A 57466-nucleotide genomic window follows, 5' to 3' on the forward strand; every position below is an offset into this window, starting at 1 on the left:
CCGAGTCGCTGCGGAAACGGGAGAGCGCCTGGTCATAGCCGGAGACAAGCCCGGTAACGGCCGCACGGGTAGCGGCGTCGAGAGGGGCCTCGGCGCTGATTTCCCACTGCGTGCCAATCGCTTCGAATGCCCAGGAGTCCACGTTCTGCTCCTAGCGGGCGGCTTCGCTCTTGATTTCGTCCAGTGCCTTGTTGAAGCCTGAGCTGGTCAGCGAGGAAGACGCAACCTTGTCCACCTTCACCTCATCAAGCGGCTTCCCAACGACCTCCTGCTGGACGCCGTCCGTGAACTCGGCCTGGTAGCGCTTGGACGTCGGGTGGTTGCCGGACGTGGAAACTTCAAGGTCGGTGACAACGCCGTCGGCGAGGGTCAGGGACACCGTGACCTCTTCCTTGGTGTTCGACGGCGGAATGTAGCTGCCCGTGGCGGTGTAGTCACCGTCCTGGTACTCGCCGCCCGTTGCCGGCGCTCCGCTGGACGCTGCCGGGGTGGAACCGCCCGTTGCTTCGTCCGGGGCGGCATCCTGGGCAGCCCCGGTGGATCCGCAGCCGGCGGTTCCAAGCAGTGCGAGTCCGGCCACAGCGCTCAGCAGGGGTTTCTTCGAATTCAACGGATTCTCCTTATGTCACGGGCGCACGTTCCCTCTTTATTACAACCCATCAACGCCGCCGGATGCCTTTCGGTGCCCGGGTGTGCTGCAGGGCACACGCGCGTCCGCTGCCTCAGGCCACGGGACGCAAACGGCAGGAATAAGGCCTCGGTGTGCCGCGCCGGTATGCTTAACCGGTGACTCCTGAAGAACTTTCCTCTGCCGTAACTGCCTGCCTCAAAGATGCCATCGATGCGGGTGAATTCAGCATCGAGCTTCCCGCCGAGGTCCGCGTGGAGCGGCCGCGGAACCGGGATCACGGTGACTGGGCCACCAACATCGCCCTGCAGCTCTCCAAGCAGGCGGGCATGAACCCCCGCCAGTTCGCTCAGATCCTCTCCTCCCGGCTGGAGAAGATCGACGGCGTTGCCAAGGTGGACATTGCCGGACCGGGCTTCCTGAACATCACGCTCGACGCCGGTGCCGCCGGTGAACTGGCCAAGGCCATCGTCGAAGCCGGCCCCGCTTACGGCCGCTCCGATGCGCTTTCCGGTACCCGGATCAACCTTGAGTTCGTTTCCGCCAACCCCACCGGGCCGATCCACCTGGGCGGAACCCGCTGGGCCGCCGTCGGCGATGCCCTCGCCCGGGTCTTCGAATCCCAGGGCGCGGAGGTCACCCGCGAGTACTACTTCAATGACCACGGCGCGCAGATCGACCGCTTTGCCCGCTCCCTGCTGGCCTCCGCCAAGGGTGAGCCGGCACCCGAGGACGGCTACGCCGGTGCCTACATCGAGGACATTGCCTCCCGCGTGCTGGCAGTAGAACCCAACATCCTGGACCTGCCTGCGGATGAGGCGCAGGAGCGTTTCCGGGCCATCGGCGTGGACCTGATGTTCGGCGACATCAAGGAGTCCCTGCACAACTTCGGCGTGGACTTCGACGTGTACTTCCACGAGGACTCCCTGCACGAAAACGGGCAGGTTGAACTGCTGCTCGAGAAGCTCAAGGGCTCCAAGAACCTGTACGAAAAGGACGGAGCCTGGTGGCTGAACTCCACCGAGTTCGGCGACGACAAGGACCGTGTGGTCATCAAGTCGGACGGCAACGCCGCCTACATTGCCGGTGACATCGCCTACATCCAGAACAAGCGCGAGCGCGGGTTCGACCTGAACATCTACATGCTCGGCGCCGACCACCACGGCTACGTTGCCCGCCTGAAGGCCGCCGCCGCAGCACTGGGCCACGACCCCGAGTGCGTGGAGGTACTGATCGGCCAGATGGTGAACCTGGTCAAGGACGGCAAGCCTGTGCGCATGTCCAAGCGCGCCGGGACGGTGGTCACGCTCGAGGACCTGGTTGACGCCGTCGGCGTGGATGCTGCCCGCTACACCCTGGCCCGTTTCTCCGCGGACTCGAATATCGACATCGACCTGGACCTGCTGACCAAGCGCAGCAACGAGAACCCGGTGTTCTACGTCCAGTACGCGCACGCCCGGACCTACGCCCTGGCACGCAACGCCGAAGCCGCAGGCGTGGATGACTCAGCGTTCGACGCCGCCCTGCTGTCCCACCCGACCGAAAGCGCCCTGCTCGCAGCCCTGGGCCAGTACCCCGGTGTTGTGGCCCAGGCCAGCACCTTCCGCGAACCGCACCGCGTGGCCCGCCACCTGGAAGTCATCGCCGGCACCTACCACCGCTGGTACGACGCCTGCCGCATCGCACCGCAGAACGGCGAAGAGGTCACCGACGTGAACCGCACCCGCCTGTGGCTGAACAGTGCCGCACGGCACGTCCTGGCCAACGGGCTGGACCTGCTGGGCGTCTCCGCACCGGAGAGGATGTAAGGCCCGGATATGACCGTTTCCCCGCTGGCACCTGACTGGCTCAGCTGCCCCGACGACGCCAACGCGCTCCGCCCCGGAATGTGGGCGCAGGACGTGCAGCGAACCCAGGACGGCGAACTGGAGATTTCCGGCATTCCGGTCTCCGCCCTCGCCGCGGAATTCGGTACGCCGCTGTTCGTGGTCTCCGAAGCCGACTTCCGGGCCCGTGCCCGCGACTTCAAGGACTCTTTCGACGCCGCTTTCGCCGACGTGTGCGGGGGAGTGGACGTTTACTACGCCGGCAAGGCCTTCCTCTGCACTGAAGTCGCCCGCTGGGTGGCGCAGGAAGGGCTGCGGCTGGACACCTGCTCCGGCGGCGAGCTGGCTGTTGCCGCCCGCGCCGGGATTCCCGGTGCCATGCTTGGGCTGCACGGCAACAACAAGTCCGACGCCGAACTGAACCGCGCGCTGGACATGGATCTGGGCCGCATCGTTGTGGACTCCCTCCCCGAACTCCACCGTCTGGGAGCCCTGGCCCAGGCCCGCGGCGTGCAGGCCAACGTGATGCTGCGCCTGACTCCCGGCGTCCACGCCCACACGCACGAGTTCATCGCCACGGCACACGAAGACCAGAAATTCGGCCTGTCCATGGCAGCCGACCCGGAATCCGGGACGTCTCCGGCTGCCGATGCGGTGGCTGCAGCACTGCAGAACCCGGGCATCCGGCTGCTCGGCCTGCACAGCCACATCGGCTCGCAGATCTTCGACCCGGCAGGGTTCGAGGAAGCGGCCCGCCGGCTGCTTGGTTTCCTGGCCGAGGTCAAGGCCCTTCACGGCGTCGAACTGCCGGAGCTGGACCTGGGCGGCGGCTACGGAATTGCCTACACGGAAGCCGACACCCCGCGTCCCGCCGCGGAGATCGCAGCGGCGATGGCCGCCGTCGTCTCCGGAACCTGCGCCGAACTGGGCCTGGCCGTCCCGCGGATCTCGATCGAACCCGGACGTGCGATCGTCGGACCGACCACCTTTACGCTGTACCGCGCCGGCACCATCAAGACAGTTCGCGTGGACACCGCCGACGGCGGCACCGCGGAACGCCGCTACGTGTCAGTTGACGGCGGGATGAGCGACAACGCCCGTCCGGTGCTGTACGACGCGGACTACTCCGCCGTCCTGGCTTCGCGCAGCTCCGAAGATGACGCGGTTATGTCGCGCGTGGTTGGCAAACACTGCGAAAGCGGGGACATAGTGGTGAGGGATGTTTATCTGCCCTCGGACGTTGACCACGGAGACCTGGTGGCCGTTCCAGGCACCGGCGCATACTGCTGGGCGTTGTCGAGCAACTACAACTACATCGCCCGCCCGCCCGTCGTGGCTGTCCGGGACGGCGCCGCACGCCTGATTATCCGCGGCGAGACCGAAGAAGACCTGCTGGCGCGGGACGTTTCATGACCGGTATAGGAGAACGCAAAGCAATGAAGACCCTCAAGGTGGCCCTGCTGGGCTGCGGCAACGTGGGATCCCAGGTGGCCCGGATTCTCCTGAACGACGCCGCCGACCTCTCAGCACGCACCGGTGCCAGGCTCGAGCTGGCCGGCATTGCGGTCCGCAATCCCGACGCCCCGCGTGACGTTGACCTTCCCCGCGAACTCTTCACCACCGACGCTGAATCGCTGGTCGAGTCCGCTGACATCGTCATCGAGCTGATGGGCGGGCTGGAGCCGGCCCGCAGCCTGATCCTGCACGCGATCGGCCACGGTGCATCGGTGGTCACCGGCAACAAGGCCCTGCTCGCTGCCGACGGCGCCGCACTGTATGAAAAGGCCGACGCCGCCGGTGTCCGCCTGGCCTACGAAGCCGCGGTTGCCGGAGCCATCCCCATCCTCGGACCGATCCGCGACAGCCTCTCCGGCGACCGGATCACCCGGGTCCTGGGCATCGTCAACGGCACCACCAACTACATCCTCGACGCCATGGACACCACCGGGGCGCAGTTCGCCGATGCCCTGGCCGAAGCCCAGCGCCTCGGGTACGCGGAAGCCGACCCCACCGCTGATGTTGAAGGGCACGACGCTGCCGCCAAGGGCGCGATCCTGGCATCGCTGGCCTTCCACACCACCTTCGAAATGGCCAACGTCTCCTGCGAAGGCATCACCGGCGTCACCGCCGAGGACATCGCCGCAGCCAAGGACGCCGGCTTTGTCATCAAGCTCCTGGCCATCGCCGAGAAGCTCGAGGCCGACGGCGCCGAGGGCGTCAGCGTGCGGGTCCACCCCACGCTGCTTCCGCGCACGCACCCCCTCGCCGCAGTGCACGGTGCGTTCAACGCCGTCTTCGTCGAAGCCGAAAACGCCGGCGAGCTGATGTTCTACGGCCAGGGCGCCGGCGGTACGCCGACTGCCTCGGCCGTGATGGGCGACGTCGTGACCGTTGCACGCCGTCTGGTGCTCGGCGGCCACATGGGCGTTGAAGCAGCCTCCGGGCACGTTCCGGCCCTGCCGCTGGAGAAGGTCACCACCAGCTACAGCATCGGGCTGGACGTAGCGGACGCACCCGGCGTCCTCTCCGCGGTCGCCCGGGTCTTTGCCGAAAACGGCGTTTCGATCGAAACCATGCGCCAGAAGAGCCACACTGATGCAGCCGGCGCCAGCGCCGAACTGCGCTTTGTCACCCACCGCGCACCCGAGGCCGCGCTGGCGGCCACCGTCGAGGCCATCAAAGGCCTGGACGTCATCAATTCAGTTACATCCGTCCTGCGGGTAGAAGGGGTCTAGAACCTTGGCTCATCAATGGCGCGGCGTTATCCGCGAATATGCCGACCGTCTGCCGGTAACCGAGAACACCGAAGTCATCACCCTCGGTGAAGGCGGCACCCCGCTGGTCCACGCAAAGGCCCTTTCCGAGCTGACCGGCAACGAGGTCTACCTCAAAGTCGAAGGCATGAACCCGACCGGCTCGTTCAAGGACCGCGGGATGACCATGGCCATCACCGCTGCCGTCGAAGCAGGTGCGAAGGCCGTTGTCTGTGCCTCGACCGGCAACACCAGCGCTTCCGCCGCTGCTTACGCCACCCAGGCCGGGCTCACCTGCGCCGTGCTGGTGCCGGACGGCAAGATCTCCATGGGCAAGCTCAGCCAGGCAATCGCCCACGGTGCCCAGCTGCTCCAGGTCAACGGCAACTTCGACAACTGCCTTGAAGTGGCCCGCAAGCTGGCCGAGGCCTACCCGGTGTTCCTGGTCAACTCGGTGAACCCTGCCCGCATCGAAGGCCAGAAGACCGCCTCCTTCGAGGTTGTCGACTACCTCGGTGATGCCCCGGATTACCACCTGCTTCCGGTCGGGAACGCCGGTAACATCACCGCATACTGGCGCGGCTACCAGGAGTACGCCAAGCCCTGGACCAACCAGGCCGGCACCGAGCTGGCCCCGGTGGCCTCCAAGACCCCGGTGATGTGGGGCTTCCAGGCTGAAGGCGCATCCCCGCTGGTCAAGGGCCATCCGGTCACCGACCCGGACACCATTGCCACTGCCATCCGGATTGGCAACCCGGCGTCCTGGGACCAGGCAATTGCCGCCCGCGACGAATCGGGCGGGCTGATTGAAGCCGTCACTGACACCGAGATCCTCGAAGCGCACCGCTGGCTCTCCTCCCGCGAAGGTGTGTTCGTGGAACCCGCTTCCGCAGCCGGCGTGGCAGGCCTGCTCAAGAAGCACGCCGCCGGCGAGGCCCCCACGGGCAAAAAGATCGTCATCACTGTCACCGGCCACGGACTGAAGGACCCGCAGTGGGCCCTTCGCACCGCCGACGGTTCCGATGTTGAGCCCACCAAGGTGGACTTCGACGTCGTTAGCGTTGCCGCTGCCCTGGGGCTGGAGGAATCCGCCCCGGCTGAAGTCCGCTAGCCGGGAATGCAGGTGGAAATCCAGAAGCCGGACACCGCGCCGGCGGCCCGGGTCGCCGGCGGCCAGGACCTGAGCGTCCGGGTCCCGGCGACCAGTGCCAACCTGGGGCCGGGCTTTGATTCCCTGGGCCTGGCCGTCACCCTGTACGACACCGTGCGGGTGCGGACCACGGACTCGGACGAGGTCCGGGTGCGGGTGAGCGGCCAGGGCGAAGCGGTATTGCCCACGGACGGCACACATCTGGTTGCCAGGACCATCGCGGACACGATCCGCCGTGCCGGGTACGAGGCGGGCGGCCTGGAACTTGAGTGCGAGAACGTCATCCCGCACGGCCGCGGGCTGGGATCCTCTGCCTCCGCGATCGTCTCCGGCGTGCTGGCAGGCAACGCACTCCTGCCTGAATCCGCGCGCCTGGACGCGGCCGGACTGCTGCATGCCTGTTCCGCGCTGGAAGGCCATCCGGATAACGTGGCTCCGGCCCTTGCCGGGGCGCTGGCTGTGTCCTGGGAACAGGATGGCGTGTTCCGTTCCGTGAAAGCCGAAGTGCATCCGGACATCATTCCCGTGGCGGCTGTTCCGGCAACCGAGCTGTCCACCGAAAGTGCCCGCGGGCTGCTGCCTGCCATGGTGCCGCACCGCGACGCCGCCGCGAACTCCGGCCGGGCAGCACTGCTGATGCAGGCGCTGACGGCGGACCCGGCGCTGCTTTGGGAAGGAACCGAGGACTTCCTGCACCAGGGTTACCGGGCACCGGCAATGGAACCGAGCGCCGCGCTCATTGCCGCGCTGCGCGCAGCGGGATTCGCCGCCGTCGTTTCCGGAGCAGGACCGACAGTGATGACCCTGGCCGCAGGCCGGGAGCAGGCGGACGCCGCCGAAGCGTTTATTGCCGCGCACCTCAGCGGGGATACCAGCGGAAATTGGCGTGTGCTTCGGCTTGGCGTGGACCGAGATGGTGCTAGAGTGGTAGTGCACCAGCGGTAAATGCCGTAATCGATACATGTATTGGTACATGTATCGGTACGAATCGGTATCCGACCGTATTTGTGCTTCCACCGGCAGGTCGTCCCGTTCTGTGGACCACCGTGGCTTGCTCCTTATGACCGGATTTGTTGACTGTTCTGCACAGCTTCCAGCCCAGGTGCTGGCAGCAAAGCAGCCTTCATAACGATTCGGACGGCAGGGTAAAGTCCACCCGCGGAAATGCAAGCATCGGTGTAGCCTTCCGGAGACTGCCAAGAAACGGTCAGTCGAACGATTATCTGATCCATGCGTTTTCCGGCAGCGAAGCTGCCGTAACTCCCGTGGACTCTCCAATCAAGGCACCAGCAGATTCACCGTTGCCGGGATTCCCCGCAGCAGGTGAACCCTGGACCGCATGTCAGATCATCGGTCCCAGGGCCATTCAACGCGGCCGGCACCCATGCCGGACCGCCCGACGAGGGGGAAGGATCCTTCGTGACAGATACCACCGACCTGACTGCAGGTGTGGACTCATCAGCATCCGCCGGTTCCAACGGTGAATCGAATTCCAAGAGCTCCGGCCTTGCCGGCCTGAAGCTTGCACAGCTGCAGGCGCTGGCCGGCCAGCTGGGCATCACCGGCGGGTCACGCATGCGCAAGGGCGACCTGGTTACCGCCATCTCGAACCACCAGCGCGGCGGAGCAGTGGCAGACCGCCCGGTCCGCGGCTCGAAGGCCGAGGCACCGCAGACTGACAAGGCCGTCGCCGAGCGCCCGGCCAAGGAAGCCGCAGCCGCACCGGCTGCTGCCCCGGCTGAGGCAGCCGCTGAGGGCGAGAAGGCCGCTGAGCGTCCGTCCCGCACCCGCAACCGCAACCGCCGCGCTGCCAGCGACGGCGTAGTCTCTCTGGCCGGCAGCGACGCCGCGGAAGCTGCGCCCGCCGAGGCGCAGGCTGCCGCACCGGCGCAGGAAAATACCCGTGAGGAAGGCCAGCGCGAGCGTGGCCGGAACCGCCGCAACCGCCGCAGCGACAGCGAGAACACGGCAGAGGAAACCACGGCTGCTGCTCCCGCGCAGGACAAGGGTGAAAAGGGTGAATCAACCCGGGAACCCCGCGAATCCCGCGACGAAGAGCGCAGCGAACGTTCAGGCCGCGGCCGTAACCGCAATGACCGGAACGACAAGGGCGACCGCGAGAACAACCGGAACGAGCGCGAGAACAGCCGCGACAACAACCGCGACAGCAACCGCAGCGACCGGGACAACCGCGATTCCGACGGCGATGACAACAGCCGCAGCGGACGTAACCGCCGGAACCGCAACCGGAACGACCGCAACGACCGGGGAGACCGCAACGACCGGTTCCGCGACCGCAATGAGCGCCGCCGCAACCGCGACCGGAGCCCTGAGGTGGACGACGTCGAGGTCACCGAAGACGACGTGCTGCTGCCCGTCGCCGGCATCCTGGATGTCCTTGAGAACTACGCATTCGTCCGTACCTCCGGCTACCTGCCCGGTCCGAACGACGTCTACGTTTCCCTGGCCCAGGTCAAGAAGTACAACCTGCGCAAGGGCGACGCCGTCGTAGGCGCCATCCGCGCCCCGCGCGAAGGCGAGAACCAGGGCAACTCGGCACGCCAGAAGTTCAACGCACTGGTCCGCCTGACTTCCGTCAACGGCAAGCCCGCCGAGGACAACAAGGACCGCGTTGAGTTCAACAAGCTGGTTCCGCTGTACCCCTCCGAGCGCCTCCGCCTGGAGACTTCGCCCAAGGTGATCGGCCCCCGCGTCATCGACCTGGTTGCTCCGATCGGCAAGGGACAGCGCGGCCTGATCGTTTCGCCGCCGAAGGCCGGCAAGACGCTGATCCTGCAGGCGATCGCCAACGCGATCTCCATCAACAACCCCGAAGTGCACCTGATGATGGTCCTCGTGGACGAACGTCCCGAAGAAGTCACCGACATGCAGCGCACCGTCAAGGGCGAGGTCATTGCCTCCACCTTCGACCGGCCGGCCGATGACCACACCACGGTTGCCGAACTCGCCATCGAGCGTGCCAAGCGCCTCGTGGAAATGGGCAACGACGTGGTGGTCCTGCTGGACTCCATGACCCGTCTGGGACGTGCCTACAACCTTGCCGCTCCGGCGTCGGGCCGTATCCTCTCCGGCGGCGTGGATTCCTCCGCACTGTACCCGCCGAAGCGGTTCTTCGGCGCAGCCCGGAACATCGAAAACGGCGGCTCGCTGACCATCCTGGCCACCGCGCTCGTCGAGACCGGATCCAAGATGGACGAGGTCATCTTCGAAGAGTTCAAGGGCACCGGCAACATGGAACTGCGCCTTTCCCGCAACCTCGCGGACAAGCGCATTTTCCCGGCCGTGGACGTCAACGCTTCGGGTACCCGCCGCGAGGAGAACCTGCTCTCGGCCGAAGAGGTCAAGATCATGTGGCGCCTGCGCCGCGTACTCTCCGGCCTGGACACGCAGCAGGCACTGGAACTGCTCACCGGCAAGATCAAGGAAACGCAGTCCAACGTTGAGTTCCTGATGCAGGTGCAGAAGACCACCCTGGGCACTAAGAACGATTAGCTGCTTTCCTGAGCCGCTCATGCCCCCGGTCCTTGTCATGAGGACCCGGGGGCCTGGGCGGCTTGGCAGTTAACCGCGGCGAAGCGGCAGCCGATTATTTCCAGCTGCCGCCCGGGGCGAGAATGGTTCTAAGACAGCAGCGGGATCCGCGAACACAGGCGGGCATCCCACGGTGCGAAGAAGGAATGGAAAACAATGTTTGAGTCCATACAGGGACTGCTGGACGAGCACGCCGAACTCCAGATGCGGCTCTCCGACCCCGCTGTGCACGCCGACCAGGGCCTGGCCCGCCGGCTGGGCCGGCGCTACGCCGAACTGAGCCGGATCGTCGATGCCTACAACACCTGGCACGGCCTGGAAGACGACCTCGCTGCTGCCCAGGAAATGGCCGACGAGGATCCCGAGTTTGCCGCTGAGGTCCCCGTGCTCAAGGACCAGCTGGCCGAAGCGCAGGAGAAGCTGCGCCGCCTGCTGATCCCGCGCGACCCCAACGACGGCCGCGACGTCATCATTGAGGTCAAGGGCGGTGAAGGAGGCGACGAAGCAGCCCTGTTCGCCGGTGACCTGCTGCGCATGTACACCCGGTACGCGGAGTCCCGCGGCTGGCGGACCGAGATTATCTCCGCCACCGAGTCGGACCTGGGCGGCTACAAGGACGTGTCCATGGCCATCAAGGGCTCGTCCAATGACCCGGCTGAAGGCGTCTACGCCCGCCTGAAGTACGAGGGCGGCGTACACCGCGTGCAGCGTGTTCCGGTTACCGAGTCCCAGGGCCGGATCCACACCTCCGCAGCCGGCGTGCTGGTGCTGCCGGAAGTTGACGAGCCCGAGGAAGTCGAGATCAACCAGAACGATCTCAAGATTGACGTCTACCGTTCCTCCGGTCCCGGCGGGCAGTCGGTGAACACCACCGACTCCGCTGTGCGCATCACCCACCTGCCCACCGGCATTGTGGTGGCCATGCAGAACGAGAAGTCCCAGCTGCAGAACCGTGAAGCCGCCATGCGCGTGCTGCGTTCGCGGATCCTGGCCCACGAGCAGGAGAAGATCGACGCCGCGAACTCGGACATCCGCAAGTCCCAGATCCGCACCATGGACCGTTCCGAGCGGATCCGCACCTACAACTACCCGGAAAACCGGATTGTGGACCACCGCACCGGCTACAAGGCCTACAACCTGGACACCGTGATGAACGGTGACCTCGAGGCCGTTGTCCAGGCTGCCATCGAAATGGATGAGCAGGCCCGCCTGGACGCTATCGGCGACGAAGCCTAGGCCAGGAAATGCCCGCGCTAACCCTGGAGCAGGCGCTGCGGCACGCCGCGGCGGAACTCGCCGCGGCCGGCGTACCGAGCCCGCGGGTAGATGCCGAACTGCTCGCGGCGCACCTGCTGGGCGAAAGCGTGGGCCGGGTGAAGGCCCTGGCCTTCACCGATGCTGCCGCGCCGGAAGGCTACGCGGAGCTGGTTGCTGAACGTGCCCGCCGCATACCGCTGCAGCATCTCACCGGAAGAGCGTATTTCCGGCGGCTGGAACTTGCCGTGGGCCCCGGGGTCTTTGTGCCTCGGCCGGAAACCGAAACGGTGGCGCAGCTTGCCATCGACAAGGCGCTTATGGTGCCGGGCCCGGCCAAGGTCGCAGACCTCGGAACCGGGTCCGGTGCCATCGCTGGCTCAGTGGCGGCAGAAGCTCCCGGCTCGGAGGTCTACGCGGTGGAACTGAGTCCTCTGGCCCTCGCCTGGGCCCGGAAAAACCTCGAACCGCTGGGCGTGCACGTGCTCGAAGGCGACCTGCGGACAGCCCTGGCCGGGCACAATGGAACGTTCGACGTCGTTGCGTCGAACCCGCCCTACATTCCAGCGGATGCCGTACCCAATGAACCCGAGGCCGCAGAGCACGATCCGGCCATGGCACTGTACGGCGGGGGAGCGGACGGCATGGAACTTCCCGCCGCCGCCGCCCGCACCGCAGCGCGGCTCCTGCGCCCGGGCGGATACTTTGTGATGGAGCATGCTGAGGTTCAGGCCGGAACCATCGCTGAGCGCCTGGCGGCGGATCCGGCCTGGCAGGACGTCACTTCCCACAAGGACCTGAACGACCGGCCGCGCGCGACTTCAGCGGTTAGGTCCACAGCCGCAACCACTACCAACTGACGTGAAAGAATAGCCCCGTGACAACCAGCTTTGACTGCTCAGATACTGATACCCGCAGCGCCGGACTAGCTGCCGCGCAGCAGGCTATTGCCAACCGGCAGTGCATCGTGCTGCCGACCGACACCGTGTACGGTATCGGCGCCGATGCCTTCTCGCCGCAGGCGGTTGCCACCCTGCTGGCCGCCAAGGGACGGGGACGGTCCATGCCTCCGCCCGTTCTGGTGCCCAGGCTGCAGACGATGGATGGTCTTGCCGTGGATGTCTCTGACGAAGCGCGTGCCCTGGCCGAAGCATTCTGGCCGGGCGGGCTTACCCTGATCTTCCATGCACAGCCGTCACTGACCTGGGACCTGGGAGACACCAAGGGCACTGTGGCGCTGAGGATGCCGGACGACGAAGTCGCGCTGGACCTGCTGGCACTGACCGGCCCGATGGCCGTTTCCTCGGCCAACCGCACGGGCCAGCCCGCTGCGCAGACTGCTGCCGAAGCACAGGCACAGCTGGCGGAGTCAGTGGAGGTCTACCTTGAAGCCGGTCCGCGTCCGGCAGCGGGCAGCGAAGGAATCCCGTCGACGATCGTGGACGCGACCGGTTACCAGCTGCGGGTAGTTCGCGACGGCGCCGTAAGCCTGGAAGAGCTCCGGGCCGTGGTGCCCACGGTCCTGGGACTGGACGATGCTCCCGCCGCCGAAGATGCTCCCGCAGACGAAGACGCGCCCGCAGACCCGGCTGCACCGGAAGACGCTTCCGCTGCTGAAGCTGCGGATTCCGGCGCCGAAGCGCAGCCGTCCCGGAACTCCTAGGAAGCGCACCGCCGGACCCGGCGGGCAGCAGCCCTAGTGCTGCTCTCTCCGGGCGGCTTCGAGAACCCGCTCGACTGACGGTTCAGGCACGTTGCCGGTGGCTTCGGCCCATCCCGGCTCCTGCCGCTGGCCAAACCACATCATTTCCACCCGGCGAAGCGTTCCGTGCAGCCGCTCACCGAGCAGCCGGGAAACCAGGTATCCCGCGGCCAGTCCTGCCCGGCACAGCCAGGCGGGCAGGTGCAGCGGTTTCCGTCCGCCCGCCGCGGTGAGGACCGAGGCCACAGTTGCCCCTTCCCAGGGCTGCAGGATGACCGGCGGGACAGTTCCCTCATAGCGTCCTGCCGTCAGTACAAAGGCACATAGTGCATCCACCGAACTGACCGGGCTGGGTGCGTCACCCCGCCCGGCGACGGAAGCCAGGGGAGTAGAGGCAATACGCACCAGGGAAGCAGTGGTCTGGCGTTCGGTGCCCTGGACGGACGTCGCACGCAGGCACGTCACCGGGCACCTGCCGGGTTTCCTGGCTCCCAGCGCTGCCTCACCCAGTGCCTTGGAACGGGAATAGGCAGAGAACGGCTCCACCTGGTCAGTTTCATCCAGCAGCGGACGGTGCCCCTGGACCGCAGCGCTGCTGAGATGGATGAAACGCCTCGCACCCGCGGCGTCCGCGGCGTCCGCAACAAGCACCGGAAGCAGCGCGTTGGCGCCCCGCAGCACGGGGGAGTCAGCCCCGGTTGGAGTGGCCAGTCCGGCCGCGTTGATGACGACGTCGGCGCCGGCCAGTTCACCGGCGAGGTCCTGCCTGATGTCCTGCAGCCGTGCTGCCTCGGCCAGGATGCCTGAAGCGTCCGTGGACTGTGCGTTGAGCCTGGGCGCTTTCACGAACCGGACGGTGATACCGGCCCGGGTGAGGACCGCCTGGAGCGAACTGCCGATGAAGCCGCTGGCGCCCAGGACAGCCCAAATGGGCTCTGATCCGGAGGCATGGCTGGATGAAGTGCTGCTGATCAACTGGTAACTGTCCTACTCGGGGGTGTTCGCCGGCCGCGGGGGAGCTGCCGGCCGGTCCGGCTCAGTGCGGGACAGGGGCGGCATGGGCTGCCACTGGCTGTCCTTGAGGATGGTTCGGGACTCGCGCCACCCCCGCCACAGGCTGCCGGCGCCGCTCAGCCGGCGTTCGACGGCGGCGAGCCGGAGCAGCTCCTTCGCTGCGGTCAGCAGGGTGCCGGCCGCAAACCCTGCCCGGCTAAAGCGTCCGTGGGCGCGCAGATAGCCGGCGGTATGGCCGCGGTTGCGCATGGCGCAAAAGCGGCTGAGGTCACTGGAATCGTTCAGGTGCCGGATGCCCAGGTCGATCTGCTTCTGCGGACGCACCTTGCGCAGCACGAAATCATTGACATACACGACCTTGTGCTCCAGCGAAGCCAACCAGCCGTAGATCTCGTCGTCGCCGTTGATGAAGTACCGGGGGTCCGGAAGCCCGATCGACCGGACGGCAGCGGCGTTGATGAGCATGCCCTCAAAGCAGCCGACATTCGTTTCGAACACCGGGCTGTCCCGGAACACATTGCCGCGGACGGGAACATGCATGCCCAGCAGCGGGATGAACCGGTGCTGCCAGAAAAAAGGATGTCCGGCTTCGTCGAAGCGGCGCCCGTGGATGCAGTCGTACTTCCCGGTCCACTTGCCCAGCGCAGCCACGGCATCCGGGAGCGCCTCGACGTCGTCGTCCATGAGCCACAGCCACTCGGCACCCAGGTCCAGGCCGGACTGGATTCCGGCAGCGAACCCGCCGGATCCGCCGGTGTTTTCCTCGAGGGAACGCACGGTGAGGGGGATGGGGAAACTGTTCGTGACAGCGCTGAGATACGCGGCTGTGTCGTCCGTGCTGGCATTGTCCACCACCAGGACCCGTGCAGGAGCGGGATCCAGTGCGGCTACAGATTCCAGCAGGCGGCGCAGATAGCCGGACCTGTTGAAGGTCACAATGACCAGGCACAGGCCGTCAATCCCCGCTGCCGTCGCTGACACCCTAGAAACCCTGGTCCGACGGAGGGCCAAACATGCTGCCCCGGAAACCGCCCGCGTAGGCACGCAGCCAGGACTTGAATCCGCGCAGGTCCCTGGTACGGGCGAAGTGGATCGGGTAACCCGCGGCGTCTGCGGCCAGGGAACGGACCCGCCGGTATTTCCGCGTGAGGTGTCCACGGTTGCGGTAGAAGAAGAAGCGCTTGAATTCCGTGTCCGGAACCAGGACGTGCAGGCGGCCGCCGAGGATCTCCTGCACCTCGGACCACGCAGCAGGATGGCTCAGTGCAACAGAAGTCAGGGTGCCGAACGGGATGCCGGCGCGGCGCAGCCGGATCATGAAGTCCGTCTCGTCTCCGCGGATGAACAGGCGGAGGTCGGGCAGGCCCACGCGGAAGAAAACGTCCCGGCGGATCAGCGCGCCGTTGAAGAAGTGGCCCACACCGGGAAGGAATCCGGCCTTGGCAACCTCGGCGCGGTCATGGGTGAGGCGCCCGTCCACACGGAAATGGAAGGAGAGGGTGTCGGGTTTGCCGGGGGCAACCACCAGCGGAAGGATCACGTCCAGGCTGCGCTCGTTGGCGGCGTCGAGCAGTGCCTGCAGGCATTCCGGGTCCTCGGGATGCGCGTCGTCATCCATGATCCAGATCCACTCCGCGCCGGAGGCCATGGCCGTAAGAATGGCCAGGGAGAAGCCTCCCGCGCCGCCGAGGTTTGTCTCCGAGCGCACGTAGCTGACGTTCGCAGCGGAGGACTCGGCGATGTCCTTGACGGGGCTTTTGCCCGAGTCGACGAGTGCCACGGTTGAGACCCCGGCGGTCTGTGCTGCCAGGGCTCCCAGGAGGGTCTTGACGTCATCTGGGCGGTCGAATGTCACCGCGGCAACTGCCACTGATTCCGGCAAGACGATCCTTTCAGGGCTCCGCCCCGATACCCCGGCAGTGCCGGATGTTCAGGGGGGTGCAGTTAGTATGCTGAATAGAATTCAGTCTATTACACCGGATTGGACGCCCTGCCGTGCCTGCGGCACGGCAGGACCGCTTACAACCTAGACACGAACCGGGCGCAGGCCCGCAGAGGACTATGAACGATTCAAGCAGGGACAGAACCACCCCGGCCAGGGACGAGAAGCCGGCACTCTGGCTCTGGTCCCAATACGTGCTGGACTCTCTGGCCTGGGTGGTGGCCATTGTCCTGGCACTGATCCTGCGCTACGAGCTCTCCGTGGATGAGATCAACGTGGCAGGGCTGGCCGCGTTCTGCGGTGTGGCCGTGGTGACCCAGCTGGTGGTCGGCTATTCATTTGCCCTGTACCGCGGACGGTACAGCTTTGGCAGTTTCCATGAAATGCGGCTGCTGGCCGTGGTCACCATTGTGGTGTCCGCCATTCTGGTGCTGGTCAGTGCGCTCTTTGGTTTGGCGATCGACATTCCCCGGAGCACCGGCGTCCTGGCCTTCCCGTTCGCCTGCCTCTTCATGGCTGCAATCCGCTACATGAAGCGGATGTACGTGGAGAGCAAAGTGCGTCCGGGCGACGAGGCCCAGCGGACGCTGATTTACGGCGCCGGGTTCCTGGGCAACTCGCTGGTGACACGGATGATGAACGATCCGGATTCCCCCTACTTCCCGGTCGGACTGATCGACGACGATCCGGCCAAGAAGCACCTGAGGCTGGGCACGGTTCCGGTCGTGGGAAAGCTGACCGACCTGCGGGAGCTGGCCCAGCGCACGCGGGCCACAGTCCTGATCATTGCGATTGCCGACGTCGACGCCGCCCAGGTCCGCCAGGTCACCGACCAGGCGGAGGGACTGAACCTGCGGGTGATGGTGCTTCCGCCGCTGCGCGACATGCTGGCCAAGGGCTCCGGTGCCGGGCTGACGGATTTCCGTGAAGTGGCAGTCGAGGACCTGATCGGCCGCCGTCCGGTGGACATCCACGTGGATGAAGTTGCCGGCTACCTCAAAGGCAAGAAGGTGCTGGTCACCGGCGCCGGAGGATCGATCGGGTCCGAACTGTGCCGTCAGATCACGGCATTCGAGCCGAGCGAACTGATCATGGTGGACCGGGATGAGACCGGCCTGCAGCTCACGCAGCTTTCAATCACGGGCCAGGGCCTGCTCAACGGCCGGGATACGGTCCTCGCGGACATCCGTGATGCGCGTGCCCTGGATGAGATTTTTGTCCAGCGCCGGCCCGACGTCGTGTTCCACGCCGCCGCGCTCAAGCACGTCTCCCTGCTGGAGCAGTACCCGCTCGAGGCGTGGAAGACCAATGTGCTGGGCACCGCCAATGTGCTGCGCTCTGCGGAGAAGGCAGGCGTCAGCCACTTCGTGAACATTTCCACGGACAAGGCGGCGAATCCCACCACGGTGCTTGGACATTCGAAGCGTGTGGCAGAGAAGCTCACCGCGTGGATGGCAGGGCACACCGGCAGGCGTTTTGTCTCGGTCCGCTTCGGCAACGTCATCGGCAGCCGCGGGTCCATGCTGCCGCTGTTCACCGAGCAGATCCGCCAGGGCGGGCCCGTGACGGTCACTGACCCCGAGGTCACCCGCTTCTTCATGACCATTCCCGAGGCCTGCCAGCTGGTCATCCAGGCCGGAGCCATCGGGCGCGGGGGAGAAGTGCTCATCCTGGACATGGGGGAGCCGGTCAGGATCCTGGACGTTGCGCGGCGCATGATCGCCATGTCCGGCAAGGACATCGAGATCGTCTTCACCGGACTGCGGAAGGGCGAGAAGCTCCACGAGATCCTGGTCGGCACCGGAGAAGACGATTCGCGGCCGCTTCATCCCAAGATCTCGCATGCCTCCGTCGCCGTCCTGGATCCGGAGGACCTCGACGCTGAGGACTGGCTGCGGCGCTGCGGCTTCGGTCCCGCGGCGGCGGCTGAGACCACGGGAGGCGCTGCGGCAGCGCTGTTCCCGCTTCCGGATACAGCGGCCCTGCGCCTTGCCGACATCCAGGACACTCCCTCAACCGGGCAGGGCGATCGGCGGACCGGCTGATGGCTTTGGCTGCTTCGGCCGCAGCCGCCTTCCTGGCGAGCCTGCTGCTGCCCTTTGCATTCATCCCGCTGCTGCGCCGGCTTGGGGTAGTGGATGTGCCAAACGAGCGGTCCTCCCATTCCAAGACAGTCATCCGCGGAGTGGGGGCCACCATTGCGGCCGGAGTGCTGCTGGGGCTCGGAACAGCGCTGCTGACCGGCTACGTGGCAGTTGACCGCTCACTGGTACTCCTTCTGATGTGCATCATTGCTTCGGCCGCGCTGCTGGGCTGGGTGGAGGATTTCCGCGGCCTGTCCGTGAAGGTTCGCTTTGGCCTCCAGCTGCTGATCGGGGCGGCCGGAACGACGGCGCTGGCCGCGGCTCTGGGACAGAGCTTCTGGTGGGTGCCGGTAGGAACCCTGGTTATTGCCGGCTACATCAACGTGGCCAACTTCATGGACGGAGTGAACGGCATTTCAGGACTGCACGGCCTGGCCGTCGGAGTCCTCTACGCCGTTGCCGGAGTCCTCTCGGACCAGGTGTGGCTGATCGCTGCCGGAACCGTCATTGCCGCGGCGTTCGCCGCCTTCCTGCCCTGGAACCTGGGACGCGGGTCGGTCTTTATGGGCGACGTCGGCAGCTACCTGCTCGGATCCGCGGTTGCCGGCACAGCCGTGGCAGCCTTCCTTGCGGGCGTCTACGTGGAGTACCTGCTCTTCCCGATCCTGATCTACCTGCTGGACTCCTTCACGACCCTGGTGCGCCGGATCTGGCGGGGAGAACGGTGGTACGCCGCGCACCGCCAGCACGTCTACCAGCGGCTGACCGATGAAGGGTTCAGCCACCTGCAGTCTGCGTCCCTGGTTACTGTCTGCACCGTGCTCATCGGCGGCACCGGCCTTGTTACGGGCGGATCAGGATGGGCAGCAACGGCAGCCGGCACTGTTTTCGTAGTCCTGGTGGCCGGCCTGTACCTGGCGTCGCCAAGGATCGCCGCACGCCTTCGGCACAGGGCACGTACCTGATGGCCGGCCGGGGGAGCCTTCCACTGTCACACCGCCGCAGGGATGTCACGGCGCAGTTCTATGTACTGTAGAATTCAAGCGTCGCGACGTACAAAACTGCGTCCGAACTATCTTTTACCCCACAGCACAAGGATGATCCTGCAGCCATGAGCCAAGCCAACGGCGCACGCGCTAAGCAGATCAGTGCGTCCGGGCCAACGGACGCCCCCTGGCTCCGGATTCTGGGGACATCACTGCTCTGGACAGGTGTTCCCGCAGCTGCGGCTGCAGCAGCCGCCCTGCTGGGTCCAGGCGTCAGCGGAGCAGCCAGCGTCGCCGCCGGCTGGGTCCTGATTGCCCTCTTCTTCGGCCTTAGCCTCCTTGTTGGACACGTAGTCGGACGGAAGAACCCGTCAGGCGCCATTGGAATGTTCGCCGTGACATATGCCGTCAAGGTTGTCGGTTTCGCGGTGGCCCTCTGGAGCGTGGGCGTGCCTGAATGGCTCGAGCGCCCATGGTTCGCTTTTGCTGCCCTCGGCACCGTGGTTATTTGGCAGGTTGCCGAAATCCGTGCGTTTTCCCGCACCCGCCAGCTGATTTATTCCGATGCGCCTGCGCATACAGACGACGCCGTGAAAGGAGCCTGAGATGGCAGCCGAATCAAAGAAGAATGCAGCCGGACAGGTTCCCGCTGCGTTTGAGGCGCCGCTGAGCAAGCGCCGCGCAATCCTCCAATATGTCCTGTCCGGAATCATTGCCCTCGGTTTGATAGGGTGGGGGCTGGACAGTCTTCTGGGGACCCGCTGGATTCTTTTTGCAGGTATCGCCCTGGGCGGGCTGAGCGGTTTTTACGTCGCCGCCGCCCACGGGCTCACTTCCACTAAGCCAAAACCGCCCACGGGCGGAGAACGGCCGGATGAGGGTTAGACGAAGCAATGTCACACAACTTAGTAAACGGATGCATAACACATGCCCCCGCCAATGAAATGCCCAACGATGGACAAAGCAGAGAGGAAACGCGTTGATCGCGCTTGCGCTTCCCGCCGCCAATGAAGAGGGGTTTGTTGCACCAACCCTCGATGAAATGCACCTCCCTGAGATCCTTCCCTGGGGCGCCGAGTACGGCGAGGGCTTTGGAAAGCAGATGCTGCTTATCCTGCTGTCCGTTGCCCTGATTAGCTGGTTCTTTATTGCCGCCGCACGGAAGCGGCAGCTTGTACCGGGCCGGCTTCAGTTCCTGGGTGAGTTCAGCTACAACCTGGTCCGCAACTCGATCGGCCGCGACATCATCGGTGAAAAGGACTTCCGTCCCTTTGTTCCGCTGCTGTTCTCCCTGTTCTTCTTCATCCTGATCAACAACCTGTGGGGCAGCATCCCGCTGGCCCAGCTGCCGACCACGTCCCACGTCGGCACCGCGTACGCGCTGGCAGCCATCGTGTACTTCACCTGGATCATCCTGGGCATCAAGAAGCACGGCATCAAGTACTTCAAGTACGCCACCGTTCCTTCCGGTGTTCCCGTTGCAATCCTGCCTCTGGTTGTCCTGATCGAAATCATCTCGACCTTCCTGGTCCGCCCGATCACCCACAGCCTCCGGCTCTTTGCGACCATGCTTTCCGGTCACCTGATCATCATGCTGGCGGCTTCGGGAACCGAGTTCCTGCTCCTGGAGGCCGAAGGCCTGCTGAAGCCGCTCGGAGCGCTGACCCTGGTTGGCGGCGTCGGAATGTTCTTGTTCGAAGTTTTGATCCAGTGCCTGCAGGCATACGTGTTCACCCTGCTGACTGCGATCTACATCCAAGGCTCAGTAGCAGCCGCGGAGCACTAAAACCTCCCCTTAGCGGGGAACCCCCTGAACCAAACAACCTGCCTGCGGGCATCTTGAAAGGAAATACCAATGACTGGTGAAATCTCCGGCTCCCTGAACCTCATCGGCTACGGCCTCTCGGCAATCGGCGGTGCAATCGGTGTGGGCCTCGTCTTCGCCGCTTACATCAACGGTGTTGCACGCCAGCCCGAAGCACAGCGCGTGCTGCAGCCGATCGCCTTCCTGGGCCTGGCCCTGACCGAAGCCCTCGCCATCCTTGGTCTGGTTTTCGCGTTCGTCCTCTAACGTCAGCGCGTATTTCCCACACCAAGTAGATAGGACGGATGAGAAATGAACGAGGCAGTAATCCTCGCCGCCGCTGAAGGCGCTAATCCTCTGATCCCAAACATCTGGGAGATCCTGGTAACACTGCTTGGCTTCGCCGTGCTGATGTTCATCGTCGTCAAGTTCGTCGTCCCGATGTTCGAGAAGACGTATGCAGAACGTACCGAGGCCATCGAAGGCGGACTTGCCAAGGCCGAGGCAGCACAGGCTGAAGCCAGCGCTGCCCTCGACGAGTACAAGCAGCAGCTGATTGACGCACGCACCGAAGCCAACCGGATCCGTGAGGAAGCGCGCGCTGAAGGCGCTCAGATTCTCGCCGACCTGAAGGCAAAGGCTGCTGCCGAATCGGCACGCATCATGGAACAGTCCCAGGTGACCATCGAAGCAGAGCGCCAGGCCGCAGTTGTCTCGCTCCGCAGCGAAGTCGGATCCCTGGCCACCGAGCTGGCAAGCCGGATCGTGGGCGAGTCCCTCGCAGACGATGCACGCTCGGCCCGCGTGGTTGACCGTTTCCTCGATGAGCTGGAAACCTCGCAGAACGCAGGTGCGGTTCAGTAATGGCAGGTATATCGAGCGAGTCACTGGCAGCGGCCCAGGGTCAGTTGGAAGCACGCCTTCCCAACGCGACCCTTGGCCTCGCCGAGGAACTCTTTGGAATCCTGGGCCTCCTGGACGGCCAGACCGGCCTGCTGCGGGCCCTGACTGATCCGGCTCGTGACGGCCATGAGAAGGCAGCCCTGGTCTCCAAACTGGTTGGCGGCAAGGTTTCGGCCGACGCCGAGCAGATTGTTGCTTCTTTGGTTGAATCCCGGTGGCGCACACCGCGCGACCTCGGGGATGCTCTGGAAACCCTGGCTGCAACGGTTGTCTCCGCGGTCGCGGAAAACAAGGGCCCGGGTTCAGCCGGCCTTGAGGAACTTGAGGGCGACCTCTTCCGTTTCAACGAGACCGTGGCGTCCAGCCATGAGGTGCAGCGAGCACTGTCCAACCCGCAGGCGAGCCTGCAGGCACGGGCAGAGCTGGCAGAGAAACTGGTGCCGGGCAGCTCTGACGCTGCCAAGGTACTGATCCGTCAGGCTGTCACCGCTCCGCGCGGACTCCGCCCGACCGCCCTGGTTACCCGGTTCCTGGAACTGGTTGCCGGACGGCAGCAGCGGTGGATCGCCGAAGTGCGGACCAGCCGGCCGCTCACCGATGAGCAGCGCGCCCGCCTGCAGGCGTCATTGAACGCCCTGTACGGACGCGAGCTGAAGATCAACGCAACTGTTGATCCCTCGATCGTCGGTGGTATCCGGGTTACGGTGGGCGATGAAGTCGTCGATTCCACCGTGGTAACCCGGTTGTCGGAACTGCGCCGGAAGCTCGCGGTTTAGCCACCTTCGTGGCTTTACCGGGCCATGAGAAACATTTGAGAACCAATCGAAGGTCATCGGCACGAAGCGATGATCACAACATAGGAGAGCAGGGACTGCAGATGGCCGAATTGACCATCAACGCCGACGACGTCCGTAATGCGTTGAATGAATTTGCGGCGTCCTACGAACCCGGAAACGCAGAGCGCGTTGAAGTTGGCCGCGTAACCACCGCCAGCGACGGCATTGCCCGTGTGGAGGGCCTGCCCTCCGTGATGGCGAACGAGCTGCTTCGGTTTGAGGACGGCACGCTGGGCCTGGCCCAGAACCTCGACACCCGTGAAATCGGTGTCGTTGTCCTCGGCGACTTTGGCGGAATTGAAGAAGGTCAGGAAGTTCACCGCACCGGTGAAGTCCTGTCCGTCCCCGTTGGGGATGCCTTCCTCGGCCGCGTCGTCGATCCCCTGGGCGAGCCCCTGGATGACATGGGTCCGATCCAGGCTGAGGCACGCCGTGCACTGGAACTCCAGGCACCGGGTGTTACCCAGCGTAAGTCGGTTCACGAGCCGCTTCAGACCGGCCTGAAGGCCATCGACGCGATGATCCCGATCGGCCGCGGCCAGCGCCAGCTGATCATTGGTGACCGCAAGACCGGCAAGACCGCGATCGCCGTCGACACCATCCTGAACCAGAAGGCCAACTGGGCCTCGGGCGATGCCGAGAAGCAGGTGCGCTGCATCTACGTGGCCATCGGCCAGAAGGCGTCCACGATCGCCGAGATCAAGCGGACCCTCGAAGACGCAGGCGCCATGGAGTACACCACCATCGTGGCGTCCCCGGCATCTGACCCCGCAGGCTTCAAATACCTGGCACCGTACGCCGGCTCGGCCATCGGCCAGCACTGGATGTACGGCGGCAAGCACGTCCTGATCATCTTTGATGATCTCTCGAAGCAGGCTGAAGCCTACCGCGCCGTGTCGCTGCTGCTGCGCCGCCCGCCGGGACGCGAAGCCTACCCGGGCGACGTCTTCTACCTGCACTCCCGCCTGCTGGAGCGCTGCGCAAAGCTCTCTGACGAGCTCGGCGCAGGTTCGATGACCGGCCTGCCGATCATCGAAACGAAGGCAAATGACGTCTCGGCCTACATTCCGACCAACGTCATCTCCATCACCGACGGCCAGATCTTCCTTCAGTCGGACCTCTTCAACGCCAACCAGCGCCCCGCCGTGGACGTCGGTATCTCTGTGTCCCGCGTTGGCGGCGCTGCACAGCAGAAGGCCATGAAGAAGGTCTCCGGTACTTTGAAGCTCGAACTGGCCCAGTACCGCGACATGCAGGCATTCGCCATGTTCGCATCGGACCTGGATGCGGCTTCCCGCCAGCAGCTGACCCGCGGCGCACGCCTGATGGAACTGCTCAAGCAGGGCCAGTACGCTCCGTTCCCCGTTGAAGACCAGGTTGTCTCCATCTGGGCCGGCACGAATGGCTTCCTCGACGACGTTCCGGTCGAAGACGTACGCCGCTTCGAATCCGAGTTCCTTGACCACGTCCGCCACTCTTCGAAGGTCATGACCGTTCTGGCCGAGACCAACAAGCTCGAAGATTCAACGGTGGATGAACTCAAGACGCTCATCACCGACTTCAAGCAGGGCTTCTTCGGCGAAGGTGACAACCGCATGGTTGCCGCCGGCCACGAAGAGGCTTCGGCTCTGGACGAGGACGCAGTCGACCAGGAAAAGATCGTCAAGCAGAAGCGCTAGCGGCTTTGAGTTCCGCGGCCGGTGAGAGCCGGCCGCGGAACCCTTGGCCATTGCCTTAGCCCCTAGTCTCAACTAGGAACCGAAAGGAAAAGTATGGGAGCCCAAATTCGGGTCTACCGCCAGAAGATCGCCTCGACCACGTCGATGCAGAAGATCTTCAAGGCGATGGAGCTGATTGCTGCCTCTCGCATTGGAAAGGCCCGCACCCGCGTTGCCGCGGCGCTGCCTTATTCCAATGCGATCACCCGTGCCGTTTCTGCTGTGGCGTCCCAGTCGGAAATCGATCACCCGCTGACTACCGAGCCGGAGCAGATCCGCCGGGCCGCAGTAGTGATCATGACTTCTGACCGCGGTCTTGCCGGATCGTACTCCGCCGGCGTCCTGAAGCAGAGCGAATCGCTTAACGAATTGCTCCGTGAAGAGGGCAAAGAGGTCAAGACGTACCTGGTGGGACGCAAGGCCCAGGCGTATTACGACTTCCGCGACCGCGCTTACGAACGCGTGTGGACCGGCGGTACTGATGCGCCCGAGTTCGAGACCGCCCGTGAAATCGGCAAGACACTCCTCGATGACTTCAATACGGCCTACGAAGACGGCGGCGTGGACGAAATCCACATCGTGTTCACGCGCTTCAAGTCCATGGTTGTCCAGGAACCTGCGGTAATCCGCCTGCTGCCGCTGGAAGTAGTCGAAGAGGAAGCACCGTCCGAATCGGACATCCTGCCCCTCTACGAATACGAGCCTGAGCCGGAACAGGTCCTTGACGCACTGCTGCCGCGCTACATCGAGTCGCGCATCTTCGCAGCAATGCTCCAGGCCGCCGCTTCCGAGCTCGCAGCCCGCCAGCGCGCCATGAAGTCCGCAGGGGACAACGCCTCCGAACTTATTAAGAAGTACACCCGACTTCGTAATAACGCCCGTCAGGCTGAAATCACCCAGGAACTCTCCGAAATCGTTGCAGGTGCGGACGCGCTCAGCGCTTCCTAGCCCGCCTTCGAAGAGATCCACCAGAAAATACTTAGTCCACACGCCATCTAACTGAGTGAAGTGAGAGAGATGACTGCCCAAACTGCCGAGCACGGAGCAACCTCCGTAGCCCCGGGCGCCACAGGCCGTATCGCCCGTGTCATTGGCCCGGTTGTCGACGTCGAATTCCCGGCTGACGCAATCCCCACCATCTACAACGCACTCACCACCGAGCTGACGCTCAACGGTGAGACCAAGACCATCACGTTCGAGACCTCCCAGCACCTGGGTGACAACCTCGTCCGCGCCATCTCCCTGCAGGCCACCGACGGCCTGGTCCGCGGCGCTGCCGTGGTCGACACCGGTGCTCCGATCTCCGTTCCCGTTGGTGACGGCGTCAAGGGCCACATCTTCAACGTGCTCGGTGAGCCGCTGGACGTTCCGGCCGAACAGCTGGAAATCAACGAGCGCTGGCCGATCCACCGCAAGGCCCCGAACTTCGCGGACCTTGAGGGCTCCACCGAGATGCTCGAGACCGGCATCAAGGTCATCGACCTCCTCACCCCGTACATCAAGGGTGGAAAGATCGGCCTGTTCGGCGGCGCCGGCGTTGGCAAGACCGTTCTGATCCAGGAAATGATCACCCGTGTTGCCCGCAACTTCGGCGGTACCTCGGTGTTCGCCGGTGTTGGCGAGCGTACCCGTGAAGGCAACGACCTCTGGGTTGAAATGGAAGAGGCAGGCGTCCTCAAGGACACCGCCCTTGTATTCGGCCAGATGGATGAGCCGCCGGGAACGCGTCTGCGCGTTGCACTGTCCGGCCTGACCATGGCGGAGTACTTCCGCGATGTTCAGAACCAGGACGTGCTGCTCTTCATCGACAACATCTTCCGCTTCACCCAGGCCGGTTCCGAGGTGTCGACCCTGCTGGGCCGCATGCCTTCCGCCGTGGGCTACCAGCCCAACCTGGCTGACGAGATGGGTCTGCTGCAGGAGCGCATCACCTCGACCAAGGGCCACTCCATCACCTCGATGCAGGCCATCTACGTCCCGGCTGACGACTACACCGACCCGGCTCCGGCCACCACCTTCGCGCACCTGGATGCCACCACGGAACTTTCCCGTGAAATCGCATCCCGTGGCCTGTACCCGGCCGTGGATCCGCTGACTTCAACCTCGCGTATCCTCGACCCGCAGTACGTCGGCCAGGAGCACTACGACACGGCTGTCCGCGTCAAGCAGATCCTCCAGAAGAACAAGGAACTGCAGGACATCATTGCCATCCTCGGCATTGACGAACTGGGCGAAGAAGACAAGATCGTCGTCGCCCGTGCACGCCGTATCCAGCAGTTCCTGTCGCAGAACACCTACACCGCCAAGCAGTTCACCGGCGTCGAAGGCTCGACCGTGTCCGTCAAGGACACCATCGAAGGCTTCAAGGCCATCTGCGACGGCGACGTGGACCACATTGCCGAGCAGGCCTTCTTCAACGTTGGCGGCATGGACGATGTTGAGCGTCAGTGGGCGAAGATCCAAGAGCAGACCGGGAAGTAAGCCCCATGGCTGACACTGCTGAACTCGAAGTCGAGATTGTCGCGGCCGACCACTTTGTGTGGTCCGGTCCGGCAAAGATGGTCAAGGCACGCACTGCCGACGGTGAAATCGGGATCCTTCCCGGCCACGCGCCGGTGCTGGCGATCCTGGCCGAGGGCGAGCTGGCCATCGAACCGGTGTCCGGCAGCCGTATCACCGTTGGCGTCGACGGCGGATTCTTCTCCGTCGACTCCAACCGTGTGGTCATCGTCGCGGACAACGCCCAGCTGAACGACGCAGTCAACGCTGGGACCCGCTGACCCATTCCAATGGACAGTACCTACGTGTTCATTGCGCTGGCGGCCTTCTTCGGGCTGCTGGTACTTGCAACGGCGCTTTTCTGGGTGCGCCGCACACAGCTGCGGCGCACCCTGGGTACCTTCGACGCCTCCATCTGCTTCCCGCCCGGCGGGTGGCGGATGGGGGTTTGTCGTTATACGGACACCCACCTGGAATGGCTCCGACTGTTCTCTCTCAGCCCGCGTCCGCCGTACAGGTTCCTGCGCAGCTCCCTGGAGCTGAAGGGGTGGCGCCAGCCCACTGAGGCTGAGCGCGCCCGTATTCAGCCCGGAGCGCTGGTAGTGACCTTCGAGTACGAGGGACGGGAGCTGCTCATGGCGATGAAATACGACGTCTACACGGGACTGTCTTCCTGGCTGGAAGCCGGACCGGTGATAGGCATCGGCACCTGGCGCTGAGGCCCGGGACTAAGTACGCGCAAAGGCGCAGGGAATCTTCCCTGCGCCTTTGCGCGTATCCGGCGCCTGTCGGGCGGCGGGGGCAGGGGGCACTTAGTATGGAGGAATGGAAGACGTCATTGTTGTCACCGGCCCCTCCACGCTCAACGGCTCGGTGACCGTCCCGGGGGCCAAGAACTCAGTACTCAAGCTCATGGCAGCAACGCTGCTGGCACAGGGACGTTCCACCATTACCAACGTGCCCAACATCCAGGACGTCTGGATTATGTCCGAGCTGCTGCGCCGGCTCGGCTGCACCGTGGATTACGACGCCGACGCCGCCGAGGTGCGGATCGACGTCCCGGCGGTCCCCGGACACCAGGCGGACTACGACCTGGTTCGTGCCATGCGGGCCTCGATTTCTGTGCTCGGCCCCCTGGTGGCCCGCTGCCGCCGTGCCGAGGTAGCGCTTCCCGGAGGAGACGCGATCGGCTCCCGCGGACTGGACATGCACCGCTCCGGGCTGGAAGCCATGGGCACTTCCATCTCCATTGACCACGGCTACCTGATCGCCTCGGTTCCCGAGGGACTGCACGGCGCCCGCCACGTCCTGGACTTCCCCTCGGTCGGCGCCACCGAGAACATCATGATGGCCGCCACCCTGGCGCGGGGAACAACCGTCATCGACAACGCTGCCCGGGAGCCGGAGATTACCGACATCGCCGAAATGCTGTGTTCGATGGGGGCGCAGATCAGCGGCATCGGCACCAACACGCTGGTGATCGAGGGAGTGGAGTCGCTTTCGCCGGTGACCCACCGCGTTGTCCCGGACCGCATCGTCGCCGGAACCTGGGCCTTCGCCGCGGCCATTACCGGCGGCAGCATTGAAGTGCGCAATGCTGATCCCCGGGCCCTCACGGTGGTTTTGGACAAACTTGCCCAGGCCGGCTGCGCGGTAGAGACCAGCCAGGACGGGTTTACCGTGAAGGGGCCGTCGCGTCCGGAGCCGATCAACGTTTCAACCCTGCCTTATCCGGGATTTCCCACGGACCTGCAGCCCTTCGTGGTGGCGCTGAACGCCGTCTCCACCGGATCGGGAATGGTGACGGAGAACGTCTTCGAAGCCCGCTGGGGGTTCACCTCGGAACTGGCGCGGCTGGGGGCAGTGGTCCGCCTGGATGGACACCATGCCCTGATCCAGGGCGTTTCCCGGCTCTCCGGTGCCCCGGTGGAAGCGAACGACATCCGGGCCGGTGCCGCTCTGGTCATAGCCGGGCTTGCCGCTGAAGGAACCACGGAGGTGCGGGGAGTGGACCACATCGACCGCGGCTACGAACGGTTCATGGAGTCCCTGCGGGGTCTCGGGGCCAACGTGCTGCGCCGCCGCAGCTGACAGCCGCGGCAAACGGACCGGGACGCAGAAAAGCGGGGACCAAATGGTCCCCGCTTTTGCTGGTGCTTAGAACTAGAGGGCGGTTACGCCGGTGGCCTGGGGGCCCTTGGCGCCCTGGCCGATCTCGAATTCAACGCGCTGGTTCTCATCCAGGGTCTTGAACCCGTTGGACTGGATTTCCGAGTAGTGGACGAAAACGTCACCGTCGGAATCATCCGGGGTAATGAAGCCAAAACCCTTTTCCGCGTTAAACCATTTGACGGTTCCCTGTGCCATTTGCCTATCTCCTTTATTGCTGGAACTGTACCGGCACACCTCGTGCCTGTGGTTGTTACCGAAGCGGGAAGTCCAGGTTCCCTGCCTGCCGGCAGTTCCTACAGGAGCTTCACGCTCGCAACCGTCTTGCGAGCATGAAAAACACCTACACAAAGACTGGTTATAGCGTTACATACCACTAAAGAGCCGTCAACGGATTCGAAGAAAAACTTCGCAGATTTTTTGGCCGTTGTTTTGCAGGCTTTAACGGCCGACTTACGGGTCAGTTAAACGCTTAGAACAGGCGTGACTCGACGTCGTCCACGCCGCGCATTTCGTCATAGTCCAGGGTGAGGCAATCAATGCCGCGGTCCGTAGCCAGGACCCTCGCCTGGGGTTTGATCTGCTGGGCGGCAAAGACGCCGCGCACCGGAGCCAGCAGGGGATCCCGGTTCAGCAGTTCCAGGTACCGGGTGAGCTGTTCGACGCCGTCAATATCGCCGCGGCGCTTGAGTTCCACAGCCACGGTGCCGCCGTCGGCGTCGCGGGCCAGGATATCCACCGGGCCGATCGCGGTCATGTACTCCCGGCGGATGAGCGTGTAGCCCTCACCCAGCTTGGTGATCTGCTCCGCCAGCAGGCGCTGCAGGTCTGCTTCGACTCCGTCCTTGATGAGGCCCGGATCGGTGCCCAGGTCGTGGGCCACGTCGGAGAGGTGCTCGTAGACGCTGATGACCAGCTTGTCATCGGTCTTGGCGCTCTGGACGTTCCACACCTCGATGACGCCTGCCTCGGCGTCGTCCTCGCCGGGCTCGGTGATCCGCAGCGTGGCCGGCGGGCTCATCCAGTTGAGCGGTTTGTAGGAGCCGCCGTCGGAATGGATCAGGACGGAACCGTCCGCCTTCACCATGAGCAGACGGGTAGCGAGGGGCAAATGGGCACGGAGGCGGCCGACGTAGTCAACGGAGCAGCGGGCTATCACTAAACGCACAGTTGCACTTTACCGGTTCGCCTGCGGCAAGATGGTTTTATGCCCCGCTCCAACCGTCCCCGCCGGCAGCTGCCGGCTTCCAGCACCGCAGCCGGCCGCAACGCGCGCCGGAAGTGGGCTGCCCCGGTTCCGGAGATTGACCTGGAGCGTTCGCGGGCAGGGCTCCCGCAGCGCGAATCAGCCTCCGACGGGGAATGGTCGGTACGCCGAATCACCGCACGGAATGCGGCCAAGGACTACCGCTGTCCGGGCTGCGGCCAGGTTATTCCGCCGGGGATTGAACACCTGGTGGTCTGGCAGGAGGATTCCCTCTTTGGCCGCCAGACTGCGGTGGAAGACCGCCGGCACTGGCATGCACGCTGCTGGCGGACCCGTCCCGGCTCCGGGCCGCGCCGTTAGCAAAGCCGGCAGCCTGGCCGGGCTAGAGACGGTCCTGCCGGGCGATTACGACTTCCTTCATGAGCAGCAGCACGGCAGCGGCGGTGGGAATGGCGATCAGTGCGCCCAGCACGCCCAGCAGGGTTCCGCCGGCGATCACGGCAATGACCGCCACCGCGCCGGGCACCGCCACGGCCCGCTGCATCACGCGCGGCGAGACGAAGTACGCCTCGAACTGCAGGTACGCCATGTACAGGATCGCGAAGACAACGGCAGTCTGCCAGCTTGAGGTCAGGGCGACCAGGGAGACGAGCACCAGCGCGATTGGCGGCCCGACCAGCGGAATGAACGCGAGGAGCGCGACGACGAAGGCCAGCAGGATCGAGAACGGCACGCCCGTGATGGTCATGATGATGAACGCATACAGGGCGTCCAGCAGGGCGACGAAGCCCTGGCCGATTACGTAGTTTCCAACGCTGCCGGTGATTTCCTCGGACAGGGCCTCCACGCGCCTGCGCCGGCTGCGGGGTGCCAGCCGGTAGGCCCACTTCTTCATTGAGGGCAGTGAGGCCAGGAAGTAGAGGGTGAGCACCAGGATGATCAGCGCACCGAAGAGCCCGTTGGCAATTACTGTTCCCACACTCAGCACGCCGCCGAAGATGCCGCCCACGGCATCCGCATTGGAGAAGAATTTCTGCACTTCCTCGTCAATGCGTTCGCGGACCTTGAACTGCTCTTCGATGGTGACGAAGAAATCAGAAGACAGGAACCGGTCCACGTAACCGGGGGTGTTGTTGACGATCTCGGTGGTCTGGCTGACGATCGTCGGGATCAGGGTGGCGAAAAAGCCGGCCACGGCCCCGGCGAGCACCAGCACGGTGATGGCGATGCCCGCCGGCCGGGGAACGCCGCGCGCGCTGAGCCATCGCACCACCGGGTCAAGACCCAGGGCGATGAACAGTGCCGCACCGATCCAGACAAGCAGTTCGCCGACGTTGGTGATGATGAAGAACAGCAGCAGGGCGAAACCGACTCCGACGGTGAACATAAAGCCGAAGCGGATGGGGTGCTTGTCCGGTCCGCCGCCCGCGGTGAGCGGCGGCGGGGAGCCGCCGAAGCGCCGTCGTTCGTCAGAGAGCCTGGCCTCCGGGTCCACCTCGGGTTCGGGGAGCACCTCGGGGACCTCATCCTCCGGAGGGAAGTCAAAGCGGGGCCGCGGACGGGCACCCGGAACACGGGAAACCAGCCGGCGCAGCCGTTCTCCGCCGGATGCCAGGAGGCTGCGGCGGGGCGCCGCGTCGCTGCCCGGTGCCGGGAGTGGCTCATCGACGGGAACATCCCTGTCTTCACTCATCGGCCTGTGCTCTCCCTCGGTGCCATAGTGCTGCGCGGGTGTTCCGTGCCGCGCCAGATTATCAGTCGAACACCTGCCATGGGCGCAGGCCCGCTGCATGCCGCTGCGGAAGGCGGCAATGCCCAAATGTGCTCTTCGGGGCCCTTTCGTTACCATAGGGTTATAAAGCAACCGCCAACCACGATGACCATAGGGGCATCAGTCCCGTTCCCGCTGCCTACAGGCGCGCGGAGGACCGTGACCAACGATAGGTAAGCTGTGCGAAACAAAATTGCAGTTCCGCTGATAGTGCTCGGAATCCTGATGATGCTCGTCGGGATTGGCCAGCGCACTCTCTGGGCTCCGCCCCAGACCGTAACGGCCCAGGCCCCGCAGGGCAGCGAGGCCGCGCCCGTGGCCGTGCTCGAGGCTGACCTGCTGTCCTCCCGTCCCGAAGGCGCCGAAATCACGGTCCGTTCCGGTGACGGGGTCTTCCTGGCCGTGGGGCGTTCAGCCGACGTCGACGCCTGGGCCGAGGGAGCAGCCGTGACCCGGATCGGCGCGGGTGAACAGGATCCACTCAGTGCTGAAACCGGTGAGGGCGAAGCCAGCGTCCCCAGCCCCGCCGGTTCCGATCTGTGGGTCAGCGAAGAAGCTGCAGACTCAGAGCTGTCCTACACCTGGACTGAGCCTGCCCCGGGGGACTGGTCGATCCTGATCGCCTCTGACGGAACGGCGCCCGCGCCGACCGACATCACCATCAGCTGGCCGAACGACGAAGGTACTCCGCTGGCGGTCCCGCTCATCATTGCCGGAGCGCTGGCAGCCGTACTTGGCCTCGCCCTTGCGTTCCTTGCCCGCGGCCGGAAGTCGACGCCGCCGCCTCCGGGAAGCCGGCGCGCAGTCCGTGAATCCGACACGGCTGCCCAGCGCATCGTCGCCCGCCGGGGCGCCAGCCCGGAGCAGCCGCAGTCGTCGTCTTCCACGGCAAAGCGCACGGCTGCCGGTTTCACCGCGGCTGCCCTTGCCGGCGGCCTGGCCCTGAGCCTGGTCCCCGGGGCTGCGACCGCAGCGGAAAGCAGTGCCCCCGAGGAGAACTACCCGGTTGTCCTGGACGGCCAGCTTTCCCGGATTCTCAGCTCCGTGGCCGGAACGGTCCAGAAGGCCGACGCCGCGAAGGACGCTTCGCTGCTGCCCGCGCGCACCACGTCCACAGCCCTGGCCCTGCGCGAGGCGAACTACGCGGCCGCGGCCAAGGTGCCGGATACGAAGGCACCCGCTGCCGTAGCCGCGTCGCCGCTGCTGACCGACCTCGTTTCCACATCCACCGCGTTCCCGCGCACGGTCGTTGCCGTGACGCAGGGCGAGGACAACACCGTTCCCCAGGCACTGGTGCTGGTTCAGGCCTCCGCACGGGAGAACTACAAGCTTGTCTCCGCTATCCAGATGCTGCCGGGCACAACGTTCCCGCAGCCTCCGGCTGAGGGCAGCGGCGTGGAAGGAGCAGATCCCGGTTCCGCCGACGGCCTGGCCATGGCCCCGCAGGCGGCAGTCGATGCCCTTGCGGACGCACTGACCAACCCGGACGGCGGCAACAAGGAGACGTTTGCCCCGAACAGCTTTGCCGAGGCCGTGACGACGTTCCAGGCCGAGGTGACCGCCAACCCGGCCAATGAGTTCGCCACCATCACGTTCAAGCATTCTCCGGTTGCCTCGGATACCCGGGCGCTGCGGACCGGGGACGGCGGAGCGATTGTGTTCGGCTACATGTCCCACTCCTACTCCAGCGTTCCGCGTGAAGCCGGTGACTCGATCAACCTCGAGGGCACCATCTACGAGACGCTGACCGGCGAGAAGAACACCGAATCCGGAATCGACGTGGAATACGGCGAAGCCGTGATGATCTACGTTCCGCCCGCCGGTGGCTCCGGGCAGGTGGAAGTCATTGGCGCAGCGCAGCAGCTGCTCTCCGCCACCCTGAAGTAACCGGTGACCGGCAACAGCGGCGCCGCAGCATGCCTGCGGCGCCGCTGTGCTGTCCGCGGACACTTGCCCGCGGGCATACCAGCCGTATTAGGGTTGAAGCCATGAGCACACCGAACCACCGCCCTGCGCCCGCGCCGTCCATGAACCTCCGGGGAGCGGTGGACCTCTCCGCACTCAAGAACCGCGCCAGCGCTCCGCCGCCCGCACCGGCAGGCGGGCAGGGCGAAGGTGCTTCGTCCTACGTGGTGGAGGTCTCCGAGCAGACCTTCCCGCAGGTTGTGCAGCTTTCGGCAACCGTGCCCGTGATCGTGAACCTGTACTCGCCGCGGAGTCCGGAGTCGGCCGAAGTCACCGCTGTGCTGGAGGAAGAAGCGGCAGGACGGCAGGGACGGCTGCTGCTGGCCAACGTCGACGTCGATGCGCATCCCCAGATCGCACAGGCTTTCCAGGCCGTAGCGGTGCCCACCGTTGCTGCCGTGATCAAGGGCCAGCCGGTACCGCTGCTGGACCGTCCGGTTCCCGCGGAGCAGATTCGTGCCCTCATTACCGAGCTCATGCAGGTAGCGGAGGCGAACGGCGTCAACGGGTCCCTCGGCGAAGCCGGTGCTGCACCGCAGGAGGAAGCACCCCTGCCGCCCCTGCACCAGGAAGCCTATGACGCCATCGTGGCGGGCGATTACGACGGCGCTGCGGCTGCCTACCGGAAGGCCCTCGCGGAACAGCCCGCAGACGCTGAAGCCAAGGCCGGCCTGGCACAGGTCGAACTGATGCAGCGGTTGAAAGACGCTGACGCCGAAGCTCTGCGCACCGCTGCAGCCGGCAACCCGGACGACGTCGACGCCCAGCTTGCGGTGGCAGACCTGGATATTTCCGGCGGCCACGTGGAAGACGCCTTCAACCGGCTTATCAGGCTGATCTCCCGGACCGCCGGGGACGACCGTGAACGCGTGCGCCTGCGCCTGCTGGACCTCTTCGAGATCGCCGGCACCTCCGACCCGCGCGTGACCAAGGCGCGCTCCGCCCTGGCCCGGGCACTGTTCTAGGGATTTCTCCTCCCACCGGCGGGGCCGGCGAGGGCGTCTTATTACGGATTTCGTCCGCAAGACGGAGGCCGGGCAGGGCCCCGGTTGCTAGATTTTCAGTATGAGCCAAACACCTGATCCAGCCGCCGTGCCCGGCGGGGAACCGCAGAACGCTCCGGCAGCGCCCGCCCTGGCCATCCGGGGCCTGGCCAAGCGGTTCGGCCCCAAAATCGCCGTCAACGGCATCAACCTCGATGTGCCGGCGGGATCGTTCTACGGACTGGTCGGTCCCAACGGGGCCGGCAAGACCACGGCACTATCCATGGCGACCGGACTGATGCGCCCGGACTACGGCCAGGTCTGGGTCCACGGCGTGGACGTCTGGGCGAAGCCGCTGGAAGCCAAGCGTCTGATGGGCGTGCTCCCGGACGGCGTTCGGCTGTTTGACCGGCTGACCGGCGAACAGCTGGTCACGTACGCCGGCCTGCTGCGCGGAATGGACCGCGCGACGGTCGCGGAGCGGACGGCGGACCTGCTGAAGGCGCTGGACCTGGCGTCCGACGCCGGCACCCTGGTGGTGGATTACTCCGCAGGCATGACCAAGAAGATCGCCCTGGCCTCGGCCCTGATCCATGCCCCCCGGCTGCTGGTCCTGGACGAGCCCTTCGAAGCGGTGGATCCGGTCTCGGCAGCCAACATCCGCGAGATCCTCGCGGGCTACGTGTCCTCGGGCGGCACCGTGATCGTGTCCAGCCACGTGATGGACCTGGTGCAGCGCATGTGCGACCACGTTGCGGTCGTAGCAGCTGGAAACGTCCTTGCCGCCGGCACCGTGGACGAGGTCCGCGGCGGCGTCAGCCTCGAAGAGAAGTTCGTTGAACTTGTGGGCGGGCGCACCACTTCGGAGGGACTCTCATGGTTGCGCACCTCCTAAGGCTCAAACTGATCCTGCTGCGCAACTCCCTGAAGCGCAGCCCCTGGCAGATTGTTGGAATAGCCTTCGGAGCCCTCTACGGACTGGGCATTCTGGGCCTGATGCTGGCCGGTCTGTTCTTCCTGACCTTCAACGATCCTGAACTGGCCCGCACCGTGGTGGTTCTTGGCGGGTCCGCTGCGGTACTGGGCTGGGCGATTGTTCCCGTGGTAGCCACGGGCGTGGACATGACCCTCGATCCGGCACGCTTCGTGACCTTTGCGATTCCCATGCGCCAGATGATCCTGGGCCTGGCACTGGGCTCACTCATCGGCATTCCGGGAATCATCACCCTGGCCTCGGCGCTCATCCAGGCCGCTGCCTGGTGGCAGCACCCGATGGCGGTACTGGCCGGGATTCCTGCCGCCGCCGTTGCGGTGCTGACCTGCGTGGTGCTGGCCAGGCTCGGGGTGGCGGCCACTACCTCGCTTGCCTCCAGCCGCCGCTTCAAGGACGTCTCGGGAATCGTGCTCATCATCCCGCTTATGTTCATTGGTCCACTGATCGGGTTCGTCGCCACCACGGCCGCCGTTTCGGGAGATGTCCTGGGCCGGCTCGCCGGGATCCTTGCCTGGACGCCGCTGGGCAGCGCCTGGGCAGTGCCGGGCGACATCGCCCTGGGCAGCGCGGGCACCGGGCTGCTGCGCCTGCTCCTTTCCATCCTTTTCCTGGCGCTGATCACCTGGGCGTGGCAGGCACTGCTTGCCCGTGCCCTGGTCACCCCGGCGCACAACGCCACGGCAAGCCGCGGCGCCGGCAAGCTGGGGTTCTTTGCCCGCTTCCCGGCAACCCCCACCGGTGCCGTAGCCGCACGCGCCCTCACGTACTGGGTCCGCGACCCGCGCTACAGCGTCTCGCTGATCATCGTCCCCGTGCTCGCCGTCGTGCTCATCTTTGCGGTGCAGACGGGGGAGGGTCTTCCTCCCGTTGTCCTCGGCATCGGACCGCTGGTGGCGTTCCTGCTCGCCTTCGGCATCTCGGCGGACATCTCCTATGACAACACTGCCTTCGCACTGCACCTTTCAACCGGCGTGCCGGGAACAGCAGACCGGGCCGGCCGTGCCCTTGCGTGCGCGGTCTTCGCCCTGCCGGCAACGCTGATCGCCGCTGTGGTGCCGCCGCTGGTCATTGGCATGCCGCATGCCATCCCCGCCCTCCTGGGTCTTTCCCTGGGCCTGCTGCTCTCCGGCCTGGGACTGTCAAGCGTGTTCTCGGCCCGGTATACCTACAACGTGCCTCTTCCCGGGGAAAATGCCTTCAAGACCCCGCCGGGATCCACGGGCCGCACCATGCTGGTCCAGTTCATCTGGCTCGCGGTGCAGTTCGTGATCGCCCTGCCTCTGCTGGTCCCTGCCGCCCTTTATGCCTTCGGGCTGGGGGAAGTATGGGGCTGGGTGACCCTGGTACTGGGCGTAGTCTACGGTTCCGCGGCCCTCGTTGCCGGCATCCGGATCGGCGGGCGGTGGCTGGACAGGCGCGGTCCGGAGGTCCTGCTGGCCGTGACGGTCAACAAGTAGCAGTGCGGGCTCCGGGTACTAAGATGGGGGCATGACTCTGCCTCCTGATCCCTTCGAATCCGACCCCATGCGCCGGGCCGACAGCGGTTCTTCCACTGCTGTCATCGAGCGCGAAGAGCAGCGGGAACTTGTTGAACCCGGTGACGCCGAGCGCTTCTCGCACTACGTGCGCAAGGAAAAGATCATGGAATCCGCACTCTCGGGTGAACCCGTGATTGCCCTGTGCGGCAAGGTCTGGACTCCGGGCCGGGATCCGAAGAAGTTCCCGGTCTGCCCCACGTGCAAGGAGATCTACGAAGGGCTCCGCCCGGGCAAGGACGACGGCGGGAAGAAGTAGCGCCCGCTCGCTCCCGTAGCCCTTCGTCGCCGTCGCACCCTGGCACGGCAGTAAGTCCTGATGCCTTTATGAGTGAGCCCCTGCCCGCGGACCGGCCCGAGGGAGCAATGTCCGCTGCCTTTCGGCCGCTGACCCTCGGCGTCGTCGCCATTGTCACCTGCGTGGCCTTTGAAGCGATGGCTGTCACGACGGCGATGCCGGTCATCGGGGACGACCTGGGGGCCGGTGCAGGATACGGACTGGCTTTCTCCATGTTCCTCACCGCGTCGCTGCTGGGATCGGTGCTTGCCGGGTCCCGGTGCGATGCCGAGGGTCCGCGCCGTTCCCTGATCACAGGCATGGCCCTCCTGGTAGCCGGCCTGGTGCTTTCAGCCGCAGCGGGGGAGTTCTGGCTGGTGACCGCCGGCCGGGCGGTTTCCGGGCTTGGCAGCGGTGCGATGGTCGTGGCGCTGTACGTGATTATCGGTCAGGTGTACCCCTCCAGGCTCCAGCCTGTCGTTTTCGGCTGGGTGGCCACTGCGTGGATCCTGCCGTCCATGGTGGGACCGCTCGCAGCCGGCCTGCTGGCGCAGTACGTGAGCTGGCGCTGGGTCTTCGCCATCGCCATTCCGATTGTGGCGGTGGCCGCCGCACTTGTCTGGCCGCGGGTCCGGCACCTGGGGGCGCCGGAGAACCCGGAGCTCGACCCGGCCCTGGGCCGGCGCCGGGCCATATGGGGGATTTTCCTGGCCGGCGGCGTCTTCGCCGCCCAGTGGGCAGGCAACGAAGCTGCTGCCTCCGGATCAGCTGCCCTGGGCCTGCTCGCCGCAGCCGGTGTCCTGGCCGCCGTGGCCGCACTGGCGGTGCTGCTGCCGAGGGGCGCGCTGTGGCTGCGCCGGGGGCTGCCCTCGGTAGTGGCGACACGCGGACTGATCAACGCGGCGTTCGTGTCCGCGGAGGCCTTCATGCCCGTGCTGCTGCTGGCCGTCTACGGGGTGAGCCCGGCCACGGCCGGAATTGCCCTGACCGCCGGCGCGGTAGGCTGGGCCATTGGATCCTTCCTGCAGGCACGGGTCCCGGGCACACGCCGGCACCTGCTATTGGCCGGCGGTTCCGGACTGCTGACGCTCTCGATTGGCGGCACCGGCCTGCTGGCGGGCGCACAGGCGCCGTTCTGGCTCCTGGTGGCCGTCTGGTCACTGGCCGGAGTGGCCATGGGAGCGGCGCTGTCCAGCACCTCGGTGCTGGTACTTGATGCATCATCGGCGGCGGACCGGGGACAGAACTCCGCGTCGCTTCAGCTCTCGGACCAGGTGGGCGCCGTCGCCGGCACCACGGTTGGGGGCGTACTGCTGGCCGTGCTGGTGCAGCAGGAACCTGTGGGCCCGGAATCCGGGTATGCCCTGATGTGGCTGCTCCTGGCGGTCTTCGCCGTGATTGGAACAGTGGCGGGCATCCGCAGTGCAAATGTTAGACCAAGTACCGGAAAGGTGCATTCCCAAGCGTGAGTCCCGATACCCTGTTCGGCAGCGGACCGGCGCTGCCCCCTGCCTACCCTGAGCGGGCGGCCTGGGGAACAGCCCCGAAGCTGCGCCAGTGGCAGGCCGAAGCCCTGGAAAAATACTTTGCCAAGAATGACAGCGACTTCCTCGCTGTTGCGACGCCCGGGGCCGGCAAGACCACCTTCGCCCTGCGCGTGGCCACCGAGCTGGTGGACCGGGGAATCGTCAACCGGATTACCGTCGTCGCGCCTACCGACCACCTGAAGCGGCAGTGGGCTGACGCCGCCGCACGCGTCGGACTGGCGCTGGACCCCAACTTCAAGAACGCCGACGGCCGTCACGGCCACGGCTTCATCGGCGTTGCCGTTACGTACGCGCAGGTTGCCAGCAAACCGATGCTGCACCGTGCCAAGACGGAGGCGGCACGCACCCTGGTGATCCTGGACGAAATCCACCACGGCGGTGACGCCCTGTCCTGGGGTGACGGCATCCGCGAAGCCTTCGAACCGGCTGCCAAGCGCCTGGCCCTGACCGGAACGCCGTTCCGCTCCGACACCGCCCCGATCCCGTTCGTGGAGTACATCGAGGACGGGGCGGGTATCCGGCGCTCCAAGGCCGACTACACCTACGGCTACGGCCAGGCGCTGAAGGACCACGTGGTCCGTCCGGTGATGTTCATGGCCTATTCGGGGCAGATGCGCTGGCGCAACAGTGCCGGTGAGGAAATGGCCGCCTCCCTCGGTGAAGCGGCCGTCACCAAGGACATCACGGCGCACGCCTGGCGCACGGCGCTGAACCCGGCAGGGGAGTGGATCCCGGCTGTCCTCGCCGCTGCGGACCGGCGGCTGAGCGAGGTGCGGCGCACAGTGCCCGACGCCGGCGGCCTGGTGATTGCCACCGACCACGAGGACGCGCGGGCCTACGCCGGGCAGCTGAAGAAGATCACGGGGGAGTCACCCACCGTGATCCTCTCTGACGACGCGAAGGCCTCGGAGAAGATCGACGAGTTCTCCGCGGGCACCCAGCGCTGGATGGTGGCCGTGCGCATGGTCTCCGAAGGCGTTGACGTGCCGCGCCTCGCCGTCGGCGTTTATGCCACCTCCACGGCGACACCCTTGTTCTTCGCCCAGGCCGTGGGACGCTTTGTGCGTGCCCGCAAGCGCGGCGAAACGGCGTCCGTGTTCCTGCCCTCAGTGCCGCACCTGATGATCCTGGCCAATGAAATGGAAGTGGAGCGGGACCACGCCCTGGACCGCCCGGAGAACCACGCGGAGGAAGAGGGCTTTGGCCTTGACGACTCCCTGATGGAGGCGGCGAACCGGGAAGAGAAAGCCTCCGGCGAGCTGCAGAAGCAGAAGTTCGAGGCACTCGAATCCCAGGCGTCCTTCGACCGGGTGCTCTTCGACGGCGGCGAGTTCGGCACCGGCGGCGAGCTGGGCAGCGAGGATGAGCTGGACTTCCTTGGCATCCCCGGCCTGCTGGACCCTGACCAGGTGACCATGCTGCTGCGCCAGCGGCAGCAGGAGCAGCTTTCCCGGCGGGGCCGGAAAAAACCGGAGGAAGCGGTACCGGAGCAGCTGCCGTCAGTTGCCGACCACCGGCACCTCACCGAGCTGCGCGCGCAGCTGGCCAAGAACGTGTCCGCCTGGTCGGCGCGCTCCGGGATGCCGCACGGCGTGGTCCATTCCGAGCTGCGCCGGATCTGCGGCGGACCGGCCGTGGCCCAGGCCAACGAAGAACAGCTCGAGAAGCGGCTGGCCAAGCTGCAGGACTGGTTCATCGGCCGCAAGTAGCGCCCTCTCCACCGAGATGACAGAAACTGCCCGTATCGGAGCCGATACGGGCAGTTTCTGTCTCGAGGGGATTAGAGGTCCAGGAGCTCGACGCCGGCGTCCTCCAGCTCGTCCAGGGCGGCACGCACGTCTACCCGGTCCAGGCCGCGGCAGAGGTCCGGGATGACGGCCGTGTTGTAGCCGGCTGCGACCGCGTCCAGGGCCGTGGCCTTGACGCAGTATTCAGTGGCCAGTCCAACAATCACCACTTCATCGATGCCGTTGTCCCGCAGCCAGTCGTCCAGGCTGACGGCGTCCTCATCCGGCGCCGGTTCGGCATCGGGATCACCCAGGGGTACCTCGACGTCCGGAGCCAGGAGGCCCTCAAAGCCGGAGTACGCGGCCTCGTACTGGCCCTTGCGGAAGTAGGCGTCAATGAACTCCGTGTCCAGGTCCGGATTCAGCGCTGCGCCGTGGGTGCCTGCCACGCAGTGCACCGGCCAGGAGTCACGGAAGTTCGGGTTGTCGGAGAAATGGCTGCCCGGTTCAATGTGCCAGTCCTGGGTGGCGACGACGGCCGTGTAGCGGTCCCGGGACGTTTCGATGTAGTCGCTGATTTCCGCCGCAGCATCGTTTCCGCCGGGCACGGCCAGGGAGCCGCCCTCGGAGAAGTCGTTCTGGACGTCAACCACAATCAGTGCACGGGTCATCGGGTTTCCTCCTCGAATTCGGTTGGGATCACGGGCTCTCCGCGCTGCAGGCGGTAGGCCGCCGCCGGCAGTTCAAGCAGCGAAGCTTCATGGCGGGCCCGCGCGCGGTCAACCGCGCCGGGGCCGGTCCAGCCGGGCTGCACCACGCCGTCGGAGACGAACGTTTCAAGCAGCTCCCGGTCATTGCCGTCATGCTGCGGGCGGGCGCCGACGCCCACCACTTCGGCGACGGCGCGGCCGCGCTCGTTAATCCGGCGCATGGCGTACTTGTGTCCGCCCAGGGAAGCCTTGTTCTTGGCAGCCTTGGCCACTGACACAAAGTTACCGTCGTTGCCTTCCCGGCTGACCAGCTTATAGACCAGGCCGGCGGTGGGAGCGCCGGAGCCGGTTACCAGCGAGGTGCCGACACCGTACGCATCCACCGGTGCTGATCCCAGCGCAGCGATCGCATATTCGTCCAGGTCCGAGGTGACCATGATCCGGGTGGAAGTGTTGCCAAGATCGTCCAGCAGCTCCCGGACCCACTGCGCCTGGGCTACCAGGTCGCCGGAGTCCAGCCGCACGCCGCCCAGTTTCTGGCCGGCGACGGCGACGGCGTTGCGGACGCCCTGCTCGACGTCGTACGTATCCACGAGCAGGGAGGTGTTCACCCCCAGCGACGCGGTCTGCGCCGTGAAGGCGTCCACCTCTGAATCGTGGAGCAGGGTGAAGGAGTGCGCGGCGGTTCCCACGGTCTTGATGCCGTAGCGCAGCCCGGCCTCCAGGTTGGAGGTGCTGTCGAACCCGGCGATGACGGCTGCGCGGGCCGCGGCGACTGCGGCTTCCTCATGGGTGCGCCGTGATCCCATTTCGATGCACGGGCGTCCGCCGGCGGCACTGGTCATCCTCGAGGCAGCGGAGGCGATGGCGCTGTCATGGTTCAGCACCGAGAGGATCAGCGTCTCCAGGATGCAGGCTTCGCCGAAGCTTGCTTCGACCTGCAGGATCGGTGACCCGGGGAAATACACGTCGCCTTCGGCGTAGCCGGTGATGGTGCCGGTGAAGCGGAAGTCAGCGAGCCAGGCCAGCGTGCGGTCGTCCACGACGCCGTTGGCGGCCAGGAAGTTCAGCTGCTGTTCTCCGAAACGGAAGTTCTCGAGCGCTTCGAGCAGGCGGCCGGTGCCGGCGACGATGCCGTAGCGCCTGCCGTCGGGAAGCTTGCGGGCGAAGGCCTCGAACACTGAACGGCGGTCGGCCGTACCGGAGTGCAGGGCGGCCTGCAGCATCGTCAGTTCGTAGTGGTCGGTGTACAGGGCAGCATTTGGCTGCTGCCACGCGGTGGTAGCGTTCACACCCAAAACTCTAACCCGCCGTCCCCGGCAGGCGCCGCACCCGCATGACGCGGACCGCAGGCAGCGCGCGCCAAACTACAATTGGCAGCATGAGCGTAGCCACCCTCCCGGACACGGGGACCCAGACCGACTCACTGACTGCGGAGGAGACCGCCACCGACGTTCCCTGGGTCGTGATCGTCTGGAATGATCCGGTGAACCTGATGAGCTACGTCAGCTACGTCTTCCAAAGCTACTTCGGCTACTCGGAGGCCAAGGCCAACCAGCTGATGCTGCAGGTCCATAACGACGGCAAATCCGTGGTGGCCACCGGACCGCGTGAAGAGGCCGAACGGCACACACTGGCCATGCACTCCTACGGACTCTGGGCAACGTTCCAGAAAGCCGACCAGGCCTAACCGGCCCCACACCACGAAAGGTCCTTCTTGGCTACCGGATTCAAGCTCACCCGCAAAGGCATCACCGCCCAGCTCGAGCCGGGCGAGCGCTCCCTGCTGCGCGGGCTGTTTGCCGACATCATCACCATGCTGGAACCGGAAACCCCGGCCTCGGAAGACCCGCTGGCCGCGATGGTGGGCCTGGATACCAGCGCTGAAGCGCCGGATGATCCCGCGCTGCTGCGGCTGCTGCCGAATGCGGTGGAAGACAACGACGCCGATGCCCTTGAATTCCGCCGGCTCACTGAACGCTCGCTGCGCGAAGCAAAAACCGGAGCCCTTCGGGCAGCGTCGCTGGCGCTCGAATCGAGCCCGCTGCACCTGGACCACGAGCAGGCACGCCTCTTCGCCCAGGCACTGAACGACGTGCGGCTGGTCCTGGGTTCCAGGCTGGGGCTCGAGACCGATGCGGACGCCGAAGCCCTGCATGACATCACAGAACCAGGTGATGCTCACGACGTCGACCAATATCTTGCCCTGGTCTACAACTTCGTCACCTGGCTGCAGGAGACCCTGATGAAGGCCCTGCTGGACGGCCTTCCGCGCCGCTGATCCGGCATCCGCCGCACGGTTCCTGTGACCAAGACCACTGGCTGGTGAGTGCACCCTGTCCGGCCCGGGGACTATTGTCGATACATCATGAGCTCTGACCATCCGGGTACTTCGCCGCTGAAGGACGACCTGCCGAAGACCACTGACGCGCCGATCGGCATTTTCGATTCGGGAGTCGGTGGCCTCACTGTTGCCCGCGCCGTGATCGACCAGCTGCCGAATGAATCGATCCTCTACGTCGGAGACACCGCCCACGGGCCCTATGGTCCGCTGCCGATCGCTGACGTGCGGGCCTACGCCCTGGGCGTCATGGACGAACTGGTCGATGCCGGGGTGAAGCTGCTGGTTATCGCCTGCAACTCCGCCTCCGCCGCCGTGCTGCGGGACGCCAGGGAGAGGTACACCGGGCGCTACGGCATTCCGGTCATCGAAGTCATCCAGCCTGCCGTCCGCAGGGCCGTTGCTGCAACGCGCTCCGGCCGCATCGGCGTCATCGGCACGGCCGCCACTGTCAGCTCCCGTGCGTATGACGACACCTTTGCCGCCGCCCCGCACCTCAGTGTCTCCTCTGTGGCCTGTCCCGCGTTCGTCGAGTATGTGGAGGCCGGCGTCACTGCCGGCAAAGACGTGCTTGAAGCGGCCGAAGGCTACCTCACTCCGCTGAAGGAACGGGGAGTGGACACCCTGGTGCTTGGCTGCACGCATTACCCGCTCCTGACCGGGGTGATCTCCTACGTCATGGGCGAGGATGTCACGCTCGTTTCAAGCGCCGAGGAAACCGCCAAGGACGTATACAAGGCACTGCTCACCCATGGACTGGCGCGGACCGCAGACACACCGCCGAGCCACCGCTTCGTGGCTACCGGAGACGCTGCCTCCTTTGAACTGCTGGCACGCCGCTTCCTCGGCCCGGAGGTGCTCCGCGTAGAGCACGCCGACTCCGTGGCCGCACGCTATCCCACCGGTGTCCTGGCCAGGATCACGCCCGAAATGATTGCCGCCGCACGTGCCCAGGCCGGTTTGCCGGCTACGGACGCTGCCCTGGGGAACGGTGCCCGATGAAACTGACGATCGTAGGCTGCTCAGGCTCCTTCCCGGGCCCGGCCTCGCCTGCCTCCTGCTACCTGGTCACCGCCAACGACGGCGAACGCGACTGGCGGATCCTGCTGGACCTTGGCAATGGCTCGCTGGGCACCCTGCAGCGCTACATGGACATCAAGGACATTGATGCCGTGCTGATCACCCACCTGCACCCTGACCACTTCATGGATCTGTGCGGACTGCACGTGGCAGTCCACTGGGATCCCTACGGCTGGGGACGGGACAGGGTCAAGGTCTACGGACCCGCAGCGACCGCCGACCGGATCGCCGTTGCCTACGGCCTGGATCCGCAGCCGGGCATGCATGAGGATTTCGAGTTCATGCAGTGGAAGGCGGGGGAACCGGTGCAGATCGGTCCGTTCACCGTCACCCCGCACCCGGTTGCCCACCCCGCCGAGGAGGCCTACGCGCTGCGCGTGGAGGCGACGGAGCCGGCCGGGGACGGCACCGAACGGGTGCGGACACTGGCCTACTCGGGTGACACGGACTCATGCCCGGGCCTGGTGGACGCTGCCCGGGACACTGACGTCTTCCTCTGCGAAGCGGCTTTCCACGAAGGCCGCGACGACGCCATCACCGGTGTGCACCTGACCGGCAAGCGTGCCGGCGCGGCAGCCACCGAGGCCGGGGCCCGCCGCCTGCTGCTCACCCACCTTCCGGTGTGGAACGACGCGAACACAGCCGTTGCCGAAGCCCGGGAGACCTATTCCGGCGGCCTGGCTGTCGCCGTCGCCGGTGTCTCCTACGACGTCGGCACGGACTTCGCGCCGCCGCTGGCCGTGAACGGCAGCGAAGCGCTGGAGCACCCGGCCTCCGGACGGCCGGTACACGGCCGATAGACTGGCCGCATGACTACAGTTCCGAATTCTTCGCCTGCCCTGCGCGCCGACGGCCGCACCCCCGACCAGCTCCGCACCATCAGCATCACCCGCGGCTGGTCCAGCCAGGCCGAAGGATCGGCGCTGATTGAGTTCGGCAACACCCGGGTGCTGTGCACCGCCTCCCTGACCCCCGGCGTGCCGCGCTGGCTCAAGGGCGAAGGCAAGGGCTGGGTCACCGCCGAATACGCCATGCTTCCCCGGGCCACGAACACCCGAAACGACCGCGAATCGGTCAAGGGAAAGATCGGCGGGCGCACGCACGAGATCTCCCGCCTGATCGGGCGCTCGCTGCGGTCCGTGATCGACACCCGCGCGCTTGGCGAAAACACCGTGGTCCTGGACTGTGATGTCCTGCAGGCCGACGGCGGCACCCGCACGGCAGCCATCACCGGAGCCTACGTGGCGCTGGCCGACGCACTGGCCTGGGCCAAGGAGAACAAGCTGGTAGCCCGGAATGCGGAGCCCCTTCTGGACACCGTCGCAGCTGTCAGCGTGGGCATCATTGACGGCGTCCCGATGCTGGACCTGCCCTACGTGGAAGACGTCCGGGCGGAAACCGACATGAACGTGGTGGTTACCGGCAGCGGCAAGTTCGTCGAGGTCCAGGGAACCGCCGAAGGCGCACCCTTTGACCGCGCCGAGCTGGACGCCCTGCTGGACCTGGCCCTGCTGGGCACCTCCCAGCTGGCGGACATCCAGCGGCAGACCCTGGCCGCTTCATGAGCGGGCCCGAGCCCCGGCTGGTGCTGGCTACCCGCAACGCCGGAAAACTCAATGAACTGCGCGACCTGCTGCGCGGCCGGATAGAAGGGCTCGACGTCGACACCCAGGTGATCGACGCCGAGACAGCCGGAGTGCCCGACGTTCCGGAAACCGGGGTCACCTTCGAGGAGAACTCGCTGCTCAAGGCCCGCGCAGTCGCCGAAGCTTCCGGGCTTCCGGCAATCGCGGACGACTCCGGCCTTGCGGTGGACGTCCTGGGCGGAGCGCCCGGGATCTTCTCCGCCCGGTGGTCCGGTGTCCACGGCAACGACCAGGCAAACCTGGACCTGCTGCTGGCACAGCTGTCAGACATTGGGCCGGAGCACCGCGGCGCGGCCTTCATCTGCGCGGCGGCACTCGCAGTGCCCGGCGGAGAGGACGTCGTGGAGCGCGGCGAGCTGCGCGGCACCCTGCTCGCCGAACCCCGCGGCACCGGGGGCTTCGGCTATGACCCGATCCTGCAGCCGAACGGTGACACCCGCAGCTGTGCCGAACTTTCCCGCCCCGAGAAGAATGCCATCAGCCACCGCGGGCAGGCCTTCCGCGCCCTGCTGCCCGCCATCATCCGCGTGCTGGCGGCACCGCAGGCCGCCCGCGGCGAGTGATTTAGGACACCGGACGGCGCCGCGGATCGTTGCGGCGCCGCTCCGGGGCAGGCCGGTTCGTTCATGCCGGACGGGGGAGTAGGGCACAATTGGTTGCGATATGAGTATCCTGATCAGCGCCGCAGTTGACCCCGCCAGTTCCGAATCGGCCCTGGGAGGAGTAGCCCAGTGGGCCGTGGACATCATGGAGGCCATCGGCGCTCCGGGTGCCGGCCTGGCGATCGCGCTTGAGAACCTCTTTCCGCCGCTGCCGAGCGAAGTCATCCTTCCGCTGGCCGGATTTGCTGCCAGCCAGGGAAACTTTTCCATTGTCGAGGCACTGATCTGGACCACCCTGGGTTCCGTCGTCGGCGCCTGGGCGCTCTACCTGCTGGGTGCCTGGCTGGGCCGGGACCGTATGCGGGCCATCGTCGAGAAGGTGCCGCTGGTAGATATCGAGGACGTGGACAAGGTTGAAGCCTGGTTCATGAAGCACGGGTACAAGGCCGTGTTCTTCGGCCGGATGATTCCCATCTTCAGGTCGCTGATCTCAATCCCCGCCGGCATCGAGAAGATGCCCCTGCTCAAATTCCTCGGACTCACCACCGCCGGAAGCCTGATCTGGAACAGCATCTTTGTGTTCTCCGGCTACTTCCTGGGCGAAAGCTGGCACATTGTCGAGGAATACGCCGGGATCTTCCAGAAGATCGTGATTGCCGCGGTCCTTATTGCCGCTGTCTGGTACATCACCGCAAAGATCCGTGCCTACCGTCGGAGAAAGGCCCAGCGCGCGGCCGAAGAGTCCTGACGTGGGAGTGGATTTCACCTCCATCGATTTTGAGACAGCCAACGGTTTCCGCGGCTCGCCCTGCTCGGTTGGGCTGAGCAAGGTCCGCGGAGGGCGGATCGTGGAAGAGGCATCCTGGCTGATGCGCCCGCCGGAAGGACACGACTTTTTCGACCGGCGCAACATCCGCATCCACGGCATCGAAGCGGTGCAGGTGGCAGGCAAACCGCGCTTTGGTGAACTCTTTCCCGAAATCGGAGCGTTCATCGGCGAAGACCTCCTGGTGGCCCACAACGCCGCCTTCGATCTGGGCGTCATCCGGTCCGCCCTGGAAGTGTCAGGCCTGCCAGGTCCGGCTTATGACTATGCCTGCACAGTCATCCTTTCCCGCCGGACCTACACCCTTCCGTCGCATTCGCTGCCGTTCGTGGCCGAGGCAGCGGGCGTGCCGCTGGAAAACCACCACGACGCCACAGCCGATGCGCGGGCGTGCGCCGGGATCCTCATTGACATTGTGGCCCGGTCCGGCGCCGGCAGCCTGCCGGAGTACTTCGCGCTCCAGGGCCTGCGCCCCAACCATGCCCCGGCCTACCGGCCAGGGATCGACCCGCTGTCCAAAGCCACGCGGGATGCCCTGGAACGCGGAACCGGAACGGCGGCTAATGCGGGGTCATCCTTCAGCGGCTGGCCGTCGGAAGGCATCAACCCGCCGCCTAATCCTGCTGCCCGTCCCGGGCATCCGCTCTATGGGCAGACTGTTGTTTTCACCGGAAACCTCGGCATGCCGCGCCAGAGTGCCAAGGAACGCGCAGCGGATCTGGGTGCACGGACCGCCAGCAACGTCACCCGGGCCACCACGGTCCTGGTGGTAGGCGACGGTTTTGAAGCAGGGGACCTGCGCAATGGCCGGGTCACCGGCAAGGCCCGCCGGGTGCTTGAGCTGCACGACCGCGGCCAGAAAATCGAAGTGCTTTCCGAAGCGGAGTTCCTGCAGATGATCGGCGGCAGCTGGCCGGCCGGCAGCCAGTAGGCCCCGCCTGCGGTCAGCGCTGCTGGCCGACCGTAACGCCGATAAGCGCGTCAGCCATCTGCTCCACGGTTTCCCGCGCATCAATGGCCTGGACCCATTCGTCCGGCAGCGCCGGGAGTCCGTACAGGACGCCTACGATGTTTCCGGCTACCGAGGCAGTGGAGTCGCTGTCGCCGTCGTGGTTCACCGCCAGCGTTATGGCACGGCGGAAGTGTTCCTGCGGCGTGCCGGCGTCCGCTGACGCCAAAGCGGCATAGAGGCCGATGGCCAGGGCTTCCTCTGCAGTCCAGCCCTCGCCGAGGACCTGCTTCATGCGTTCTGCAGACGGTTCCCTGCTGCCTGCACGGTCTTCCGCGGCCAGGGCGAGGGCAGCTTCCAGGCGTTCGGCGAGTTCGGGCACGCCGGACGCACCGGCGCGTTGCACTGCGGCGGAGGCAGCGCCGGCCAGGGTGGATCCGGCGGGGAGCAGGTCATGGATCAGGGCGCTGAACACTGCGGCGCTGTGCAGGGCGGAGGGATGGCCGTGCGTCAGGGCCGCGCCGTCGGCGCTGAACTTGTAGACAGTGTCAGACGCCACGTAGGGGAGCAGCCCAAAGGGGGCTGAGCGCATCACCGTGCCGCAGCCTTTTGAATCGGCATTCACCGGCCGGGCCCTGGTGCCCATTTCCCCGGTCATCAGCCCCGAGATGCATGCATTGCCGGGAGCCCGGCGGTGATGGAGCACCTCCTGGCCGTCGATCCACCGGGCCGGCTGGTCCGGGGCATTGGCAGGGAGCGCCTCACCCTGGGTCTTAAGCCAGCGGAGGTAGGCAAGCCAGAGACACGCGGTTTCGTCGGCGCCCACCCCGTCGTTGGCCCACTGCAGCACCTCCACGAACCCGTCCACCGTATACAGGGTCATCTGGGTATCATCCGAAACCGGTGCGGGGCTCTGAAGCTGCTGAAAGTCCGTGAGGCCGCCGGCACCGAACCGGGAACGGATCCCGTCCAGGGAATCGAACTCAACTGCGTAGCCGAGCGCATCGCCCAGGGCCCCGCCGAGCAGGCAGGCGCGGACCTTGGAGCGGAAAAGTTCAGGATCGACCTGCGGCAGGGAAGCGGAATTGTTCACCTCTCCAGCATAGGTGTCCCGCCGGCCGGACTTCCCTGCGTGCAGCGAGTGTATGCTCAGTGCGCACCCAGCAGCCTCACAGGAACCGGTGGAAGGCTGGGGTGTTTGCGCGGCCGCCCGGCACGTGCCGTGCCGCGCACGGAACCATGTTCTTCACCAACTGATAGGAATGACTCCTCCCATGACTGCAGAGCCACACAACCCAGCCGGCGCAAGCGCCGCAGCGGCCGAGGGCACCACCATTACGTCCCTGCGCTCCTACGGGCTCCTGGGCCGCAGCATCGCGGAAGCGGCGGGTTCCTTCCTGCTGGTGCTGGCGGGCCTGGGCGTCTCCTTCTTCAACCCGTCAGGCGGCCTGTCAGCTCCGCTGGCCTTCGGCCTGGTCCTGGCAGCGGCCATGATTGCCTTCGGCTACATTTCCGGAGGGCACTTCCTGCCCACCATCACCATCGGCAGCGCGCTGGCCGGACGCACGTCCTGGAAGGCAGTCCTGCCGTACATCGCCGCACAGCTGGTCGGGGCGCTGTTCGCTGCCCTCATCCTCTGGGTTTCAATGACGGGGCACCCGCAGATCCCGGAGACCCAGCCGTTCTTCGCAGCTGTTGCCAACGGCTTTGCCGAGAACTCGGCCACACAGTTCCCGCTGGCCGGTGCGCTGCTGACTGAAGTCATCGCCGCAGCCCTGCTCACCGCCGTCTTCCTCGGCGCCGGGACGCGCCTTTCAGCCGCTTCCGGTGCCTTCGCCGTCGGTGTCACCTACGCGGCGCTGCTGACCTTCCTGGTTCCGATCACCGGCGGTTCGATCAACCCGGCCCGCTCCACGGCCGTCGCTGTCTTCGCCGAGCCCTGGGCGCTGGAACAGCTGTGGCTCTTCTGGCTGGCTCCGCTGCTGGGTGCGGCCATCACCGGCCTGATCTACCGCAGCCTCGACTTCGCCTCGCCCGGTGCCGTCGTGGTTATCGAAGAGGAATTCGCAGATGACGACGAGGACCTTGCTGCCGAGACTGCCGAGACTGCCACTGGCGCGGGCACGGCACCGGCTGCCGGCACAGTGACCGCAGCCGGCAGCGAAGAACCGGCCCGGACAGAAGCGGACGACGCCGATGCCCGCGGCTTCTTCGACGCTGACTCACCTGTTGCAGCCAAGGAAGAAAGGGAGCAGGACGGCCCCGGTACCCCCGGCAGCAGCCGTTCCTAGCTCCGATCAGCTCCAGGCGGGTTGAACCCGCCGAAACTGCCGCCCGCAGGCGGCACTGCTGTACCCGGCCACACGCCGGCGAATCTGCAGTGTCACCGGCGGGCGGTAGTTTTGTTGGTATGCGAATCCTGCACACTTCCGACTGGCACCTGGGCCGTTCCTTCCACGGAGTGGGAATGCTCCAGGCGCAGCGCGCTTTCCTGGACCAGCTCCTGGAAACCGTCCGCGGCGAGGGGGTTGACGCGGTCCTTATCTCCGGAGATGTATATGACCGCGCGCTTCCCGGGGTGGACGTGGTGCGGCTGCTCGATGAGGCCCTTGCCGGGATCACGGGCGCCGGTGCCCGGGTAATCCTGACGAGCGGAAACCACGATTCCGCTGCCCGCCTGGGATTTGGCGGGCGCATCTTCGAGCAGGGCGGTGTCCACCTGAGGACAGGCATCGAAGCCATCACTTCTCCGGTGCTGCTGCACGACGGCGCGGCTACGGTGGCTGTGTACGGCATCCCTTACCTTGAACCGCGGCTCGCAGCTCCTGAACTAGGCACGGATGTCCCCTCCAGCCATGCCGGCGTGCTGGGAGAAGCCGTGCGGCGCATCAAGGAGGATGTCCGGGTCCGCGAAGAAGCCGGGGAACCGGTGCTGCCGGTGGTCATGGCGCATACCTTCGCCTCCGGGGGAATCACCTCGGACAGCGAACGCGACCTGTCGGTGGGCGGCGTCGGCGCCGTTCCCCTGGACCTGTTCAGCTCTTTCACCTACGCTGCGCTGGGCCACCTGCATGGAAGGCAGGAACTGGCGTCGAACGTCTGGTACAGCGGCTCTCCGCTGCCCTATTCCTTCTCCGAGGCCAGGCAGGCCAAAGGCGGGCTGCTGGTCGAACTCGGTCCGTCCGGCCTGTCGGGTGTTGTCCCGGTCGCCTGGCCGGCCCCCAAGCGGCTCGAAGTGCTTCGGGGAACACTGGAGGACCTGCTGGCAGATACCGGGCTCGCCGAAGCGGAGGACGCCTGGTGCCAGGTGACACTTACGGATGATTCCCGTCCGGCCAAGGCCATGGAGCGCATCCGGTCGCGCTTCCCCGGCACCCTCGCGCTCTCCTTCGAGCCGGCCTCCGGGTCACGCGGTACGAACGAGAGCTACAGCCGGAGGCTCGCCAGCGCCACCGACGACCTTGATGTGTGCTGCGGGTTCCTGGACCACGTGCGCTCGCGGGAAGCGGCGCCGGAGGAAAGGGACCTGTTTGCCGAAGTACTGCGGAAGGTAAATGCGGCGGAGGTAGCCAAATGAGGATCCATCGCCTGGAAATGCAGGCGTTCGGACCGTTCGCCGACCGACAGACAGTCGATTTCGACGCGCTGGGGGAGCAGGGACTCTTTCTGCTCAACGGTCCGACCGGCGCCGGCAAGACCAGCGTGCTGGATGCTATCTGCTTTGCGCTCTACGGGTCGGTTCCCGGGGCGCGCCAGGAAGCCCGGAAGCTGCGCAGCGACCACGCCGCCCCCGGGGTGGTCCCGGAGGTGGTCCTGGACTTCAGTGCGGGGGAACGCCGGTTCCAGGTGGTGCGCAGCCCCCAGTGGGAGCGGCCGGCCAAGCGCGCGGGGAGCGCAAGGGGAACAGTCACCGAACAGGCCCGTACGCTGCTGAGCGAACGCGTGCACGGCGAATGGGTCCAGAAGACCACGCGCAACGACGAAGCCGCGGCCGAAATCCAGGCGCTTCTGGGCATGAGCCGGGAACAGTTCACCCGCGTGGTGATGCTGCCCCAGGGCGACTTCGCGGCCTTCCTGCGCGCAGACGCCACTTCCCGAGCCGAGCTGCTCCAGCGTCTGTTCGGAACCTGGCGCTACGAGGAGATCGAACAGCAGCTCAAGGCCGAGGCCGACGAGGCCAAGGCGCAGCTGGCCTCGGCGCAGGCCTCCGCTGACCTCCTCCGTGCCCGGGCGCGGAGCGAAGTTGAACGCTGCGCCAAGCTTGTTCTCAGCCCGGACGGCAGCGGGCCGGACTTCCTGCAGGGGCTGCTGCCCGGGACTGAGCCGGCCGGAACTGAGCCGACCGGAACTGAGCCGGCCGGAGAGACCGGCGATGCCCGGGCAGCTGCGGACAGCCCGGGGCCAACGGACTCGGCGTGGCTGTCGGCCGTCCGCTCGGGACTCACCGCGCACCTCACTTTCCTGCGGGACGCCCAAAAGTCCACCTCGGAGCGTTTCAGGCAGGCGGAGGAGTCCCTGCACAGGATCGAAGCGCGCAGGGCCCGGGGCCTGGCACTGCTCCAGCTGGAAGCCGACGAACGCGAGCACGCGGCCAGGTTCGAAGCCAGTCTGCCGCAGCGGCGGGCACTGGAGGCACATGTCCGTGCGGAGGGGCTCAGAGGCTACCTCGACTCCCTTGCCTCCGCCGAAGCCGGCGTGGAAAGGACACTGAAGGCAGCGCAGGCTTCGCTGGAGGAACTCGTCGAAGCTGCCGGGGCCGCGGGTCTGAAGGACCTGGTCCCGGCCTACCGCCCCGATTCTGACGGACCGGACAGCACGCTCCCTGAAGCCGAGGCACTGGCGCTGCTGGAAGATCACACGGCCAAGGAAATCTCCGCTGCTGAAAACGCGCTGGCTGACGCCGAACGTGCCGCAGCGCTGGGTCAGCTGGCCGCCCGGGAACAGGCACGGGAGGAGCAGCTGCGCGCCGAGGCCGCAGCTGCCGGGGACACCGCAGGGAACTACAGGGCGGAAAAGGAGGAACTGGGCGCAGCCCTTCCCTCCCTAAGGGCCAGGGCAGGAGCCATGGAAGCGGCCCGCCGCCGAATGGAGGAGGCCACGAGGATCCAGGAGGTGATCCGCGGCTACACGGCGGCACGGGCAGCGGCGGCTGCTTCAGCAGAGGCAGCCGCCGGGGCCCGGGAGGTTTACCAGGACGCCCGGGGGAAATGGCAGGACCTGCTGCAGCTGCGCCTGGACCAGGCCGCAGCGGAGCTGGCCTCCACGCTGACGCCGGGCAGCGATTGCCCGGTGTGCGGAAGCGCCTCCCACCCGTCCCCGGCTCCGCTGCCGGAGGGCAGGGAACTCGTGACCCGGGAGGAAGAAGCGGCCGCGCGGACGGCAACAGCCGACGCCGAGAAAATTTGGGAAGGCGCCAGGGCCGCTGCCGAAGCAGACGCATCCCGTGCCGCTGCCCTGCATGCGCAGGGAGGGGACTCGGATCCGGAAGAGGCCCGCAGCGCGGGCGAGCAGGCAGCCGGGGAACTCCGCGCTGCGGAGCAGGCTGCGGAGGAGCTCGGAGACACGGAGGAACGCCTTCAGGAAATAGAGGCCGAGCTCAGCCGGCTTGAAGCATCACGTTCCAGTCTCCTCCAGGAAGCAGCGCAGGCACAGGCACGTGCTGCCGCCGCAGCGGAGGAGAAAGCCGAACTCCTGCGCCGCGGCTCCGGGGAAACATCCGGACCGGAGGCACTTTCGGCTCTTCTGGAGGCACTCGGCCTGGTGCGTAGGCTGACTGCCGCGGCACGGACAGCGCTGCAGGCTGCACGGCAGGCGGGGGAATTCCGGCTGGACGCGGCGAAGGCCCTCGAAGGCGCGCTGGGCGGCACCGGTTTCGAGGATACAGACGCCGCCCGGGCGGCACTGCTGCCCGGTCCCGAAGCGCAGGAACTGCGGTCGGGGATTGAGGCGCTGGACGCGGAAGCGGCACGGCTGGCGCTGCGGCGGGAAAACGAAGACGCGCTCGCCTCACTGGACAGCGACGGCGTACCCGAAGCCATGCCCAATGAGGAGGACGTCGCCGAAGCATCCGAGGCAGCAGAGGCGGCTCGGCGGGAGGTCTCAGCCGCAGCGGTGCAGGTGGAGCTGCTTGCCGGATCCGCAGAGGCCCTGGCAGACCTGGCGGAGCAGCTCGCACAGGCGGAGGCTGAGACGGAGCCCCTGCGCCAGCGGCATGAGCTCCTGCAGTCGGTCAGCGACACCGCCCGCGGCAACGGAGAGAACAATTACCGGATGGCGCTGAGCACCTATGTCCTGGCAGCGAGGTTGGAACAGGTCGCCGCTGCGGCAACGGAGCGTCTCGCAGCGATGACCGGCGGGCGCTATTCGCTGGTGCATGACGATTCGAAGTCCGGAAACCGCAGGGCGGGCCTGGGCCTGCACGTCATTGACGACTGGACGGGGATCCGCCGGGACACCTCAACGCTTTCCGGCGGCGAATCCTTTATGGCGTCCCTGGCCCTGGCCCTGGGCCTGGCCGACGTGGTCCAGCAGGAGTCCGGTGGAACAAGCATGGAAACCCTGTTCGTTGATGAAGGGTTCGGCAGCCTTGACGAGGAAGCCCTGGAACAGGTGATGGATGCCCTGGAAGGCCTGCGCGACGGCGGACGCATGGTGGGCCTGGTCAGCCACGTTGCCGAGATGAAGCAGCGCATCAGCGCGCAGCTGCAGATCACCCGCGGCCGCAACGGATCAACCGTCCACTATCGGATGGCGGGCGCACCCGCGGCGTGACCGGAGGGGTTGGCCCGGGGGACCGGCCAGCGGGATGTACGCCAGGAGCGAGCACGGCCTCTCCGGCCGCGCCGGCCGGGGTAGGATCGCCATGTAACCGGGTCGGGCGCATCGGGAGGAGGGACGATGCGCGATTTTTGCCTGAACTGAGTACCGCATGAAACCTTTCACCACTGACCAGCAGTCCGCCGCCGGAAGTCCCGAATCAGCTGCCTTCGACGCTCTACCTGGCGACGGAACCACAGCCCCGGCCAAAGGCCGCTACGCGCGCATCCTTGAACTTGCCGGCCCCGCATTCTTCTCAGTGGCGTTCCTCGCCCGGCTTCCGCTGGCGATGCTCACCATCGGAGCACTGACGCTGGTCACCAGTATCACCGGGTCCTACGCGCAGGGCGGCTTCGCCGCCGGCGCAGTCGGTATCGGATCCGCCGTGGGCGGTCCAGCCCTGGGATACCTCGCCGACCGGATCGGCCAGCGGCCGGTGCTGCTCGGTGCCGCCATCGCCAATCCGCTGCTGATCATCGGCACCATTCTCACCGCTGCACAGCTTCCCGACGGAGGGCCCCTGACCGCCGTCCTGGCTGCGGCCTTCGGCATGGGAGCCACGGGTCCGCAGGTGGGGCCGCTGGCACGGGTCCGCTGGATGGCGATGACCTCCAAAGACCGGAGCGGCAAGGAACTCGGCACAGCGCTGTCCTACGAAAGCATGGCCGACGAATTGAGCTTTGTGCTGGGCCCGGCCCTCGTGGGGCTGCTCGCTGCAGCCGTGGCTCCCTGGCTGCCCTTGGCCCTCGCCGCAGTGCTTTCTGCGTCGATGGTCAGCGCCTTTGCCTTCCACCGGTCCGCTGCGGTGGTGCTCCCCGCCCCCCGGCGCACCAAGAACACGCTGCCTGAGCCAGAAGACACGGTGCAGCGGGGCGGGACCTCGTGGGGGCTGCTGGCGCTTCCGGTCCTTGGCATGGTCGCGATGGGTACGTTCTTCGGCGCCACCCAGGCCTCGCTGGCTGCCTTCGGCGGGACGTTTGGTGCCGCTGACGCGGCTGGACTCCTGTATTCGATCATGGGAATCAGCTCGGCCGCCGCTGCCCTGTCCGTTGCCTTCTGGCCCCAGCGGTTCAGCCAGTCTGCCCGCTGGGTTGTATCGGCTGCTGCAATGACCGCCGCAGCGCTCCTGCTGCTCCTGCCCTCAGGCATTCCGGGCATGCTTGCCGTCCTTTTCCTTCTGGGCATACCGGTGGGACCTACCATGGTCAGCATTTTCGGAATTGGTGCTGAACTCGCACCGCGGCACCTCATGGGCACGTTCATGACGCTGCTTGCCAGCGGCACGGTGGCCGGGACGGCGGTGGGCTCGGGACTGGCCGGCCCGCTCGCCGAAGCATTCGGCCATTCGGCCGCGTTCCTTGTCAGCGCAGGTGCGGCCGCTTCACTCCTGGTGCTGGGCATCGCCTCTGCGGCGGCTGTACGGCGCGCGAAGAACCAAACAGCATAGCCCGGAGCCCGGCTGCATTGCCGTTTCACCCGGCCGGCGCGGGTAACATTACGCACCCGGTCTCGATTGTGTTTCCAATCACATAAATTCCTTGACGATGAGTGACGCATTTCATAGCGTTTACCTGTAGAACTTTTGTTCAACATGCGAACATCGCGTGGAAAACCACGTGTTTTCACGCCGTCGCACACGAACCGGAGTTCTCGCCCTGCGGCCGTCTTCG

General features: G+C 66.0%; 54 protein-coding genes (1 of these 54 running past the window's edge). 43 read left to right on the forward strand and 11 right to left on the reverse strand.

Going from position 1 to position 57466, the window contains the following annotated elements; all coding sequences use genetic code 11:
• Window positions 1-142: the 5' portion of an FAD:protein FMN transferase gene (locus NGB94_RS08855; protein WP_325790253.1), read on the reverse strand. It extends 743 nt beyond the left edge of the window; only the first 142 of its 885 coding nucleotides appear in the window; the start codon lies at window positions 140-142; its stop codon lies off the left edge, out of view.
• 9 nt (window positions 143-151) lie between these two features.
• Entirely contained in the window at window positions 152-610 is a 459-nt protein-coding gene (locus tag NGB94_RS08860; RefSeq protein ID WP_325790254.1) for a hypothetical protein, read from the reverse strand.
• Between the two features lie 176 nt (window positions 611-786).
• Here NGB94_RS08860 and argS point away from each other — a divergent pair, with 176 nt between their 5' ends.
• The 9 genes from argS (at window position 787) to NGB94_RS08905 (ending at window position 12826) form a co-directional block, all read left to right on the forward strand.
• On the forward strand, window positions 787-2436 hold the full coding sequence (gene argS / locus NGB94_RS08865; RefSeq protein WP_325790255.1) for an arginine--tRNA ligase: 1650 nt from the start codon (window positions 787-789) through the stop codon (window positions 2434-2436).
• A gap of 9 nt (window positions 2437-2445) precedes the next feature.
• Window positions 2446-3867, forward strand: coding sequence for a diaminopimelate decarboxylase (lysA, locus tag NGB94_RS08870; RefSeq protein ID WP_325790256.1), 1422 nt, complete (start codon window positions 2446-2448; stop codon window positions 3865-3867).
• Between the two features lie 23 nt (window positions 3868-3890).
• Window positions 3891-5189: a homoserine dehydrogenase gene (locus tag NGB94_RS08875; protein WP_325790257.1), complete on the forward strand. Its 1299-nt coding sequence runs from the start codon at window positions 3891-3893 to the stop codon at window positions 5187-5189.
• Between the two features lie 4 nt (window positions 5190-5193).
• Window positions 5194-6318 carry a threonine synthase gene (thrC, locus tag NGB94_RS08880; RefSeq protein WP_325790258.1) on the forward strand — a complete coding sequence of 375 codons (1125 nt, stop codon included), beginning with the start codon at window positions 5194-5196 and terminating at the stop codon, window positions 6316-6318.
• Between the two features lie 6 nt (window positions 6319-6324).
• Entirely contained in the window at window positions 6325-7302 is a 978-nt protein-coding gene (gene thrB, locus NGB94_RS08885; RefSeq protein ID WP_418910628.1) for a homoserine kinase, read from the forward strand.
• A 474-nt stretch (window positions 7303-7776) separates the two neighbouring features.
• Complete coding sequence (gene rho / locus NGB94_RS08890) at window positions 7777-9870, forward strand: transcription termination factor Rho (protein ID WP_325790260.1); 2094 nt, start codon at window positions 7777-7779, stop codon at window positions 9868-9870.
• Between the two features lie 195 nt (window positions 9871-10065).
• Entirely contained in the window at window positions 10066-11145 is a 1080-nt protein-coding gene (gene prfA / locus NGB94_RS08895; protein ID WP_325790261.1) for a peptide chain release factor 1, read from the forward strand.
• 8 nt (window positions 11146-11153) lie between these two features.
• Window positions 11154-12023, forward strand: coding sequence for a peptide chain release factor N(5)-glutamine methyltransferase (gene prmC / locus NGB94_RS08900; RefSeq protein WP_325790262.1), 870 nt, complete (start codon window positions 11154-11156; stop codon window positions 12021-12023).
• A gap of 17 nt (window positions 12024-12040) precedes the next feature.
• A complete protein-coding gene (locus NGB94_RS08905) occupies window positions 12041-12826 on the forward strand; it encodes an L-threonylcarbamoyladenylate synthase (RefSeq protein WP_325790263.1) in 786 nt (261 codons plus the stop codon).
• Between the two features lie 33 nt (window positions 12827-12859).
• On the opposite strand, the gene NGB94_RS08910 is transcribed toward NGB94_RS08905, so the two are convergent.
• Genes NGB94_RS08910 through NGB94_RS08920 form a run of 3 tightly spaced genes read right to left on the reverse strand, consistent with a single transcriptional unit; the run spans window position 12860 to window position 15761 of the window.
• A complete protein-coding gene (locus tag NGB94_RS08910) occupies window positions 12860-13840 on the reverse strand; it encodes an NAD-dependent epimerase/dehydratase family protein (protein ID WP_325790264.1) in 981 nt (326 codons plus the stop codon).
• A gap of 12 nt (window positions 13841-13852) precedes the next feature.
• On the reverse strand, window positions 13853-14860 hold the full coding sequence (locus tag NGB94_RS08915) for a glycosyltransferase (RefSeq protein ID WP_325790265.1): 1008 nt from the start codon (window positions 14858-14860) through the stop codon (window positions 13853-13855).
• Window position 14861: 1 nt separating this feature from the next.
• Window positions 14862-15761: a glycosyltransferase gene (locus NGB94_RS08920; protein WP_325790266.1), complete on the reverse strand. Its 900-nt coding sequence runs from the start codon at window positions 15759-15761 to the stop codon at window positions 14862-14864.
• A 179-nt stretch (window positions 15762-15940) separates the two neighbouring features.
• Here NGB94_RS08920 and NGB94_RS08925 point away from each other — a divergent pair, with 179 nt between their 5' ends.
• From NGB94_RS08925 to murA, 14 genes are all read left to right on the forward strand, one after another.
• On the forward strand, window positions 15941-17866 hold the full coding sequence (locus tag NGB94_RS08925) for a nucleoside-diphosphate sugar epimerase/dehydratase (RefSeq protein ID WP_325790267.1): 1926 nt from the start codon (window positions 15941-15943) through the stop codon (window positions 17864-17866).
• Window positions 17866-18870, forward strand: coding sequence for a glycosyltransferase family 4 protein (locus NGB94_RS08930; RefSeq protein ID WP_325790268.1), 1005 nt, complete (start codon window positions 17866-17868; stop codon window positions 18868-18870). Before NGB94_RS08925 ends, NGB94_RS08930 begins: the two co-directional genes overlap by 1 nt.
• A gap of 146 nt (window positions 18871-19016) precedes the next feature.
• Window positions 19017-19496, forward strand: a complete 480-nt coding sequence (locus NGB94_RS08935) for a hypothetical protein (protein WP_325790269.1) — start codon at window positions 19017-19019, stop codon at window positions 19494-19496.
• Between the two features lies 1 nt (window position 19497).
• Complete coding sequence (locus tag NGB94_RS08940) at window positions 19498-19776, forward strand: AtpZ/AtpI family protein (RefSeq protein WP_325790270.1); 279 nt, start codon at window positions 19498-19500, stop codon at window positions 19774-19776.
• Between the two features lie 94 nt (window positions 19777-19870).
• Window positions 19871-20677, forward strand: coding sequence for a F0F1 ATP synthase subunit A (atpB, locus tag NGB94_RS08945; protein ID WP_325790271.1), 807 nt, complete (start codon window positions 19871-19873; stop codon window positions 20675-20677).
• Between the two features lie 69 nt (window positions 20678-20746).
• Window positions 20747-20962 carry an ATP synthase F0 subunit C gene (gene atpE / locus NGB94_RS08950; protein ID WP_026555392.1) on the forward strand — a complete coding sequence of 72 codons (216 nt, stop codon included), beginning with the start codon at window positions 20747-20749 and terminating at the stop codon, window positions 20960-20962.
• A gap of 45 nt (window positions 20963-21007) precedes the next feature.
• The gene (locus tag NGB94_RS08955; protein ID WP_325790272.1) at window positions 21008-21559 is read left to right on the forward strand and encodes a F0F1 ATP synthase subunit B; all 552 of its coding nucleotides are present in this window, start codon (window positions 21008-21010) and stop codon (window positions 21557-21559) included.
• Window positions 21559-22374, forward strand: coding sequence for a F0F1 ATP synthase subunit delta (locus NGB94_RS08960; protein WP_325790273.1), 816 nt, complete (start codon window positions 21559-21561; stop codon window positions 22372-22374). Before NGB94_RS08955 ends, NGB94_RS08960 begins: the two co-directional genes overlap by 1 nt.
• Before the next feature lie 101 nt (window positions 22375-22475).
• The gene (gene atpA / locus NGB94_RS08965) at window positions 22476-24113 is read left to right on the forward strand and encodes a F0F1 ATP synthase subunit alpha (RefSeq protein ID WP_325790274.1); all 1638 of its coding nucleotides are present in this window, start codon (window positions 22476-22478) and stop codon (window positions 24111-24113) included.
• 93 nt (window positions 24114-24206) lie between these two features.
• Window positions 24207-25100 carry a F0F1 ATP synthase subunit gamma gene (locus NGB94_RS08970; RefSeq protein ID WP_091603472.1) on the forward strand — a complete coding sequence of 298 codons (894 nt, stop codon included), beginning with the start codon at window positions 24207-24209 and terminating at the stop codon, window positions 25098-25100.
• Between the two features lie 69 nt (window positions 25101-25169).
• Window positions 25170-26633, forward strand: a complete 1464-nt coding sequence (atpD, locus tag NGB94_RS08975; RefSeq protein ID WP_091603475.1) for a F0F1 ATP synthase subunit beta — start codon at window positions 25170-25172, stop codon at window positions 26631-26633.
• A gap of 5 nt (window positions 26634-26638) precedes the next feature.
• A complete protein-coding gene (locus NGB94_RS08980) occupies window positions 26639-26932 on the forward strand; it encodes a F0F1 ATP synthase subunit epsilon (RefSeq protein ID WP_325790275.1) in 294 nt (97 codons plus the stop codon).
• A gap of 9 nt (window positions 26933-26941) precedes the next feature.
• Window positions 26942-27370 (forward strand): DUF2550 domain-containing protein, encoded by a 429-nt coding sequence (locus tag NGB94_RS08985; protein WP_152227002.1) that lies wholly within the window; start codon window positions 26942-26944, stop codon window positions 27368-27370.
• 106 nt (window positions 27371-27476) lie between these two features.
• A complete protein-coding gene (gene murA, locus NGB94_RS08990) occupies window positions 27477-28742 on the forward strand; it encodes a UDP-N-acetylglucosamine 1-carboxyvinyltransferase (protein ID WP_325790277.1) in 1266 nt (421 codons plus the stop codon).
• A gap of 72 nt (window positions 28743-28814) precedes the next feature.
• Here the strand turns inward: murA and NGB94_RS08995 are convergent, their stop codons facing one another.
• Complete coding sequence (locus NGB94_RS08995) at window positions 28815-29018, reverse strand: cold-shock protein (RefSeq protein WP_325790278.1); 204 nt, start codon at window positions 29016-29018, stop codon at window positions 28815-28817.
• A gap of 274 nt (window positions 29019-29292) precedes the next feature.
• Window positions 29293-29988 carry an endonuclease NucS gene (gene nucS / locus NGB94_RS09000; RefSeq protein ID WP_325790279.1) on the reverse strand — a complete coding sequence of 232 codons (696 nt, stop codon included), beginning with the start codon at window positions 29986-29988 and terminating at the stop codon, window positions 29293-29295.
• Between the two features lie 39 nt (window positions 29989-30027).
• Here nucS and NGB94_RS09005 point away from each other — a divergent pair, with 39 nt between their 5' ends.
• On the forward strand, window positions 30028-30387 hold the full coding sequence (locus tag NGB94_RS09005) for a hypothetical protein (protein WP_325790280.1): 360 nt from the start codon (window positions 30028-30030) through the stop codon (window positions 30385-30387).
• Window positions 30388-30409: 22 nt separating this feature from the next.
• On the opposite strand, the gene NGB94_RS09010 is transcribed toward NGB94_RS09005, so the two are convergent.
• Window positions 30410-31720 (reverse strand): AI-2E family transporter, encoded by a 1311-nt coding sequence (locus NGB94_RS09010; protein ID WP_325790281.1) that lies wholly within the window; start codon window positions 31718-31720, stop codon window positions 30410-30412.
• Window positions 31721-31978: 258 nt separating this feature from the next.
• On the opposite strand from NGB94_RS09010, the gene NGB94_RS09015 reads away from it, so the two are divergent.
• The 7 genes from NGB94_RS09015 (at window position 31979) to NGB94_RS09045 (ending at window position 40808) form a co-directional block, all read left to right on the forward strand.
• Window positions 31979-33685, forward strand: coding sequence for a hypothetical protein (locus NGB94_RS09015; RefSeq protein WP_325790282.1), 1707 nt, complete (start codon window positions 31979-31981; stop codon window positions 33683-33685).
• A gap of 101 nt (window positions 33686-33786) precedes the next feature.
• Window positions 33787-34728, forward strand: coding sequence for a tetratricopeptide repeat protein (locus NGB94_RS09020; protein WP_325790283.1), 942 nt, complete (start codon window positions 33787-33789; stop codon window positions 34726-34728).
• Window positions 34729-34828: 100 nt separating this feature from the next.
• The gene (locus NGB94_RS09025; RefSeq protein ID WP_325790284.1) at window positions 34829-35641 is read left to right on the forward strand and encodes an ABC transporter ATP-binding protein; all 813 of its coding nucleotides are present in this window, start codon (window positions 34829-34831) and stop codon (window positions 35639-35641) included.
• Window positions 35623-37197, forward strand: coding sequence for a transporter (locus NGB94_RS09030; protein ID WP_325790285.1), 1575 nt, complete (start codon window positions 35623-35625; stop codon window positions 37195-37197). The genes NGB94_RS09025 and NGB94_RS09030 overlap by 19 nt, the downstream gene beginning before the upstream one ends.
• Before the next feature lie 31 nt (window positions 37198-37228).
• The gene (locus tag NGB94_RS09035) at window positions 37229-37534 is read left to right on the forward strand and encodes a DUF3039 domain-containing protein (RefSeq protein WP_227894659.1); all 306 of its coding nucleotides are present in this window, start codon (window positions 37229-37231) and stop codon (window positions 37532-37534) included.
• 68 nt (window positions 37535-37602) lie between these two features.
• Complete coding sequence (locus NGB94_RS09040) at window positions 37603-39021, forward strand: MFS transporter (RefSeq protein WP_325790286.1); 1419 nt, start codon at window positions 37603-37605, stop codon at window positions 39019-39021.
• Window positions 39018-40808 (forward strand): DEAD/DEAH box helicase, encoded by a 1791-nt coding sequence (locus NGB94_RS09045; RefSeq protein ID WP_325790287.1) that lies wholly within the window; start codon window positions 39018-39020, stop codon window positions 40806-40808. The genes NGB94_RS09040 and NGB94_RS09045 overlap by 4 nt, the downstream gene beginning before the upstream one ends.
• 71 nt (window positions 40809-40879) lie before the next feature.
• Here the strand turns inward: NGB94_RS09045 and NGB94_RS09050 are convergent, their stop codons facing one another.
• Together NGB94_RS09050 and NGB94_RS09055 are read right to left on the reverse strand one after the other, a co-directional pair.
• A complete protein-coding gene (locus NGB94_RS09050) occupies window positions 40880-41497 on the reverse strand; it encodes a nicotinamidase (protein ID WP_325790288.1) in 618 nt (205 codons plus the stop codon).
• On the reverse strand, window positions 41494-42828 hold the full coding sequence (locus tag NGB94_RS09055; RefSeq protein WP_325790289.1) for a nicotinate phosphoribosyltransferase: 1335 nt from the start codon (window positions 42826-42828) through the stop codon (window positions 41494-41496). Before NGB94_RS09055 ends, NGB94_RS09050 begins: the two co-directional genes overlap by 4 nt.
• A gap of 89 nt (window positions 42829-42917) precedes the next feature.
• Here NGB94_RS09055 and clpS point away from each other — a divergent pair, with 89 nt between their 5' ends.
• From clpS to NGB94_RS09095, 8 genes are all read left to right on the forward strand, one after another.
• The gene (gene clpS / locus NGB94_RS09060) at window positions 42918-43226 is read left to right on the forward strand and encodes an ATP-dependent Clp protease adapter ClpS (protein WP_325790291.1); all 309 of its coding nucleotides are present in this window, start codon (window positions 42918-42920) and stop codon (window positions 43224-43226) included.
• A gap of 27 nt (window positions 43227-43253) precedes the next feature.
• Window positions 43254-43817 carry a DUF2017 domain-containing protein gene (locus tag NGB94_RS09065; protein ID WP_325790292.1) on the forward strand — a complete coding sequence of 188 codons (564 nt, stop codon included), beginning with the start codon at window positions 43254-43256 and terminating at the stop codon, window positions 43815-43817.
• Window positions 43818-43904: 87 nt separating this feature from the next.
• Window positions 43905-44879 carry a glutamate racemase gene (gene murI / locus NGB94_RS09070; protein WP_325790293.1) on the forward strand — a complete coding sequence of 325 codons (975 nt, stop codon included), beginning with the start codon at window positions 43905-43907 and terminating at the stop codon, window positions 44877-44879.
• Window positions 44876-45757, forward strand: a complete 882-nt coding sequence (locus NGB94_RS09075; RefSeq protein WP_325790294.1) for an MBL fold metallo-hydrolase — start codon at window positions 44876-44878, stop codon at window positions 45755-45757. The genes murI and NGB94_RS09075 overlap by 4 nt, the downstream gene beginning before the upstream one ends.
• 9 nt (window positions 45758-45766) lie before the next feature.
• Entirely contained in the window at window positions 45767-46522 is a 756-nt protein-coding gene (gene rph, locus NGB94_RS09080; RefSeq protein WP_325790295.1) for a ribonuclease PH, read from the forward strand.
• On the forward strand, window positions 46519-47166 hold the full coding sequence (gene rdgB / locus NGB94_RS09085) for an RdgB/HAM1 family non-canonical purine NTP pyrophosphatase (RefSeq protein WP_325790296.1): 648 nt from the start codon (window positions 46519-46521) through the stop codon (window positions 47164-47166). The genes rph and rdgB overlap by 4 nt, the downstream gene beginning before the upstream one ends.
• A gap of 100 nt (window positions 47167-47266) precedes the next feature.
• Complete coding sequence (locus NGB94_RS09090; protein WP_325790297.1) at window positions 47267-47953, forward strand: DedA family protein; 687 nt, start codon at window positions 47267-47269, stop codon at window positions 47951-47953.
• Window position 47954: 1 nt separating this feature from the next.
• The gene (locus NGB94_RS09095) at window positions 47955-48962 is read left to right on the forward strand and encodes an exonuclease domain-containing protein (protein ID WP_325790298.1); all 1008 of its coding nucleotides are present in this window, start codon (window positions 47955-47957) and stop codon (window positions 48960-48962) included.
• A gap of 13 nt (window positions 48963-48975) precedes the next feature.
• Here NGB94_RS09095 and NGB94_RS09100 read toward each other — a convergent pair whose 3' ends face one another.
• Window positions 48976-50073 (reverse strand): ADP-ribosylglycohydrolase family protein, encoded by a 1098-nt coding sequence (locus NGB94_RS09100; RefSeq protein WP_325790299.1) that lies wholly within the window; start codon window positions 50071-50073, stop codon window positions 48976-48978.
• 181 nt (window positions 50074-50254) lie between these two features.
• Here NGB94_RS09100 and NGB94_RS09105 point away from each other — a divergent pair, with 181 nt between their 5' ends.
• The 4 genes from NGB94_RS09105 (at window position 50255) to NGB94_RS09120 (ending at window position 57243) form a co-directional block, all read left to right on the forward strand.
• Entirely contained in the window at window positions 50255-51271 is a 1017-nt protein-coding gene (locus tag NGB94_RS09105; protein ID WP_325790300.1) for an MIP/aquaporin family protein, read from the forward strand.
• Window positions 51272-51390: 119 nt separating this feature from the next.
• Window positions 51391-52557 carry an exonuclease SbcCD subunit D gene (locus tag NGB94_RS09110; RefSeq protein WP_325790302.1) on the forward strand — a complete coding sequence of 389 codons (1167 nt, stop codon included), beginning with the start codon at window positions 51391-51393 and terminating at the stop codon, window positions 52555-52557.
• The gene (locus NGB94_RS09115) at window positions 52554-55751 is read left to right on the forward strand and encodes an SMC family ATPase (RefSeq protein WP_325790304.1); all 3198 of its coding nucleotides are present in this window, start codon (window positions 52554-52556) and stop codon (window positions 55749-55751) included. Before NGB94_RS09110 ends, NGB94_RS09115 begins: the two co-directional genes overlap by 4 nt.
• A gap of 157 nt (window positions 55752-55908) precedes the next feature.
• Window positions 55909-57243 (forward strand): MFS transporter, encoded by a 1335-nt coding sequence (locus tag NGB94_RS09120; protein ID WP_325790305.1) that lies wholly within the window; start codon window positions 55909-55911, stop codon window positions 57241-57243.
• Window positions 57244-57466 lie beyond the last annotated feature (223 nt).

Source organism: Arthrobacter koreensis (assembly GCF_035792275.1).
Classification (GTDB): Bacteria; Actinomycetota; Actinomycetes; order Actinomycetales; family Micrococcaceae; genus Arthrobacter_B; species Arthrobacter_B koreensis_A.

Bases quoted from the DNA above. Each gene is read 5' to 3' on its own strand.
- prfA (WP_325790261.1), top strand. From the start codon at position 10,066: ATGTTTGAGTCCATACAGGGACTGCTGGACGAGCACGCCGAACTCCAG.
- atpD (WP_091603475.1), top strand. From the start codon at position 25,170: ATGACTGCCCAAACTGCCGAGCACGGAGCAACCTCCGTAGCCCCGGGC.
- NGB94_RS08940 (WP_325790270.1), top strand. From the start codon at position 19,498: ATGGCAGCCGAATCAAAGAAGAATGCAGCCGGACAGGTTCCCGCTGCG.
- NGB94_RS09010 (WP_325790281.1), bottom strand. From the start codon at position 31,720: ATGAGTGAAGACAGGGATGTTCCCGTCGATGAGCCACTCCCGGCACCG.
- NGB94_RS09005 (WP_325790280.1), top strand. From the start codon at position 30,028: ATGCCCCGCTCCAACCGTCCCCGCCGGCAGCTGCCGGCTTCCAGCACC.
- NGB94_RS09025 (WP_325790284.1), top strand. From the start codon at position 34,829: ATGAGCCAAACACCTGATCCAGCCGCCGTGCCCGGCGGGGAACCGCAG.
- NGB94_RS09020 (WP_325790283.1), top strand. From the start codon at position 33,787: ATGAGCACACCGAACCACCGCCCTGCGCCCGCGCCGTCCATGAACCTC.
- NGB94_RS09090 (WP_325790297.1), top strand. From the start codon at position 47,267: ATGAGTATCCTGATCAGCGCCGCAGTTGACCCCGCCAGTTCCGAATCG.
- NGB94_RS08970 (WP_091603472.1), top strand. From the start codon at position 24,207: ATGGGAGCCCAAATTCGGGTCTACCGCCAGAAGATCGCCTCGACCACG.
- NGB94_RS09115 (WP_325790304.1), top strand. From the start codon at position 52,554: ATGAGGATCCATCGCCTGGAAATGCAGGCGTTCGGACCGTTCGCCGAC.
- NGB94_RS08980 (WP_325790275.1), top strand. From the start codon at position 26,639: ATGGCTGACACTGCTGAACTCGAAGTCGAGATTGTCGCGGCCGACCAC.
- atpA (WP_325790274.1), top strand. From the start codon at position 22,476: ATGGCCGAATTGACCATCAACGCCGACGACGTCCGTAATGCGTTGAAT.
- rph (WP_325790295.1), top strand. From the start codon at position 45,767: ATGACTACAGTTCCGAATTCTTCGCCTGCCCTGCGCGCCGACGGCCGC.
- NGB94_RS08985 (WP_152227002.1), top strand. From the start codon at position 26,942: ATGGACAGTACCTACGTGTTCATTGCGCTGGCGGCCTTCTTCGGGCTG.
- NGB94_RS08930 (WP_325790268.1), top strand. From the start codon at position 17,866: ATGGCTTTGGCTGCTTCGGCCGCAGCCGCCTTCCTGGCGAGCCTGCTG.
- NGB94_RS08995 (WP_325790278.1), bottom strand. From the start codon at position 29,018: ATGGCACAGGGAACCGTCAAATGGTTTAACGCGGAAAAGGGTTTTGGC.
- NGB94_RS08925 (WP_325790267.1), top strand. From the start codon at position 15,941: ATGAACGATTCAAGCAGGGACAGAACCACCCCGGCCAGGGACGAGAAG.
- NGB94_RS09040 (WP_325790286.1), top strand. From the start codon at position 37,603: ATGAGTGAGCCCCTGCCCGCGGACCGGCCCGAGGGAGCAATGTCCGCT.
- NGB94_RS08960 (WP_325790273.1), top strand. From the start codon at position 21,559: ATGGCAGGTATATCGAGCGAGTCACTGGCAGCGGCCCAGGGTCAGTTG.
- lysA (WP_325790256.1), top strand. From the start codon at position 2,446: ATGACCGTTTCCCCGCTGGCACCTGACTGGCTCAGCTGCCCCGACGAC.
- clpS (WP_325790291.1), top strand. From the start codon at position 42,918: ATGAGCGTAGCCACCCTCCCGGACACGGGGACCCAGACCGACTCACTG.
- NGB94_RS08955 (WP_325790272.1), top strand. From the start codon at position 21,008: ATGAACGAGGCAGTAATCCTCGCCGCCGCTGAAGGCGCTAATCCTCTG.
- prmC (WP_325790262.1), top strand. From the start codon at position 11,154: ATGCCCGCGCTAACCCTGGAGCAGGCGCTGCGGCACGCCGCGGCGGAA.
- NGB94_RS09110 (WP_325790302.1), top strand. From the start codon at position 51,391: ATGCGAATCCTGCACACTTCCGACTGGCACCTGGGCCGTTCCTTCCAC.
- NGB94_RS08935 (WP_325790269.1), top strand. From the start codon at position 19,017: ATGAGCCAAGCCAACGGCGCACGCGCTAAGCAGATCAGTGCGTCCGGG.
- NGB94_RS09035 (WP_227894659.1), top strand. From the start codon at position 37,229: ATGACTCTGCCTCCTGATCCCTTCGAATCCGACCCCATGCGCCGGGCC.
- NGB94_RS09075 (WP_325790294.1), top strand. From the start codon at position 44,876: ATGAAACTGACGATCGTAGGCTGCTCAGGCTCCTTCCCGGGCCCGGCC.
- murA (WP_325790277.1), top strand. From the start codon at position 27,477: ATGGAAGACGTCATTGTTGTCACCGGCCCCTCCACGCTCAACGGCTCG.
- NGB94_RS09105 (WP_325790300.1), top strand. From the start codon at position 50,255: ATGACTGCAGAGCCACACAACCCAGCCGGCGCAAGCGCCGCAGCGGCC.
- NGB94_RS09120 (WP_325790305.1), top strand. From the start codon at position 55,909: ATGAAACCTTTCACCACTGACCAGCAGTCCGCCGCCGGAAGTCCCGAA.
- NGB94_RS08875 (WP_325790257.1), top strand. From the start codon at position 3,891: ATGAAGACCCTCAAGGTGGCCCTGCTGGGCTGCGGCAACGTGGGATCC.
- atpE (WP_026555392.1), top strand. From the start codon at position 20,747: ATGACTGGTGAAATCTCCGGCTCCCTGAACCTCATCGGCTACGGCCTC.
- thrB (WP_418910628.1), top strand. From the start codon at position 6,325: ATGCAGGTGGAAATCCAGAAGCCGGACACCGCGCCGGCGGCCCGGGTC.
- NGB94_RS09050 (WP_325790288.1), bottom strand. From the start codon at position 41,497: ATGACCCGTGCACTGATTGTGGTTGACGTCCAGAACGACTTCTCCGAG.
- NGB94_RS09030 (WP_325790285.1), top strand. From the start codon at position 35,623: ATGGTTGCGCACCTCCTAAGGCTCAAACTGATCCTGCTGCGCAACTCC.
- rdgB (WP_325790296.1), top strand. From the start codon at position 46,519: ATGAGCGGGCCCGAGCCCCGGCTGGTGCTGGCTACCCGCAACGCCGGA.
- murI (WP_325790293.1), top strand. From the start codon at position 43,905: ATGAGCTCTGACCATCCGGGTACTTCGCCGCTGAAGGACGACCTGCCG.